60 protein-coding genes and 1 riboswitch (1 of these 61 only partly in view) are annotated in these 57,357 nt (G+C 47.6%); of the genes, 15 read left to right on the top strand and 45 right to left on the bottom strand.

Annotated features, from left to right (window positions below):
• Positions 1-329 carry the 5' portion of a quaternary amine ABC transporter ATP-binding protein gene (locus ACESLK_RS05830; protein WP_372663434.1) on the bottom strand. It extends 880 nt beyond the left edge of the window, so only the first 329 of its 1,209 coding nucleotides appear in the window; its start codon is at positions 327-329; the stop codon falls past the left edge of the window.
• A 266-nt stretch (positions 330-595) separates the two neighbouring features.
• On the opposite strand from ACESLK_RS05830, the gene ACESLK_RS05825 reads away from it, so the two are divergent.
• On the top strand, positions 596-1,156 hold the full coding sequence (locus ACESLK_RS05825) for a GbsR/MarR family transcriptional regulator (RefSeq protein ID WP_372663432.1): 561 nt from the start codon (positions 596-598) through the stop codon (positions 1,154-1,156).
• A 65-nt stretch (positions 1,157-1,221) separates the two neighbouring features.
• Here ACESLK_RS05825 and ACESLK_RS05820 read toward each other — a convergent pair whose 3' ends face one another.
• Complete coding sequence (locus tag ACESLK_RS05820) at positions 1,222-1,998, bottom strand: phytanoyl-CoA dioxygenase family protein (protein WP_372663430.1); 777 nt, start codon at positions 1,996-1,998, stop codon at positions 1,222-1,224.
• A 136-nt stretch (positions 1,999-2,134) separates the two neighbouring features.
• Between ACESLK_RS05820 and ACESLK_RS05815 the strand changes: the two genes are divergently transcribed.
• Positions 2,135-2,998, top strand: a complete 864-nt coding sequence (locus ACESLK_RS05815; RefSeq protein ID WP_372663428.1) for a helix-turn-helix domain-containing protein — start codon at positions 2,135-2,137, stop codon at positions 2,996-2,998.
• A gap of 66 nt (positions 2,999-3,064) precedes the next feature.
• On the opposite strand, the gene ACESLK_RS05810 is transcribed toward ACESLK_RS05815, so the two are convergent.
• On the bottom strand, positions 3,065-4,510 hold the full coding sequence (locus ACESLK_RS05810) for a DEAD/DEAH box helicase (protein ID WP_372663426.1): 1,446 nt from the start codon (positions 4,508-4,510) through the stop codon (positions 3,065-3,067).
• Between the two features lie 107 nt (positions 4,511-4,617).
• Complete coding sequence (locus tag ACESLK_RS05805; RefSeq protein ID WP_372663424.1) at positions 4,618-5,589, bottom strand: alpha/beta fold hydrolase; 972 nt, start codon at positions 5,587-5,589, stop codon at positions 4,618-4,620.
• A gap of 203 nt (positions 5,590-5,792) precedes the next feature.
• On the opposite strand from ACESLK_RS05805, the gene ACESLK_RS05800 reads away from it, so the two are divergent.
• Positions 5,793-6,533, top strand: a complete 741-nt coding sequence (locus tag ACESLK_RS05800; RefSeq protein WP_372663422.1) for an MBL fold metallo-hydrolase — start codon at positions 5,793-5,795, stop codon at positions 6,531-6,533.
• A 46-nt stretch (positions 6,534-6,579) separates the two neighbouring features.
• Positions 6,580-7,161, top strand: coding sequence for a CGNR zinc finger domain-containing protein (locus tag ACESLK_RS05795; protein WP_372663420.1), 582 nt, complete (start codon positions 6,580-6,582; stop codon positions 7,159-7,161).
• 8 nt (positions 7,162-7,169) lie between these two features.
• Here ACESLK_RS05795 and queF read toward each other — a convergent pair whose 3' ends face one another.
• From queF to ACESLK_RS05770, 5 genes are all read right to left on the bottom strand, one after another.
• Entirely contained in the window at positions 7,170-7,667 is a 498-nt protein-coding gene (gene queF, locus ACESLK_RS05790) for a preQ(1) synthase (protein ID WP_372663418.1), read from the bottom strand.
• A gap of 22 nt (positions 7,668-7,689) precedes the next feature.
• Positions 7,690-8,415, bottom strand: a complete 726-nt coding sequence (gene queE / locus ACESLK_RS05785; protein WP_372663416.1) for a 7-carboxy-7-deazaguanine synthase QueE — start codon at positions 8,413-8,415, stop codon at positions 7,690-7,692.
• Positions 8,415-8,855: a 6-carboxytetrahydropterin synthase gene (locus ACESLK_RS05780; RefSeq protein ID WP_372663414.1), complete on the bottom strand. Its 441-nt coding sequence runs from the start codon at positions 8,853-8,855 to the stop codon at positions 8,415-8,417. Before ACESLK_RS05780 ends, queE begins: the two co-directional genes overlap by 1 nt.
• Positions 8,852-9,517, bottom strand: a complete 666-nt coding sequence (gene queC / locus ACESLK_RS05775; RefSeq protein ID WP_372663412.1) for a 7-cyano-7-deazaguanine synthase QueC — start codon at positions 9,515-9,517, stop codon at positions 8,852-8,854. The genes ACESLK_RS05780 and queC overlap by 4 nt, the downstream gene beginning before the upstream one ends.
• A gap of 100 nt (positions 9,518-9,617) precedes the next feature.
• Positions 9,618-9,663, bottom strand: a riboswitch (PreQ1 riboswitch).
• Between the two features lie 88 nt (positions 9,664-9,751).
• The gene (locus ACESLK_RS05770; protein WP_372663410.1) at positions 9,752-10,618 is read right to left on the bottom strand and encodes a LysR family transcriptional regulator; all 867 of its coding nucleotides are present in this window, start codon (positions 10,616-10,618) and stop codon (positions 9,752-9,754) included.
• Positions 10,619-10,777: 159 nt separating this feature from the next.
• Between ACESLK_RS05770 and ACESLK_RS05765 the strand changes: the two genes are divergently transcribed.
• Positions 10,778-11,866, top strand: a complete 1,089-nt coding sequence (locus tag ACESLK_RS05765) for an oxidoreductase (RefSeq protein ID WP_372663408.1) — start codon at positions 10,778-10,780, stop codon at positions 11,864-11,866.
• A 73-nt stretch (positions 11,867-11,939) separates the two neighbouring features.
• Here ACESLK_RS05765 and ACESLK_RS05760 read toward each other — a convergent pair whose 3' ends face one another.
• From ACESLK_RS05760 to ACESLK_RS05725, 8 genes are all read right to left on the bottom strand, one after another.
• A complete protein-coding gene (locus tag ACESLK_RS05760; protein WP_372663406.1) occupies positions 11,940-12,734 on the bottom strand; it encodes an ABC transporter ATP-binding protein in 795 nt (264 codons plus the stop codon).
• Positions 12,734-13,660 carry an ABC transporter permease gene (locus tag ACESLK_RS05755; RefSeq protein WP_372663404.1) on the bottom strand — a complete coding sequence of 309 codons (927 nt, stop codon included), beginning with the start codon at positions 13,658-13,660 and terminating at the stop codon, positions 12,734-12,736. Before ACESLK_RS05755 ends, ACESLK_RS05760 begins: the two co-directional genes overlap by 1 nt.
• 64 nt (positions 13,661-13,724) lie before the next feature.
• Positions 13,725-14,786, bottom strand: a complete 1,062-nt coding sequence (locus ACESLK_RS05750; protein ID WP_372663402.1) for an ABC transporter substrate-binding protein — start codon at positions 14,784-14,786, stop codon at positions 13,725-13,727.
• A gap of 272 nt (positions 14,787-15,058) precedes the next feature.
• A complete protein-coding gene (locus ACESLK_RS05745; RefSeq protein ID WP_372663689.1) occupies positions 15,059-15,403 on the bottom strand; it encodes an ASCH domain-containing protein in 345 nt (114 codons plus the stop codon).
• A 102-nt stretch (positions 15,404-15,505) separates the two neighbouring features.
• Positions 15,506-16,801, bottom strand: a complete 1,296-nt coding sequence (locus tag ACESLK_RS05740) for a dicarboxylate/amino acid:cation symporter (protein WP_372663400.1) — start codon at positions 16,799-16,801, stop codon at positions 15,506-15,508.
• A gap of 22 nt (positions 16,802-16,823) precedes the next feature.
• Positions 16,824-18,248, bottom strand: a complete 1,425-nt coding sequence (locus ACESLK_RS05735) for an NAD-dependent malic enzyme (protein ID WP_372663398.1) — start codon at positions 18,246-18,248, stop codon at positions 16,824-16,826.
• Positions 18,249-18,353: 105 nt separating this feature from the next.
• Positions 18,354-19,061 carry a response regulator gene (locus ACESLK_RS05730; RefSeq protein WP_372663396.1) on the bottom strand — a complete coding sequence of 236 codons (708 nt, stop codon included), beginning with the start codon at positions 19,059-19,061 and terminating at the stop codon, positions 18,354-18,356.
• On the bottom strand, positions 19,058-20,638 hold the full coding sequence (locus ACESLK_RS05725) for an ATP-binding protein (protein WP_372663394.1): 1,581 nt from the start codon (positions 20,636-20,638) through the stop codon (positions 19,058-19,060). The genes ACESLK_RS05730 and ACESLK_RS05725 overlap by 4 nt, the downstream gene beginning before the upstream one ends.
• Positions 20,639-20,764: 126 nt before the next feature.
• Between ACESLK_RS05725 and ACESLK_RS05720 the strand changes: the two genes are divergently transcribed.
• On the top strand, positions 20,765-21,856 hold the full coding sequence (locus tag ACESLK_RS05720; RefSeq protein ID WP_372663392.1) for a DctP family TRAP transporter solute-binding subunit: 1,092 nt from the start codon (positions 20,765-20,767) through the stop codon (positions 21,854-21,856).
• An 18-nt stretch (positions 21,857-21,874) separates the two neighbouring features.
• Positions 21,875-22,951, top strand: coding sequence for a pyruvate kinase (gene pyk, locus ACESLK_RS05715; RefSeq protein ID WP_372663390.1), 1,077 nt, complete (start codon positions 21,875-21,877; stop codon positions 22,949-22,951).
• Here pyk and ACESLK_RS05710 read toward each other — a convergent pair.
• On the bottom strand, positions 22,898-23,536 hold the full coding sequence (locus ACESLK_RS05710; RefSeq protein ID WP_372663389.1) for a TVP38/TMEM64 family protein: 639 nt from the start codon (positions 23,534-23,536) through the stop codon (positions 22,898-22,900). The genes pyk and ACESLK_RS05710 overlap by 54 nt on opposite strands.
• Before the next feature lie 111 nt (positions 23,537-23,647).
• Between ACESLK_RS05710 and ACESLK_RS05705 the strand changes: the two genes are divergently transcribed.
• Positions 23,648-24,421 carry an MBL fold metallo-hydrolase gene (locus ACESLK_RS05705; protein WP_372663387.1) on the top strand — a complete coding sequence of 258 codons (774 nt, stop codon included), beginning with the start codon at positions 23,648-23,650 and terminating at the stop codon, positions 24,419-24,421.
• A 601-nt stretch (positions 24,422-25,022) separates the two neighbouring features.
• Here the strand turns inward: ACESLK_RS05705 and ACESLK_RS05700 are convergent.
• The 6 genes from ACESLK_RS05700 to greA form a co-directional block, all read right to left on the bottom strand.
• Positions 25,023-26,210, bottom strand: coding sequence for a trans-sulfuration enzyme family protein (locus ACESLK_RS05700; protein WP_372663385.1), 1,188 nt, complete (start codon positions 26,208-26,210; stop codon positions 25,023-25,025).
• Positions 26,207-27,034 carry a carbohydrate ABC transporter permease gene (locus ACESLK_RS05695; RefSeq protein ID WP_372663383.1) on the bottom strand — a complete coding sequence of 276 codons (828 nt, stop codon included), beginning with the start codon at positions 27,032-27,034 and terminating at the stop codon, positions 26,207-26,209. Before ACESLK_RS05695 ends, ACESLK_RS05700 begins: the two co-directional genes overlap by 4 nt.
• Positions 27,034-27,915, bottom strand: coding sequence for a carbohydrate ABC transporter permease (locus ACESLK_RS05690; protein WP_372663381.1), 882 nt, complete (start codon positions 27,913-27,915; stop codon positions 27,034-27,036). Before ACESLK_RS05690 ends, ACESLK_RS05695 begins: the two co-directional genes overlap by 1 nt.
• A 67-nt stretch (positions 27,916-27,982) precedes the next feature.
• The gene (locus ACESLK_RS05685) at positions 27,983-29,320 is read right to left on the bottom strand and encodes an ABC transporter substrate-binding protein (protein WP_372663379.1); all 1,338 of its coding nucleotides are present in this window, start codon (positions 29,318-29,320) and stop codon (positions 27,983-27,985) included.
• Between the two features lie 109 nt (positions 29,321-29,429).
• Entirely contained in the window at positions 29,430-30,113 is a 684-nt protein-coding gene (locus ACESLK_RS05680; RefSeq protein WP_372663377.1) for a FadR/GntR family transcriptional regulator, read from the bottom strand.
• 123 nt (positions 30,114-30,236) lie between these two features.
• Positions 30,237-30,716, bottom strand: coding sequence for a transcription elongation factor GreA (gene greA, locus ACESLK_RS05675; RefSeq protein WP_372663375.1), 480 nt, complete (start codon positions 30,714-30,716; stop codon positions 30,237-30,239).
• A 144-nt stretch (positions 30,717-30,860) separates the two neighbouring features.
• On the opposite strand from greA, the gene ACESLK_RS05670 reads away from it, so the two are divergent.
• A complete protein-coding gene (locus tag ACESLK_RS05670; protein ID WP_372663374.1) occupies positions 30,861-31,058 on the top strand; it encodes a DUF2524 domain-containing protein in 198 nt (65 codons plus the stop codon).
• A gap of 64 nt (positions 31,059-31,122) precedes the next feature.
• On the opposite strand, the gene ACESLK_RS05665 is transcribed toward ACESLK_RS05670, so the two are convergent.
• From ACESLK_RS05665 to rlmN, 5 genes are all read right to left on the bottom strand, one after another.
• Positions 31,123-31,680, bottom strand: a complete 558-nt coding sequence (locus ACESLK_RS05665; RefSeq protein ID WP_372663372.1) for a pyridoxamine 5'-phosphate oxidase family protein — start codon at positions 31,678-31,680, stop codon at positions 31,123-31,125.
• A 58-nt stretch (positions 31,681-31,738) separates the two neighbouring features.
• A complete protein-coding gene (locus tag ACESLK_RS05660; protein WP_372663370.1) occupies positions 31,739-32,065 on the bottom strand; it encodes a type II toxin-antitoxin system RelE/ParE family toxin in 327 nt (108 codons plus the stop codon).
• Entirely contained in the window at positions 32,049-32,321 is a 273-nt protein-coding gene (locus tag ACESLK_RS05655; RefSeq protein WP_372663368.1) for a type II toxin-antitoxin system Phd/YefM family antitoxin, read from the bottom strand. Before ACESLK_RS05655 ends, ACESLK_RS05660 begins: the two co-directional genes overlap by 17 nt.
• Before the next feature lie 84 nt (positions 32,322-32,405).
• Positions 32,406-32,936 carry a CBO0543 family protein gene (locus tag ACESLK_RS05650; protein ID WP_372663366.1) on the bottom strand — a complete coding sequence of 177 codons (531 nt, stop codon included), beginning with the start codon at positions 32,934-32,936 and terminating at the stop codon, positions 32,406-32,408.
• A gap of 167 nt (positions 32,937-33,103) precedes the next feature.
• Positions 33,104-34,165 (bottom strand): dual-specificity RNA methyltransferase RlmN, encoded by a 1,062-nt coding sequence (rlmN, locus tag ACESLK_RS05645; RefSeq protein WP_372663364.1) that lies wholly within the window; start codon positions 34,163-34,165, stop codon positions 33,104-33,106.
• A gap of 176 nt (positions 34,166-34,341) precedes the next feature.
• Here rlmN and ACESLK_RS05640 point away from each other — a divergent pair, with 176 nt between their 5' ends.
• Positions 34,342-34,716, top strand: a complete 375-nt coding sequence (locus tag ACESLK_RS05640) for a hypothetical protein (RefSeq protein WP_372663362.1) — start codon at positions 34,342-34,344, stop codon at positions 34,714-34,716.
• Positions 34,717-34,796: 80 nt separating this feature from the next.
• Here ACESLK_RS05640 and ACESLK_RS05635 read toward each other — a convergent pair whose 3' ends face one another.
• From ACESLK_RS05635 to ACESLK_RS05595, 9 genes are all read right to left on the bottom strand, one after another.
• Complete coding sequence (locus ACESLK_RS05635; protein ID WP_372663361.1) at positions 34,797-35,261, bottom strand: RidA family protein; 465 nt, start codon at positions 35,259-35,261, stop codon at positions 34,797-34,799.
• A 16-nt stretch (positions 35,262-35,277) separates the two neighbouring features.
• Positions 35,278-36,891, bottom strand: coding sequence for an N-acyl-D-amino-acid deacylase family protein (locus tag ACESLK_RS05630; protein WP_372663359.1), 1,614 nt, complete (start codon positions 36,889-36,891; stop codon positions 35,278-35,280).
• A 21-nt stretch (positions 36,892-36,912) separates the two neighbouring features.
• Complete coding sequence (locus ACESLK_RS05625) at positions 36,913-38,010, bottom strand: alanine racemase (protein WP_372663357.1); 1,098 nt, start codon at positions 38,008-38,010, stop codon at positions 36,913-36,915.
• Between the two features lie 16 nt (positions 38,011-38,026).
• Positions 38,027-38,896 (bottom strand): carbohydrate ABC transporter permease, encoded by an 870-nt coding sequence (locus tag ACESLK_RS05620; RefSeq protein WP_372663356.1) that lies wholly within the window; start codon positions 38,894-38,896, stop codon positions 38,027-38,029.
• Positions 38,897-38,911: 15 nt separating this feature from the next.
• Positions 38,912-39,787, bottom strand: coding sequence for a carbohydrate ABC transporter permease (locus ACESLK_RS05615; RefSeq protein ID WP_372663354.1), 876 nt, complete (start codon positions 39,785-39,787; stop codon positions 38,912-38,914).
• A gap of 93 nt (positions 39,788-39,880) precedes the next feature.
• Complete coding sequence (locus ACESLK_RS05610; RefSeq protein WP_372663352.1) at positions 39,881-41,197, bottom strand: extracellular solute-binding protein; 1,317 nt, start codon at positions 41,195-41,197, stop codon at positions 39,881-39,883.
• 94 nt (positions 41,198-41,291) lie between these two features.
• Positions 41,292-42,836, bottom strand: coding sequence for a response regulator (locus tag ACESLK_RS05605; RefSeq protein ID WP_372663350.1), 1,545 nt, complete (start codon positions 42,834-42,836; stop codon positions 41,292-41,294).
• Complete coding sequence (locus ACESLK_RS05600; RefSeq protein ID WP_372663348.1) at positions 42,833-44,677, bottom strand: sensor histidine kinase; 1,845 nt, start codon at positions 44,675-44,677, stop codon at positions 42,833-42,835. Before ACESLK_RS05600 ends, ACESLK_RS05605 begins: the two co-directional genes overlap by 4 nt.
• Before the next feature lie 424 nt (positions 44,678-45,101).
• Positions 45,102-46,511, bottom strand: coding sequence for a family 43 glycosylhydrolase (locus ACESLK_RS05595; protein ID WP_372663346.1), 1,410 nt, complete (start codon positions 46,509-46,511; stop codon positions 45,102-45,104).
• 144 nt (positions 46,512-46,655) lie between these two features.
• On the opposite strand from ACESLK_RS05595, the gene ACESLK_RS05590 reads away from it, so the two are divergent.
• On the top strand, positions 46,656-47,750 hold the full coding sequence (locus tag ACESLK_RS05590; protein WP_372663687.1) for a GntR family transcriptional regulator: 1,095 nt from the start codon (positions 46,656-46,658) through the stop codon (positions 47,748-47,750).
• Between the two features lie 88 nt (positions 47,751-47,838).
• On the opposite strand, the gene htpG is transcribed toward ACESLK_RS05590, so the two are convergent.
• Positions 47,839-49,719, bottom strand: coding sequence for a molecular chaperone HtpG (gene htpG / locus ACESLK_RS05585; protein WP_372663345.1), 1,881 nt, complete (start codon positions 49,717-49,719; stop codon positions 47,839-47,841).
• 186 nt (positions 49,720-49,905) lie between these two features.
• Between htpG and ACESLK_RS05580 the strand changes: the two genes are divergently transcribed.
• Positions 49,906-51,678 (top strand): ATP-binding protein, encoded by a 1,773-nt coding sequence (locus ACESLK_RS05580; protein WP_372663343.1) that lies wholly within the window; start codon positions 49,906-49,908, stop codon positions 51,676-51,678.
• On the opposite strand, the gene ACESLK_RS05575 is transcribed toward ACESLK_RS05580, so the two are convergent.
• Positions 51,655-51,891 (bottom strand): NHLP leader peptide family RiPP precursor, encoded by a 237-nt coding sequence (locus ACESLK_RS05575; RefSeq protein WP_372663341.1) that lies wholly within the window; start codon positions 51,889-51,891, stop codon positions 51,655-51,657. The genes ACESLK_RS05580 and ACESLK_RS05575 overlap by 24 nt on opposite strands.
• 78 nt (positions 51,892-51,969) lie before the next feature.
• Positions 51,970-52,524: a hypothetical protein gene (locus tag ACESLK_RS05570; protein WP_372663339.1), complete on the bottom strand. Its 555-nt coding sequence runs from the start codon at positions 52,522-52,524 to the stop codon at positions 51,970-51,972.
• 113 nt (positions 52,525-52,637) lie between these two features.
• Between ACESLK_RS05570 and ACESLK_RS05565 the strand changes: the two genes are divergently transcribed.
• Positions 52,638-53,207, top strand: a complete 570-nt coding sequence (locus ACESLK_RS05565; protein WP_372663338.1) for a DUF421 domain-containing protein — start codon at positions 52,638-52,640, stop codon at positions 53,205-53,207.
• Between the two features lie 45 nt (positions 53,208-53,252).
• Here ACESLK_RS05565 and ACESLK_RS05560 read toward each other — a convergent pair whose 3' ends face one another.
• The 4 genes from ACESLK_RS05560 to ACESLK_RS05545 all read right to left on the bottom strand — a co-directional run bounded on the left by ACESLK_RS05560 (position 53,253) and on the right by ACESLK_RS05545 (position 56,164).
• Positions 53,253-53,768, bottom strand: coding sequence for a DUF2179 domain-containing protein (locus ACESLK_RS05560; RefSeq protein WP_372663336.1), 516 nt, complete (start codon positions 53,766-53,768; stop codon positions 53,253-53,255).
• 159 nt (positions 53,769-53,927) lie between these two features.
• The gene (locus tag ACESLK_RS05555; RefSeq protein WP_372663334.1) at positions 53,928-54,650 is read right to left on the bottom strand and encodes an amino acid ABC transporter ATP-binding protein; all 723 of its coding nucleotides are present in this window, start codon (positions 54,648-54,650) and stop codon (positions 53,928-53,930) included.
• Positions 54,647-55,303, bottom strand: a complete 657-nt coding sequence (locus ACESLK_RS05550) for an amino acid ABC transporter permease (protein ID WP_372663332.1) — start codon at positions 55,301-55,303, stop codon at positions 54,647-54,649. Before ACESLK_RS05550 ends, ACESLK_RS05555 begins: the two co-directional genes overlap by 4 nt.
• An 87-nt stretch (positions 55,304-55,390) precedes the next feature.
• On the bottom strand, positions 55,391-56,164 hold the full coding sequence (locus tag ACESLK_RS05545; protein WP_372663330.1) for a transporter substrate-binding domain-containing protein: 774 nt from the start codon (positions 56,162-56,164) through the stop codon (positions 55,391-55,393).
• Between the two features lie 274 nt (positions 56,165-56,438).
• On the opposite strand from ACESLK_RS05545, the gene ACESLK_RS05540 reads away from it, so the two are divergent.
• Entirely contained in the window at positions 56,439-56,861 is a 423-nt protein-coding gene (locus ACESLK_RS05540) for a VOC family protein (protein WP_372663328.1), read from the top strand.
• Positions 56,862-57,085: 224 nt separating this feature from the next.
• On the top strand, positions 57,086-57,244 hold the full coding sequence (locus tag ACESLK_RS05535; RefSeq protein ID WP_372663326.1) for a hypothetical protein: 159 nt from the start codon (positions 57,086-57,088) through the stop codon (positions 57,242-57,244).
• Positions 57,245-57,357 lie beyond the last annotated feature (113 nt).

Here is a 57,357-nt window from a genome sequence, read left to right as displayed (position 1 = left end):
ATCATGCTGATCTTCTTGCGTCTCACCTGCCGCAGATCCTCAGGACTTAATTGGACAATGTCCTTGCCATTAATCAGCACTTTCCCAGATGTGGGCTCGATTAGCCGATTCAACAATCTGACCAACGTGGATTTCCCACTGCCCGATAATCCCATGATGACGAAGATCTCGCCGGGTTCTATTGAGAAGCTAACCCGATTTACCCCTACCGTTAGCTTGGTTTCCTTAGCGATTCTTTCCTTCGACCAACCCTGGTCTAGCAAGGGAAATGCCCGCCTCGGGTCATTGCCGAACACCTTGCTTAACGATTGGACCTCAATGATTGCCACCCCATTACCCCCTTCCAGATCCTTCTCATCTTTCTCATATTAGCCACCTACACAGTCTAGACGCATTAAAGTCTTGGGTCAAAATGGATATAAGTTCGTATAGTGCGTACAGTTTTAACTTTACAAACTTTTATTACTGTATGCTCGTGTTTCCTTACAAATGCTGTTCAGTATCATTCTTTACTTATTTAGGACTATTTTCTACAATAGGTGGTATAGATATTCGGTCCTTATAGAGACGGGTTTCAGGATAGGGAGTGTTAGGCATGACATCATTCGACGGACTGAATGAAGAGCAAATCAAAGTGATCGAGAAATCTCGTCGGCGCGTCGTGGATTCCATAGGTAATAACATGGATTTATATGGAGTTACCTTGTCTATTGGTCATCTGTACGGGAATATGTACTTTCGCGAGGGCCCGGTAACCTTGGACGACATGGGTGAAGAGATGGGCATGAGCAAGACAAGCATAAGCACAGGCATGCGGACATTAATGGATCTGAAAATGATAGGCAAGACATGGGGAAAAGGTTCGCGGAAGGATCTTTATGAGGTAGAAGCGGATTGGCATCAGAATTTCGTTGATTACTTCTCTATTAAGTGGCGCAAATCTATGGAGATGAACGTAAACTCCTTAAATAAATCCTTAACGGAAATTCGCAAGCTGCGCGTTGAGAACATGGACAATGAGAAGCTTGTGGCCCAAACGGATCTTGATATCACCAAGATGACGCATGCTCTCCATTACTATAGATGGTTAGGGAGGTTTATCGACTCGTTGGAATCGGGGGATATCTTCGAATGGATCCCGAAGGACGAAAAATGAAACAAGGCCGTGATCGTCTACTTGCTAGAAGATATCACGGCCTTTATTAATTCCCATAACCCATATTATTCAATGATCTGGTACTTCGGACTCACCTTCGTGAAGTTCGGATTCTCTCCGCAAACCATAAGCCCCTGACCCCAATTGATATGGACATTCTCCGTTGGATAATCGCTAGCTTCACGATATTGATACAGGACGTTCCTTCTAGTTCTCTCGCTGCGATTACTCTCTGATCCATGTATCGTCATATAGTTAAAGAACAGAACATCCCCAGAATTCGCAATGCATGGTATTCCTTGAGAAATCGGATATTGCTTATGATTCAAGTAATATTGACCCACATGCGGCAGGTCGCCATTCTTATGCGAACCCGGAATGACGCGAAGACACCCGTTCTGTTCATCGGCAAAGTCAAGATGAACGCTTGCAGCAAGCATAGTATCATTGAGATGAGGGAAATAAGGCTTATCTTGATGCATCGGGAATGCCGCTCCAACCTCAGGGGGTTTCACAAGCATCTTAGAGTGATGCAATTGAACGTTTGGCCCAATAATCTGCGAGAGTACTGCTGCCATATTCGGATGAACAGCCGCCTGCAGGAAAGAAGCATCATGATAATGTACGTCGTGAAAGCCTTTCAACACAAGCTTCTTCAGTTCTTCCGGCGGCAGGAAATCACCTTGCCACTGCGCATTGGAATCTGCCTTCGATGCTGCAGCACGTTGTACGATCCTTTCTAATCCTTCACGCATGCGCTCCACTTCGGAAGCATTAAATACGCTTTTAACGAGAAGATACCCATTTTCTTTGTAAAATTCTACATCGCTGTTATCAATCACAAGATAACCTCCCCAACATCCCTATTGGAATTTTCCTTCCCTACGTTATAATTTTATTAATATTTCCTTGATATGTCTTTGATAGTTGAGGCCTTATTTTTGTACAAAGAGGACATCATTGAAAGAAGGGGAAGTCATGTATTTGCTCAAAGAGAGTTTATCCCGATTAAATGAAGAAGCAATTTCCCTAGTAGGTTCAACAGCTAGCTTCAAAGTCCATTATTGGGGCATTTACCCTAAATTAATGGATAATCCACTACACAAGCATTCTTTCTTTGAGGTCTGTTACGTCATGGACGGGATTGGCGAATATACCGATAATGGCGTCTTTTACCCGTTAGCTAAAGGAACTCATTTCTGCTCTAGACCCGGAATTACACACCAAATTCGTACTCAGGAAGGGTTGTTCCTCCTTTATATTGCTTTTGAAATCGATGAATCGAAATCACAACCTTCTATGACGGAGAATTTCCGAGAGCTCGCTCTAAGCCAGGAAATTTGGATTCAAGAAGATGAGGAATGTCCGACCGCGCTTCTATGGAAGTCCTTATTACTGCAGGAGCAAGATATAGGCACACTTCCATCGGCTGCTATACCTGTCGTTGCTTATGCTTTACTGCAATCATTCCTCACTCTGTTCGGAAAAAATGAAAAGAAGCCAGCCGCAACGCGACATGGCCCCAATCTTATTCTTTCACAGGCTAAGCTCTACATTCTCGATAACCTGGCGCAGCCGCTCAGCCTCGGAAGTATCGCTAATTATTTGAACGTCTCTGAGCGTCATCTGTCCCGCTTGTTTGGCGAGGGAATTCATGAAAGCTTCACCACTTTTATCCGCAATGAAAGAATTCGCAAAGCAACCGATCTCTTGGCGCATAGCGAATTAACGATCAAGGAAATCGCAGAAGCTTCCGGATTTGCCTCGGTCCATTATTTCACACGGCTGTTTACAAAAGAAAAGCAGCTGCCGCCGGGCAAATATCGCAAGAATAAACGTTGATTCGCCACTCGTGGAATAGCAAATCAACGTTATATCGGCAGCCGGAATTTGTTCAGCAAGCTTTCACTACTTATTCGCCTCATATACCTTTAGCTGCTTGCCTTTGATCGTTGTCGTCTTCATCGCATTAAGCACGAGATTACCTTTGCCGTTGAGAATATCCACATACGTAACGAGGTCCTGTATCGCAATGATCCCGATGTCATCGGCCGATACCCCCTCAATCCTCGCAATTGTACCCACAAAGTCAACGGCCCGGAGCTTTTTCTTCTTGCCCCCGTTGAAATAGAGCTTCAGAATCTCTTTGTTTAGCTGTTCGTTCTTGTCCTTCTTGATCGTTGGCTGCGCCTGCTTCTTCTCCTCGAAAGCAGCCATTCTAAGAGCTACCTCGTCTGTAGAGGGTGCCTTCCTTCTACGGATCTCGAACCCAATGTAACTTTCAATATCCGCCAGGAACTTGTCCTCATTCGGCGTGGCGAAAGTAATGGCTTTCCCCGTCTTGCCCGCGCGTCCCGTCCTTCCGGTACGATGTACGTAGCTCTCTGATTCCAAGGGCAAATCATAATTGATGACATGCGTGATATTATCAATATCAATCCCTCTCGCAGCCACATCCGTCGCCACCAGATAGCGGAATTCCCCTCTTCTGAACTCGTTCATCACCTTGAAGCGATCCTCTTGCTCCATGCCCCCATGGATTTTGCCGCAGGCATAGTCCAGTTGCTCTAACTGCTTATAGATATTGTCTACAGACTCCTGGGTTCTTCCAAAAATAATGCAGCTATCCGGGTTCTCCACAATGATAACGTCTTTGAGCAGGTTAAACTTGTCGTCATTCCTTACAATGATGAGAGAATGATCAATTTGCGTCGTTGTGACAGCCGTGGACTGAACCTCAATATCAACCGGATTTCGCATATATTTGTGGCAAAGCTTCTCTACATCCTTAGGTAAGGTTGCGGAAAATAGAAGAGTCATCCGATCTTTGGGCAGCTTCTTTATAATTTTCTCGACCTGCTCGATAAAACCCATGTTCAGCATTTCATCGGCTTCGTCGATAACGAGATATTTAATTTCTCCTAGATCCAACGTTCCTCTGTCGATATGATCGTGTACCCTTCCCGGCGTACCCACGACCACGTGAGTTTTCTGCTTTAACTCGGCTGTTTGCTTCGCAAAGGACTCTCTGCCGTACACGGCCGCCACTTTAATCCGCTTGAACCTTCCGATGTTGGTGATGTCCTCTTTCACTTGAGCGGCGAGCTCCCGCGTCGGCGTTAAGATTAACGCCTGCGGCTTGTTCTCCTCCCAGTCAGTCAACTCGCAGATCGGTATGCCGAATGCGGCTGTCTTGCCGCTGCCCGTCCGTGATTTCACCGCAATATCTTTCCTCGTCAGCGCAATAGGTATCACTTTATTCTGAACGTCGGTCGGCTCCTTATATCCCAAGCCAGCCAGCGCCCGAACAATCTCTTCACTCAATTTATAGTCATTAAAGCTTCTTTCACTCATCGATAGGCTCCTTTAGAGGTTTTGCATCTTCTATATATAGCCAACAATAGCCGAGACTACACCCAACTGTCCAGTCGGATCGGGCGAATCGCATACCATCCAAGTAATCAAAACGCGACTTCTAGTATCTCTTTGATCACGATGTCAGGCCTGTAATGGTGCAGATAGTGGGATGTTCCCGGTACAAGGATCTGTTTGCCTGCCGTGGACCAAGACGATAGTGCTGCCTCGTAATCCATCCAAGCCTTATCGTCAGCTAGTTTACCGAAATAGTCAGCAGTTAATACGGTTATTGGAATTGCCAAAGGCTTCGTACCTGCCATTATTGTTCTCCCATTTTCCCGGCTCATTCGAATCTCATCGATCATATTCCGGTTCGCCCCCTTCAGCAGCGTGGACACACGGTCCAAATCCTTCAAGCTGTCGGGCAGCAGCTTTAACCCATTCTTCTGATCGGCCAGGCTCTCGGCAAAGCCGTCAAAATGATACAACACTCTTGCCGCTCCTGACTTGACCAAGAATCGCTGAACAATCGGGATGACAGTGAGCGGCTTACGAGATTCATAATATTCCGGACTCCCGCCTTCCACCATTACGATTCCCTTCATTTCCTCCGGATACTTCTGAGCATATCGGATTGCCTCAAGAGCCCCCAAGGAATGCCCCACGAATACATAGGGCGGCTTCTGCCCGGACACGACTAGAAGCTCGTGAATTTCTTCCACAATCGTATCCACATCCCTGGGCGCGCTCGTTATATCGCTATATCCGTAACCGAATCGATCGTATACGGCGTATTTCACATGAGTTGCAAGCCCCTCCGCAAGCGGATAAAAGTCTACAGTCGGATTAGACGTCCCCCAGCCCGACGTGAATACGACTGTAATATCCCCTTGACCTCCGGTAGACAGATGCATCTTGCCGCCTTGTACTTCGTACAGCTTTCCGAGGGGTTTGTATATTTTAGCATCCTGCCGTTCGCCGTACCATTGATAAATAAAACCCGCGGTCAACATCACAATCAATAAGACAAGCCCACATAATACGGTTCTGACAAAGAGCTTCCGCCACTTCTTCATTCGATATAACCCCCGGGACGAATCGATTGCTAACAAGGTTATGATAGTGGAAAAAAGAGGATGTAAACACCTGCCTGAGGATAGTTAATTCCCCGACTCAAGTCCTATTTACAGGTTATACAAAGATTGATATTATGACGTCATCAAACCGTCAAAAGTTAATTTTACAGGTTATAATAAAGAGGCTGAAAGGATGATTCCGAATGAACATTCAACGTTTGCCTTGGGCAGGTATTCGTATTACAGCAGGAAACACAGCGATTGTTGTTGACCCGATAACGCGAATTCCTGAGAAGTTCGGGGGTTCACGGGAGCCAATGTTCCCGCTGGAGCACTTCGGGAACACCGACGCCGTGCTGGTTACCCATCTGCATGATGATCATTTCGACCCTGCTGCGATTATAGCCGCATATGGCGCTTCGATTCCCGTTTATGTACCAGCAGAAGTTGCTCATACAGCCCGCTCGTCCGGTCTGAAGAGAGTCATAGGCGTAACCGTCGGCTCCTCTTGCGAAATTGCAGCCGACATGACAGCAACCGCCGTGCCCTCCGTTGACGGCATAGGCGATATACAGGTTGCATGGATCATTAAGAGCGACGGACATACGGTTATACATTGCGGAGACACACTGTGGCATGGCTACTGGTGGACTATTGCCCAGACATACGGACCTATCGATGCCGCCTGCCTGCCGGTCAACGGAGCTGTGCTGGAGTTGCCCGGGAAGACTCCGAGCGCACAACCAATCTGCCTTACGCCTGAACAGGCAGTATCGGCTGCTGTAGTCCTTGGAGCCAGAACGCTTGTGCCGATTCACTATGGAGCCATCCATTATCCACCAGTATATAAGGAGACGCCGGATATCGGGAATCGTATAGCAACAGCCTCGAATGGTAAGGTAAAGGTTAGTATGATTCAGGCATTGGAAACGATAACTTTATAGCGCCGTGCGAGCGGCATGACTTCAAAGCATACGAGGAGGATACAGGATGGAACGAGCGATGTTCACGATCGGCGGTTCGGTGTGGATCAATCTAGCCAACACCTTCATCATGCGAAACAAACGAAGGATAGATACGTTAGAGGAGCCCCGTAACGTTCTGCGATGGCTGGTCGATAATGAGCTGCTTACCAGAGAATCCGGTTTAGATCAAATTCCAGATTCCTTCTACCGTGAGCTGGTCTCATTGAGGGAGCTCTGCGCAGATGCACTCGCCGATCTGCTTCGTGAAGGCCGCCTGTCTGAACAAACCTATGCTGTTCTCGCGAATGAAGCATCCATTCTGAATGTTAAAGTTCGCATTGATCGGCATCAGGGCCAACCAGTTCTTATCTATGAAGGACGCAGTCTCGCCGACCGGCTGCGGTATGCGATACTGGACTCCCTCGCTGATCTGCTTAATAAGTATCCTCCGGAACGAATTCGGAAATGCGAGCATGAGGAGTGCATCATTCACTTCGTGGACACATCCAAAAGCGGCCGGCGGCGCTGGTGCAGCATGGACTTATGCGGTAATCGGCAGAAAGCTGCAGAGTTTTACGCGAAGAAAAAAGAACGTACCTTGAAATAATCCTGATCTTACCGATTATCCACTTTCTCCGGATACAGGTCATGGTTCATCATGCGGTATTCCGCCATTTCCTCATATTTGGTTCCTGTGCGTCCATAGTTGCAATAAGGATCGATCGAGATCCCTCCTCGCGGGGTAAATTTGCCCCAGACCTCGATGAAACGCGGCGACATCAGCTCGATAAGATCGTTCATAATAATGTTGATGCAGTCCTCATGAAAGTCTCCATGGTTACGGAAGCTGAACAAGTAAAGCTTGAGCGACTTGCTTTCGACCATTTTCAAATCAGGGATGTAGGCGATGTAAATGGTTGCGAAATCCGGTTGGCCCGTAATCGGGCAAAGGCTCGTGAATTCCGGGCAGTTGAACTTTACTCGGTAGTCCCGGTAAGGATGCTTGTTATCAAAGGTTTCTAAAATAGATGGTGTATAGGTGTGCGCATATTGTGTTCCTTGGTTGCCAAGAAGGGTGATTCCTTCCAAGTCTGCTTCATTTCGTCCTGACATTTGTGTATCTCTCCTTTGGTTGTTATTTTCCACGCTTGTTGCCCCACACCCATGAGTGCAGCTGTGGAAGAACTCTTACGTTCGTTAGCTCGCTCGATACCATAACCTTCTCGACCAGCCACGTATATTGACTTACTAGGCGACTCAATAATACAGCAGTATCCTGCTCCGTAACATCGTCATTCCCTGCCTGTAAGTAGAAGGGGACTCCGCTATATCGTTTATGAACAATAGTCGCATACTGTAAATCCAGTTCATCAAACACAACGACCTTTAGACTGAAATTCCGTCCATGCTCCGCGAGCTTTCCAACGATCATATCAAGCTTATCCCAATCCGTTGTCATTCCAGAGCTTGGCGGCTTAGGCGACAGCGTCAATTCGTCGACCTGCAGGAACCAGTCCTGCCAGATACTGCCCTGTGTCTCTAGAGCAACGGAGATTTCGCTTTGGTGCAGCAGCTCGGTCAGCTCGTTTAAACGGGGAAGCAGCGCTGGATTCCCTCCGGAGATGGTTACGTGAGAGAACGTGTTTCCCCCGATCGCACGCAGCCCCTCTAGAATCTCCTGTGCAGTCAGCATACGTATATCCTCTTTACCCGTACCGTCCCAAGTAAAAGCGGAATCGCACCAGGCACATTGGTAGTCGCAGCCCGCCGTACGGACGAACATCGTCTTCTGGCCGATGACCATTCCTTCTCCTTGAACGGTTGGCCCGAAGATTTCCATTACGGGAAACCGGCTGGACATTAGAGAGCCCTCCCCGCATGAGGACGGAAAACGACATAGCTGGTCGGCGTTTCCCGCAGAAAGATTTGTACGCACTGCGGTTTGTTGGTTGTCCCGTCAAGGAGCTCCTGCGTAATCTCATACAGAATCCTGGCCACATTCTCCGTCGTTGGAAAGAGGCTCGGATCTTCGTCACTGAACAAATCGGTATGCTCATTGAGGCTGGAATGATCGAACCGATTATGAATCAGCTTCTTGATCAGTGCGAAGTTAACGAGAAAGCCGCTCTCATCCAGCTCGTTGCCAGCTATCGTTACATTAGCGAAATAGGTATGTCCGTGCAGCTTGCTGCACTCTCCCGCGCTCTCGCTCGGAATATAATGAGCGGCGGCGAAATGCATATCTTTATTCAACTCATATCGAAAAGGATGCGCGGTTGATGGATAAATTTGTTGAATCATAAACGTCTTCCCTCGATTCTCGCCGCTTCGTACTCGCGCAGCCCGTTTGAGCGCAGCAAGCAGGCCGGACATTCCCCGCAGCCATCGGCAATAATGCCGTTGTAGCAGGTTAATGTGTTTTCCCGTACATAGTCATAAGCGCCCAGATCATCCGCAAGCTGCCACGTCTGCGCTTTGGTCAGCCACATCAGCGGCGTATCGATGACGAACTCGTAATTCATCGCAAGATTTAACGTAACATTAAGCGACTTAATAAACACGTCCCTGCAATCGGGATAGCCGCTGAAGTCGGATTGGCTTACTCCCGTTACGATATGCCGTGCGCCCTGCTGCTTCGCAAGCACAGCCGCAAAGGACAGAAACAGCAGGTTCCGCCCATCCACAAATGTCGAAGGAAGCTCCCCTTCCTTTTGCTCTATGGCTATATCGTCTCTCGTTAACGCATTTGGCGCCAGCTGGTTAATTAAAGACATATCAAGGACATGCTGTTTAATATTTAAATCCGCTGCAATTCGAGCGGCGGACGTAAGCTCAAGTTTATGACGTTGGCCGTAGTCGAACGTGATTACTTCCACCGTTTCAAACTGTCTTATAGCCTGGAATAGACAGGTTGTGCTGTCCTGGCCCCCGCTAAAGACAACTACTGCTTTTTCTGATTTCATGATGTGTTTCCTCCCAGATCTACCCTTAACCGGGCAAAAGTACGAGAGTCTCTAGGACAATTCGTATAAAAAATAAAAAAACGGCACCCAAGGAGGTACCGTTTCCTTAGTTTTTTATAGAGGGTGTTTGCTAGAACCTCTCCCGAAGCGCCGCTGACTGACGGCCGCACTCGGATTTGTATGCTGTTGTTATCATTGTAACATCAATAGCGGTTTTGCGATAGTAAACCGCCGTCAAAAACCCGAAGCCCTTACGCATTCCGAGAATGCGGCGAATGCTTTACTGCAAAATGGTTCATTGCGGCGAACCAGTCGTGTAGTCGTGTATCGATATTGTTCCGGGACAGGGTAAGCCCGCAGCCGTTCATCAGCCAAGGTAATGACCGATTTGGGCAAGAGCGCGAAGCCAAGTCCTGCCCGTACGCAGTTGAGCATCGTTTCCAACGTGCTGATTTCGATCATGTTAGTGATCGGAGTTCCTTCGTTGCGAAGCCACTCTTCGCTTGCAACCCTAAAGGGACAACCCTTTGGGAATACAACCCAAACCGCATTCGCTATATTGGGTGCCTCAGACGATTGATGAACTTCACTTGTTGTCAGTAGGACGACTTCATCCCGAATCTCCGCCTCTACTTCCAATGCGGACATATTGAAGTCACCTGTGAAGAATGCGCCATCCAGCTGACGGTTCAACACTTTCTCGTAATTTTGCGGCGACGTTCCGGTGATCAACGATAACGAGACTTCTGGATAACGACGTTGAAACTCAGACAGCGCCTGGATAAAAGGGCCAGAGGAAGCGATCGTCTCCACGATGCCGATTGTAAGCGGCCCGCAGGGATAGTCCGGTTCCTTCACCGCCATTAAGGCTTCATCAGCCATTCTAAGAATGTCCGACGCATACTTGCAGAGGGCAAGTCCCTTTTCGGTCGGAGTTACGCCCTTCGGATTTCTGTTGAACAATTGAACGCCTAACTCCATTTCCAGCTTGCGGACACGCGCAGTGACGTTCGATTGCACGTAATCCAGCCTCCTCGCAGCGCTCGATACGCTGCCTTCCTCCATGATCGCCAGCACTACTTTAAGATCCATTAATTCCATTAGAACACCTTCACTTTAGGTATCAATATTATTGATACATCTATCAATAACAATCATTTTACAGTATGGATCAGCCGAATTACAATCAATTCAAGCAAACGATATTTATAGGCAGCCAAGTACGATGCTGTCCATCGTTCATTTGAGGAGGATATCGATATGAGTTCTTATTCCAAGCTTATGTCCACATTTCAGTTAGGTTCTCTGCAGTTGCCTAACCGGGCGGCGCTTTCACCGATGACGCGCACAAGCGCAGAACCGAACGGTCTGGCAAACGACCGGATGGCCAGTTATTATACGCGGTTTGCAAAGGGGGGATTCGGTCTTATCATTACGGAAGGTCTTTATTCGGATTCAATAAACAGCCAATCTTATATAAACCAGCCCGGCATTGCCAATGATGATCAGGCCGAGTCTTGGAGACCCGTTGTAAACTCCGTGCATCACGAAGGCGGACGTATAATCGCACAGCTCATGCATGCGGGTGCACTCGTTCAACACGACAGATTTATGCCGATAGCGCCTTCCGCTGTTAAGCCGGTTGGAACAATGTTGGTAGACCATGGAGGCTCCGGGGAATTTGCCGTCCCAAGGTCGATGACGATCTCGGAAATCCGGCAGGTGATCGATAATTATGCCCTTGCCGCCCTTCGCGCCAAGCAGGTCGGATTCGACGGGGTTGAAGTGCACGCCGCCAACGGCTATTTGCTCGATCAATTTATTACCGATTACACGAATCTCAGAACGGATGAATACGGAGGTTCCACAAAGAGACGTATTCGAATCGTCGTGGAGGTGCTAGAAGCGATTAGAGCCGCCGTAGGCCCGGATTTTACGGTAGGCGTTCGTATCTCTCAAGGAAAAGTGAATGATTTCTACCATAAGTGGGCGAACGGAATTGATGATGCCCAAATTATTTTCGAGAAACTTAGTACTGCTTCTCCTACCTATATCCATACAACGGAATACAAGGCGTTTGCGTCTGCTTTCGCGGATGGTGACCTAACGCTGGCCAAGCTCGCAGTAAAATACGGTAGACTGCCCGTCATCGCAAATGGCAAGCTCGGCGAGCCAGAAACGGCGGAGCAGCTGTTGACGGCGGGCGATGCTAACCTGGTCGCGATTGGCACTAGCGCATTGGCAAATCCGGATTGGGTGAATAAAGCGAAAGATGGAATCGCTCTCTATTCGTTCGACCATCAATTCCTGCACCCTATGGCGACGCTGAGGGAAGATGAAGTAATTTAAAAAAGCTATCCCTCCGGTCACAACGGACCTAAGGGACAGCTACCTTCTCCATTCACTTTCTGAAACAACTTTTTTATCCAAGCACGATCCGGTCATCTGACAGTTGATGTCCGCTGATCCTTTCGAATTCGCCAAGGAGCTGCGCGACGGTTAAGCTGCTCTTGCGTTCCTGGGGGATATCTAGAATGATGCGTCCTTTATCCATCATGATGAGCCGATTGCCGAGCCTGATCGCTTGCTCCATGTTATGAGTAACCATAAGAGTTGTCAGCTTCATCTCACGGACAATGCTTTCTGTTAATTGTGTTATGAGCTCAGCACGGGCAGGATCCAAAGCAGCCGTATGCTCATCAAGCAGCAGAATTTGCGGCTTCGTGAAGGTTGCCATCAGCAAGCTGAGAGCTTGTCGCTCTCCACCCGACAATAGCCCGACCTTGGCGCTTAGACGATTCTCCAAGCCGATGCCTAAACGTGACAGCTGTTCACGGAAGATTCCGCGCCTCGCGGAAGTAACACCCCAGCCGAAGCCCCGCTTCTTCCCGCGCATATAGGCCATTGCCAAATTTTCTTCGATGGACATCCGGGGAGCTGTTCCGGCCATCGGATCTTGGAATACTCGCCCGATCCAGCGGCTTCTCTGATGCTCCGGAAGCTGTTGGATCGCATTACCTTCGATTCGCACCTCGCCAATGTCCGGTTTCATCACGCCAGAAATAAGGTTCATCAAGGTCGACTTCCCCGCACCGTTGCTTCCGATGACCGTAACGAAATCTCCAGGCTTAAATTGCAGATTAGCGTTCATTAAAGCTACTTTTTCGTCGGGGGTGCCAGGGTTGAATAATTTAGTTACATTTATGATCTGCAGCATTAGACTCTTCCTCCCTTACCGGATGAAGCTGCCGCCGCCAATTCAGATGAGCGCTTCCGGGCAAGGCCGCGTTGCTTAATCGCCCGCTGCACGGTCGGAAGCACGAGAGCGATAATGACAATAAGGGCTGTAATCAGCTTCATATCCGTTGCCTTCATCCATTCGATACGCAAGGCTAGTGCATATACGATTCGGTAGACAATGGCTCCTAGAACAACCGCTAGAGTTGCCCGGAATACCGTTCTCGCACCGAAGATTGCCTCGCCGATGATTACCGAAGCTAAACCGATAACAATCATACCGACTCCCATATTAATGTCTGCGAAACTCGATTGTTGCGCAATCAATGCTCCCGAGACTGCAACCATCCCGTTCGACAAGCTGACGCCGACGATCGTGGTGTTATCCGTATTCGCGCCGAGGCTGCGTATCATTCTAGAATTGTCTCCGGTCGCCCTCAGCGCAAGGCCCATATCCGTATGAAGAAAAGCATCCAGCGACAATTTAATCACTAAAGCAATTACGATAAGAATGATCATATAGGAAAAAGCATGCTCCGAAATCGTTGTGAACAGGGTGTCGGTTTTAGAAAAACCGATGTTAGGCTTGCCCATAATCCTTAGATTAATGGAGTATAAGGCAATCATCATCAAGATACCGGATAAAAGCCCGTTTATTTTCCCTTTGGTATGCAGAAGTCCGGTGCAAGCTCCGGCGGCGAGTCCGGCGGCGAATGCGGCTAACGTGGCCATCCAAGAATTGTAGCCATAGGTGATCATGATCGCCGCTACCGCTCCACCTGTTGTGAAGCTGCCGTCGACCGTTAAGTCGGGAAAGTCCAAAATGCGGTACGTAATATAAACTCCGAGGGCCATAACCGCATAAAGAAGGCCAAGCTCAGTTGCCCCTTCAATGGCTAGAAGCATTTTATATCCTCCTTAACAATAGAGAAACGGGGTAAACGACAGGAGTCGTCCACCCCGATTGCAATTACTGAATGATATTATTTTCCTTGTCCTTTACTTTATCCTTCATCGCATCCGTTACCGTGATTCCTAGTGCTTCTGCAGCCTTAAGATTAAGAATGAAGTCCAGCTTTTCCGGTACCGTAACTTTCATATCTCCTGGGTTTTGGCCGTTCTTCAGAATTTCGACAGCCATTTGACCGACTTGATATCCGTGATCATAGTATTTGAAACCGACAGTCGCGAATGCTCCGGCCTCTACAGTATCTCTATCGCTGGAGAAGAACGGGAGCTTATTATCAGCAGCAACCTTGAGAATGGCGTCAACTGCGCTTACAACTGTATTATCCAGGGTGATGTAAATCGCGTCAGCACGCCCAACTAGGGACTGCGCGGCTTGCTGCACTTCGGAAGTGTTGGTGACCGCTGCTTTAACCAGCTTGATGTTATGAGCGGCCAAAGCTTCTTCCGCTTGCTTCGTCATGATGACCGCATTCGGTTCGCCCTCGTTGATGACTACGCCGACTGTTTTGACATTGCTAAAGTTCTCCGCTATGAAATCCATCAATTGCGTAATCGCAGCCGGGTTCGTATCGGAAGCACCGGATACATTGCCGCCCGGCTTGTCCATGTTACTTACGATCTGAGCGTCAAGAGGATCAGTTACTGCTGCGAATAATACCGGATAATCTTTAACATTATCCGCGAGAGACAGTGCGGAAGGAGTAGCGATCCCTAGTGCTAGATCATGCTTTCCTGAAGCGATCTTCTGTGCGATCGCCAGGTTGTTGCTTTGCTCGCCCTGAGCGTTGTTATCATCTATCTTCAGGTTCTCGCCTTCAATGATTCCCGCATCCTTAAGCGCTGCCAGGAAGCCTTCTTTAGTCGCATCCAAGGAAGGATGCGGTGCAATCTGAGAGATTGCAATAGAGTAAGTTTTCGCAGCCGGGCTTTCTGATGCCGGAGACTCCGAAGCCGCAGCGCTTGGTGATGCCGAGCCTGCTTTTTCTTCTTTAGCTCCGCAGCCAACTACGGCCAACATCAAAGCTGTAGATAATACGAGTGTTGTTAACATTTTTCTTTTCATTTTATTACCTCTTTTCCTTATATATCATTGACGCTTTTTTAAGGATGGAAATGCTTTGGACCTTAAAAGCTACAAAGAATCATTACTAGTTTAATAGGCTCTCCACTGTTCGTCAATTCAATTTAATCTGCATGTTACAATTAACCCATGTTTTATACATATTTACATTATTTGGGCAAACAAACTATGAACTGAAAAGAAGGATGATGGGGAGTAAATCCCCCCTTCATCCTCCTCCGAAATAACAGCGAGCTCACCAACCTAGATCAACACTACTCCCGGACAGGGCTGAATTCATGTACCCATACCCGCATTTGCGGCAGCCATGGCATGCCGGGGTGAAAGGAGAGGATGGATTGCTTATATTCCTCTACATTGGGGTAGCCCTCTTGTCTGGCATGCTCGTCGGTCAACTCGCCAAGCGACTGTGAATAGACCTTCTCTACCACATACTGATGGTCTTGCAGCGTCATTATTTCACCAACATCGGCGTAGCGCCCATTGCGGCGGGTGGCTGTTTTACTGCCTGTCAGGACTTTATCAATATCTGCTTGCACGGTAATCAGGCGTTCAATCGTACATGTTTTAGGCGGCAACTCATTGCCCTCGGGCTGCATCTGCACTTTTTATTATCCTCCAATGGTTTGATCCACTCACTTTATCACGAATGATGTACCATTGCACCTTTGCCGGGCCGTTTCTATGGCTCATCTGCCTTTTTATGCGGTTTTTCCAGGTATTACGGCAGAGTCAACAATGATATCCGGTGTTTTCGAAGTTTCTTTCTGAGCATCGGGGTTGAACTGGTTTTCGCTTTTCGCGATGACAATGGTTGCCACGCTATTGCCGATGATGTTCGTGATCGCTCTTGCCTCTGACATAAAGCGATCGACCCCTATCAGCAGAGCCATTCCTTCAATAGGTATGACATTGCTCGGTATGGCGGCCAGCGTCGCGGCTAACGTTACGAACCCTGACCCGGTAACGCCTGCCGCCCCCTTCGAGGTTAGCATTAATACGCCAAGCAAGGTCAATACCTGAATCCAATCCAATTGAACGCCATAAGCTTGGGCGATGAATAACGCGGCCATGGATAGATAAATTGATGTTCCGTCCAGATTAAACGAATAGCCTGTCGGCACGACAAGTCCGACAACCGGCTTCGATGCGCCGAATTTCTCCAGCTTGTCCATTACCCGCGGAAGCGCGGATTCGGAGGAGGAAGTTCCCAGCACGAGAAGAAGCTCTTCTTTAATGAAACGAAGCAGCTTTAGAAGACTGAATCCATAGAATTTGCAAATACCGCCCAAAACAACGAAGATGAATAGCGCCATTGTGATGTACACTGAGCCCATCATTTTCCCAAGTGAAAACAAGGAATCTAATCCGAACTTGCCAATCGTATAGGACATGGCGCCAAAGGCGGCAACCGGCGAGAATTTCATAATAATGGCAACCAGGCGGAAGAAGATATCGTTCATTTTTTCGAAAAAGCTCGTTACCGGCTTTGCCTTGTCGCCAAGCCCTGCGATCGAGAGGCCAAACAAGACGGAGAAGAACAATACAGGAAGCATTTCGCCTTTGGCGAACGCACCGATCACACTATCGGGGACAATCCCTACCAGGAAATCCATGAAGCCGTGGCTGGTTTCAGCGGCTTGATCCGTATATTTGGTCACATCACTCGCTTCAGCCCCGCTTGTATTCATGCCTTTACCCGGCTGTACAATGTACATAACGGCGATTCCGATAGCCATTGCAAACGTTGTGATAATTTCAAAGTAAAGCAGCGCTTTCCCGCCGATTCGGCCGATTTTCTTCATATCGCCCATATTGGCAAAGCCGATTACAATCGTAAAGAATACAATTGGAGCAATGACCATCTTTATCATTTTAATAAATACGTCTGAAAGCACCTTTAGGTTTTCTGCAAAGCTTGGAAATACAATCCCCAACAGAATTCCCAATACAATCGCAACAAGCACCTGTACAGTCAAGTTCTTCATAAATTTCATGCGAATCCGCCTCTTTTCTTTATTAGGATTTCACTTTTTCCCGGCGTCTTCTAGCAACGCCGTCTTCGTATGCCGCGCTAATGACGGCCTCTTGAACTCGCTCGGCTACGGATGGGTTAAATACGCTTGGAATAATGTAGAATTCATTCAATTCATCCTCCGGAACTACAGACGCGATCGCCTTGGCAGCTGCCAGCTTCATCCTTTCCGTAACCCGCGATGCCCTGCAATCGAGCAGGCCCCGAAACAGGCCGGGAAAGCAAAGTACGTTGTTGATCTGATTCGGATAATCCGAGCGCCCTGTCGCCATTACTCGTACATAGGGGGCCGCATCCTCAGGAAGAATTTCAGGCACGGGATTGGCCATCGCGAAGACGATTGCGTCCTTAGCCATTTTGGCAACGTCTTCTTTTTTCAAAACACCAGGACCTGATACACCGATAAAGATATCCGCGCCCTCAATCACCTCGGCTAATGAGCCGCTAATCTGCTCCGGATTCGTATGATCCGCATACCATTGCCAGAAAGGGTTATCGTAATGGCCGGCTTTCGTTATCGCTCCTGTCTTGTCAACACCGATGATGTTCGTCACACCTGCTGCCATCAGCATCTTGGTACATGCTGTCCCAGCCGCACCAACGCCGCAAAGCACGACTTTGCAGTCCTCCAGCTTCTTGTTCACGATCTTCACCGCATTGTACAATCCCGCTAACAGCACAACTGCAGTCCCATGTTGATCATCGTGGAACACCGGGATATCCAGCTCCTCAATGAGCCGCTTTTCGATCTCAAAACATCTCGGCGCCGAGATATCCTCCAAGTTAATTCCGCCAAATGTTGGGGAGAGCGCTTTCACAATACTTACAATTTCATCTGTATCCTGTGTCGCCAAACATATGGGGTAAGCATCCACGCCAGCCAGCTGCTTGAACAGCATCGCCTTTCCTTCCATCACGGGCATGGCCGCTTCCGGTCCGATATTGCCGAGACCTAACACAGCGGATCCGTCCGATATGACAGCTACTGTATTACGCTTGATCGTCAGCGTATGAGCTAGGGAAGGTTTATCATGGATGGCCATACATACTCTGGCAACGCCGGGCGTATAGACCCTGGAAAGATCGTCCCGGTTTTTGATCGGATACTTGGGACTCATTTCGATCTTCCCTCCCAAATGAAGGAGAAAAGTTTGATCGGAAACGTGGATAACCGTTACACCGGATAGCTTGCTGATTGTAGTCGAGATGAGCTCGGAGTGATTATGATCACGGACATTAATCGTGATATCCCGAACAGTTGTCGTCTTCTCCGTTCTAACGACGTCAATGGCGATAATATCTCCGCCGGTATCGCTGATCGCAGTTGCGATTCTGCCGAACGAGGCTGTCTCTTTATCTAATTCAAGACGTAAAATAATGCTGGTATTGGCTCCGGAAGGAATGGACATCGGTTCACCTCAAAAGTTGATGTACTAGGTTTGAATTCATGATACCGCTTTCATAAATGGGCGTGAACAATTTGACCATATTGGTACTTATGGTCTTTTTGGTATTCACTTTAAACCTTCCGAAACCCATACGTATCGATTAACCGGACGTCCGACTCCACCGTACTCAATATTTATTCTGACCTGCTTTTTCTTCTCCAAGTGCTCCAAATACCTGCGTGCCGTTACCCTAGCCAATCCAACGCCTTCTGCCACTTCTTCCGCGGATAAGGGCTTCTGTTGATGAACCAGGAACAGCATCACTTGTTTCATCGTGTGCTCCTGCAGCCCTTTGGGCATCTCGTCATTCCATTCCTGCGAAGGTTGCGCCGTTGCCGTTGATTGCTTGTCATGCCACAGATGGTCCAAATCCGCTTGTGACAGAGTTAAGCAATTATTCAGTCTGCTCCTTATCAATTGATAATTTTGCAATGCCTGCCGCACTCGGTCGAATTGAAAAGGCTTCATGATATAGTCGACTGCGCCATGATGAAGCATTCGCTGGATCGTGGGAATATCATTAGCTGCCGTAATAGCAATGGCATCTACCTCGAGGTGCTCATTGCGAATTTGCCGTAAAGTGTCCAATCCGTTTAACCTTGGCATATAGATATCCAAAATGACTAAATCCGGCTTCAGAGCACGAACCTTATCGATTCCCTCCATGCCGTCGGATGCTGTCCCGACAATTTCAAATCCGGGAACCCGCTCCACGAATTGCTTATTAACCTCCAGCACCATCGGATCATCTTCAATGAGTACGACTCTGATCATGATTCTCCATCCCCTTTGTTAATCATCGGAAAGGTAAGCATAAAGCTTGTACCTTGTCCGACCGCCGATTCTACTTCCATGTGGGCTCCGCTTTTGTTTACGATATTCTGGATCAAATATAACCCGATTCCTCTACTTTCGCCGCCTTTTGTCGAGAAGCCCCGTTCAAAAATACGCTGCTTAGTCTCCCTATCCATGCCGTTCCCATTATCCTCAACCAAGATGGAAAGCACCTCGTCATCTTGTTCCATGCTTACAAAAACCTCTTTGCTCCCTGTTTTTTGCTGCAATGCGTCAAATGCGTTTTCGATTAAGTTTCCTAAAATGACAACAATATCGTGTTGATCCAAATACTTCGGAAACTCTTTCAGCCTGCTGTTGCGATCCAATCGAACCTCGATGCCCAGCTCTTTACCGCGGCTGATTTTACCGATGAGAAGTCCTGCCACGTTTTCATTTTCAATCCTGCTGGAAAGAAAGCCGCTTAGCTCCGATTGGGACTCTATCGTCTGAAACAAATAGTCTAACGCCTTTTGCTTATGATCCAGCTGAATAAGACCCCCGATCGTATGGAGCTTATTCATGTATTCATGATTTTGCACGCGCAGCGCATCGACAAAAGCTTTGACCCCGGTCAGCTCTTCCGCGATTTTCGTAACCTCCGTACGATCTTGGAATATAGCGACTGCACCGACCGTCTCATTCCCAACCTTAATGGGCACTCTATTGCTTAGAATAAGAGCAGGGCCTATATGAAGTTCTTGATTATAGATAGCATGATTCTGCTGTAAAATTTCCGGCAATCTCGTATCCGGCAGAACCTCGCGGATCGGTCGTCCCAGAACATTTCCTTCAAGATGCAGCATTTGTTTGGCCTTATCGTTAAATACAGTTATGTTTTCCATGCTGTCGATGGCAATAACCCCTTCATGCATCGCATTAAAGGTTGCCGTTCGCTCCACGAGCAGCTGCGCAATTTCTTGCGGTTCCAATTGAAACATCTGCTCCTTAATATGCCGCGACAGCATCCATGAGCCCCACACGCCAAAAAGCATGGACAGCAGCACCGTTACATAAATCTGCCCGCGCATATCGAGAATAACATCGGCGAGCCCCGGTACCAGCTGTCCGGTGAGCACGATGCCTACCTGTTCATGCTGCTCGTTCATTACAGGCACGAAGGCTCTAAGCGCAACGCCCCGTTCGCCGGTTGCCTTAGAGATATAGGTATTCTCGGCAAATGCGGATCGCTCATCCGTCCCTTGGGACGGATGTCCGATTCGATATTTGGACGGGTGCGACCAACGAATGCCGTCCATATCCATCACTACGATATAATCAACTTCATTGATGATTCGGATGCGATCCGCAATGGGATTGATTTCTTCACGATGGCTTTGTTCAGACAGTCCATTGATAACGGAGGGCAGCTGCGCAACCGTACGCGAGGTCACGAGCAGTCTTTGCCCAAGCTCCTCGTCCTGCAAGTGGATAATTCGCCCGATCAGAATAATACCGCCGATACATATCGCGAAGAGTACGATGCCGAACGACAGGATCGTAATTTTCCAATTCATGCGAAGCCCCTTGATCTTCATACCCGCACCCACGCTTTCTGTTCAACCACAGGTCGTTTTTACTCATCCTCATTTAATCATGATACACTGAAATAAAACAACAGGAGCAACTGAGGGAGGTTAGGCATGAGAACGTTTTGGGGAATCGGAATATTTATCTTGATTGGGCTCATAACGGCAATCGGAATCGGTTTTTTCTCTCAATTCAATAACACTCCAAGCGCGTATGACGATGAACAAATCGGGCTCGGCCAACAGACCATAATCAAATTCAGCTATGTCGTTGCGGAAAACACCCCTAAAGGCTTAGCGGCTCAAGAGTTTGCCAGGTTAGTCAAAGACAAAACGAATGACAGCGTCAGAGTGGAATTATTCCCTAATGCCAGCCTTTATAATGAAACGGATGAAGTCGAGGCTCTGCAGCGCGGCAGGGTACAGATGATTGCTCCGAGCTTCTCTAACATATCGGAAGTGGTTCCCGAATGGATGGTCATGGATCTTCCGTTTGCATTCCAGAATGAAGCCGCAGTAGAGCAAGCGTTTCAAAGTACAATCGGGGACATTTTATTGCGCAAATTGGAGCCGGAAGGAATAATCGGATTAGGCTTCTGGGGAAACGGCTTTCAGCAGATGACCTCGAATCGCGGCTTACTCGTCCATCCGGAAGACTTCCGAGATTTGCGTTTTCGGATTCTTCCCAGCAAAGTCATTGAGGCTCAATTTCATCATTTGAAGGCGACCACGATAAGTATCCCCTTTAATCAAGTCTATCGCAGCATGGAATCAGGTAAGGTGGATGCAGGCGAAAATACGATTTCGAACATATACTCCAAGAAGCTGTATGAGGTTCAAAAGCATCTCACCTTAAGCAACCATGCTTACTTGGGTTATGGCGTGTTGATGAATAAATCATTTTGGGAAAAGCTGCCGCAAAACCAGAGGAAGGCTATTGCCGAGGCCATGCAAGAAACGACGGCCTGGGCGAATCAGAATGCCATCTCCACCAATCGCAAACAATGGGAAGAGTTAATAAAGAAAAACCAGATGGGCATTCATATTCTTTCCCCTGAAGAACGGAGAGAATGGCAGCAAACTCTTGAGCCCGTATACCAAGAGGTTGAACCGTATATAGGCAAAGAGCTGATGGAAGCCGTTTACGAGCTCAGGAATCGGTTCTCCGATCAACCGCCGCCCGCCCTAGATTACAATAACGATTAAATCGGAGGATGATTTCTGATGAGTATCGATTTGGTTTGCACAATAGGGCCATCCAGCTCGTCGACCGCGGTTCTGAAAGAACTGCTGCTGAGCGGAATGAATATCGCCCGGCTGAATATGTCTCACGGGAATCATGACAGTCACAAACAAGCGATTGAAGCCATCAGGGCAGCAAGCAGCGAAACGGGAAAACCCGTGCGGATCATGGGAGACCTTCAAGGACCGAAAATCCGGCTCGGGAAGTTAGCTGGAGATGAAGCTCGGCTGAAAGAAGGGGAAACGTTCATTCTGGATCGGCTTGAAGAGCCGGGAGGACGGGAACGTGCCGCGCTCGACAACCCAAGCGTGCTGGAGGATATCCGCAGCGGCGCCGTCATTCTGATAAATGACGGGGAAGTGAAGCTCCGGGTGACGGAATCGAGCCCGGAACGAATCGTTACGCAGGTGCTCGTCGGAGGGACGATCGGAAGCCGCAAAGGCGTCAATCTTCCGGGGACGAAGCTTCGCCTGACCGCCTTAACTGAGAAAGACAAAAAAGACCTTCAATTCCTGAACGGGCAGGAGATTGACTTCATTGCATGTTCATTTGTCCGCGAGGCGTCGCATCTGGAGGAAATCCGCAGGTTTCTTGACTCCATGATGAACGGGAGAACACCCGGCATCATTTCGAAGATCGAAACGGTTCAGGCCGTTCTCAACTTCAGATCGATAAGGGAGGCTTCGGACGGTATCATGATCGCGAGAGGAGATCTGGGGGTCGAACTGCCTTTCGAGCAAATTCCGTTCATTCAGAAAGCGCTGCTTCGTGAATGCAGCCGATCGGGGACTTATGTAATTACCGCCACACACATGCTGCAGTCCATGATCGAACATCCGGTGCCTACGCGCGCCGAAGTGACGGACGTGTTCCAAGCGGTGCTCGATGGGACTCGCGCGGTGATGCTGTCGGCGGAAAGCTCGGTCGGCAAATATCCGGTTCAAAGCACGAAGGTACTTGGAACGGTCGCCAGTTTCGCGGAAAAAGCAGGCAAAGAGGGAGAGTCAGATTTTACGCTGGAGGCTTTGTACGGCTATCCGCCGTTTGATGCGCTTTAGCGAAACGAGGGTCATCGAAATAAATACAACATATATCCCAATGGTTATCATCATGTTTCGCGGCTCCCTAACCAAGCTGTCCCCCACTAATGCAAACAACAGCATCGCTGGAACCTTGCCTAAGGCGGAGGAAAGTGCATAAGCACCAAAGGAAACACGGCTTAAAGCCGCATAGATGTTGATGATGAATGAGGGTACAAAAGGAATTAACCGAGCAAAAATGATCGTCAAAAACGCATTTCTCTCGAATAACTCGGTGATCTTGCCTAAACTATTGTAACGGTATAAGACCCTTGATCCCCATTCCTGATAACCATAACGGACAAACAAGAACATCAGTATTGAAGCTGCAGTCGAGCCCACCCAGGTTATAACCCCGCCTAGAACGGGTCCAAAAGCCGCACCGAGCACTCCCCCAACAAAGGGATAAGGAATAACCGGGAACAAGGCCATTAACACTGCCATCAGGGCGATTAACGCTATATTGTCGGATTGGTGAAACCAATCCAAGATGTCTTCCCCGTACAGATAAATCAGAGATGCTATCCCCATATACAGAATCGCTAAGCTCAATTTTTTAAGCATTCACATTCTCCCACCCTATTGTTTGTAGACTATACACCACGCCACTGCAAAGGAGTGTATATTTTAAACCCGCAAACACATCCTATAGGAAAAAAGTGGAGGGAAGCAAATATGAGCGTATTGCCCAGCGATCTAACGTATATGAGAACCTTAATGGCCAACGTTGTGCTGATTGGAAGTCCCGGCAGCGAAGAGTGGGTCTTGGTCGATGCAGGTGTCGGAACGTTCTCCGATAATATCGCAGAAGAAGCTAAGGAACGCTTTCGGTCGGAAAAGCCACGGGCTATTGTCCTTACCCATGGTCACTTTGATCATGTGGGCTCCCTTCAGGGCCTGCTCGAGAGATGGAACGTTCCCGTATACGCCCATGAGAAGGAATTGCCCTACCTAACGGGAAAGGCTGATTATCCCGAAGCGGATCCTAGTGTAGGCGGCGGGCTTTTGGCAAGTATATCCCCCCTATACCCGCATAAGGGGATAGACATTAGTCAACGGGTTCAAGCCTTGCCGTCAGATGGAAGTATCCCCGCGTTGCCAGATTGGCGTTGGATTCATACCCCTGGTCATACAGAAGGTCATGTCTCACTCTTCCGAGATGCAGATCGCGTGATTGTTGCAGGGGACGCGTTCATCACAGTTAAGCAAGAATCTGCTTTTGCCGTTCTCATGCAAGAAGAAGAAATTCATGGTCCTCCCGCTTATTTCACGTTCGATTGGCAGGATGCATGGAATTCCGTCAAGAAGCTAGAAGCACTTAAGCCACAAGCTGCCATAACCGGGCACGGTGTACCCATGTTTGGGAATCAGTTGCGGCAAGGACTTGCCAGCTTGGCACAGGATTTCGATCGAATCGCCATACCGAAGAACAACAGTTACGTTACCTAGAGCTCTCTCCTTACTACATTAACGAAACAATGCGTGTGCATTATGTAAGTATATGCGTAACCAAAGGTGTCTTTATGACGATATCCCCTTCGCTCAGTCGAAGAATAAATCGAACAAGTCATCCCCTGAGTCGAAGGGATATCGTCATTAAGGCTCGGATTACGCGTGATCACAGCTCAAAAAAAACGACTTCGCCGTCCTTGGGACGGTTGCAGACGTTTGTATCGTGCTGTCAGATAGAGAATAAGGGCATAGAATCTTATACTCCCTCTGATAGTTACAAATAAACCGATTGTCACGTTCTTAAGCGGAGTTATCAATTACGTTTAGATGTATATCAACCACTAATCTTAATGAATTTTTCTGTATTCTGAGATATAGCAGTAAATCTACTTCTAATTCGATGCCACCAGCCTGTTTCAGGATATATAGATCATATTACAGGTACTTTTCCCACTATTTGCTCTTTCAATCGTTTTTTTGAATCCATTAGCGGTAGAAATAAAACTAATCTCTGATATAGAGTAGCCCTACCCCTCGGAACTATAAACTTTCTTGAATGCCAAAAAAAACACCAATTAGCGCTTTAGTGTTTTTTCCTTTATAAATGACTCCAAGATTGCTCCAAATCCGCGATTAAATCCTTTGGATTCTCCATACCCACATAGAGCCTTATAAGGGATGCCTCTAGTCCGTCGTCGTTTTCCCGCTCGATGCGGTTAACAGTCACCAGACTCTCGAAGCCGCCCCAGCTAACGCCGATTTTGAAATACCGCAGCCTACCTGCCCATTCCTTCCATCTCTCTACAGGCACATCTGATACAAAGGAAAACAGACTGCTTGAGCCCGACATTTGACGCAAACCGAGCTCATACTGGGGATGGGAAGGCAGCCCCGGATGGTTAACCCGACTGACGAAATCTTGCCTGCCGATATACTCCGCCACCTGTAATCCACTATCCTCATGTCTTTGCATGCGCAAGGGGAGCGTGCGAAGCCCCTTGGATACGAGTGCCGCAGTCTGCGGGGTCATGATGCCGCCGAGCAGCATATATTCCGTATAGCCAATTCGTTCTATCAGCGCCTTCGAGCCTAGTACGACACCGCCGACGCAATCACTGTGACCGCCGATATATTTGGTAATGGAATGCACCACCAAGTCAATTCCGAACGTTAACGGATTCTGGAAGCACGGTGTCGCCCAAGAATTATCGACGATGGTTAAAGCCCCGATACTGCGGGCTAACTCTGCGCACATCCGGAGATCCTGCAATCCAAAGAACGAGGTTGTCGGACTCTCCAGATAAAGAAGCTTCGTATTAGGACGCACCGCGCCACTCCACTGCTCGATCGATCTGCCGTCAATGAACGTGGTTTCCACACCGAAACGGCTTAAGTAGGAACCAAGGAATTCTCTCGTCGGACCGTATGCCTGATGGACGCAAATAATATGGTCCCCATGCCCGACAACGGACAGAATTGCCGATGAGATGGCTGCCATCCCGGAAGCAAAGCATTTGGCCGACTCAGCTTCTTCCAGCTCCGCAAGCTTCTGTTCCAGATATTGAACGGTAGGATTGTTTCCCCGTGAATAAACGTGATGATTGAGCAGCTCGCTCATCGCTTGATCGAACTGGTCATAGCTATCGAACGCGAATAAACTGTTCTGATAGATCGGCACTTGGATAGCGCCGTGATGCCTAGTATCAAAAGGATCAAAAGCCGTCTTAGTGAACTGCTTCTCGCGGTTCTCTTTTCTAGTGACTGTATCTTTTTCGATGTTATTCATCCTTTTTCTGCTCCTTGTGTTAGACCTTCTACGATGAACCTCTGGGCAAACGCAAATAAAAGAATAGTCGGTATGATCGATAGGACCGCACCCGCCGACATCGCTCCCCAATCTACATCGAATTTAAGAATGAAAGAGTTCATGGCTACCGGCAGTGTCTTGAGGTAATCGTTGTCGATAAACATAACTGCCAGAAACAGCTCATTCCAGTTCTGCACAAATGCGAAAATAAAGGTGGATGCGATTCCCGGCAGCATAACGGGGATGATAATCCGCACTAACGCAGACCACCTTGAGCATCCGTCGATCATGGCGGCCTCCTCTAGACTCGCAGGAATGCGTTGGAAAAATCCGCGCAGCATAATAGTGGAGAAAGGGATCAGAATGACCGTATACATAAGGACCAGAGACAGACGGTTATTAATCAAATTCATGCTGCTCATCATGAGATATAAGGGTGCAAGCGCAACAAAGCCCGGCAGCATCTGGGTTGCAAAAAAGGCGAGCATAATCTGCTTATGTCCCCGGAAGGTGAATCTCGCCAGTACGTACGCGCTCAATATCGCGATAACGAGCACGATGATGGCAGATGTTATCGCCACTAGCAAGCTATTGCCTATATAAACATGAAATTTGGATATCTTGAAAATATTAACGTAATTATCCAGAGTAAACCGCTCCGGAAAATACTTTAGCGGGAATGAGAAAATATCCTTTTGCGGCTTGAGCGACGTGATTACGATCCAATAAAGGGGGAAAATCATCACTAGCAGATGTAAGGCTAAGTAGATGAATTTAGACAGGCCAAAAGCTCGCGCCTTCATCAGAAATCCCCCGCTTTCTCAGCCTTAGTAACCGATAGAAAGAAAATCGTATACAGCAGCAGAATGATGATCATGATGATTCCGATCGCCGAAGCGGCACCATAATCTCCGGAATAGATGATTTTGTCCAGCATCAATGAGGACAAGATGTGCGTGCTGCCCGCGGGGCCGCCGTTCGTTAAGCCATAGATTATCGTAGGGTCGTTGAATATCCAAATCGCTCTTAACAGCGTTGTGGCGATTATTGTCGGCATGATATAGGGCAATGTCACATTCCATAATTTGCGGATCCCGCTCGCGCCATCCATGTCCGCCGCTTCATAGAGCTCGGAAGGCACAGACTGCAAGGCAGCAAGGAGCATTATCGCGAAGAAAGCAATACCGTACCATACATTTGCGATAATCACAGAAATCATAGCCCATTTGGGATCGGATAGGAATCCAATTCTTTCGTGAATGATTCCCAAACGCAGCAGCAAATCATTAATGACACCAATTTGGGAATTGAACATCCATTTCCAGATCATTCCGATCAGAAAGCCGGACAAGGCCCAAGAGTAGAATACTAAGCCTTGATAGATCCCTCTCCCCTTAAACTGTTTCTTTAACAACAGGGCAAGCGTCAAGCCGAGGAGAAACTGCAGTACGAGCGAGAAGAACACCCAATAGGCGCTATTCTGCAAAGCCATCAGAAATTTGGGATCCTTAAATGCCGCAGTAAAATTGTCGAACCCTACGAAATGGACATTGCGCAAATCAAAAAGCTTATATTCCTGAAAAGCCATCAAGATTCCTCTGAGAAAGGGAAAATAAGTGAACCCAAGCACAAGCAGCAGGGCGGGGATCAGCCCCGATAGAATAAATAGCCGTTGATGCTTCATACCACACCGCCTTGGACAAAAAATGGTGATGGGCAGCGTCCGCCACCCATCACGACTTCTGTGATCTTTACTTTTTCACTTTAGCCTTTTGATCTACCCAGAAGGCGTCCCACTTCTTGAGCGTTTCCTCTAGACTGACCTGGCCTAACAGGAGCGCCTGCCCGGATTCCATGGCTACCTGTCCCCATTGCCCTGTTCCCGGATACTCGAATGGCGGCTTGGCGTTAACGAACATATCCGGCTTGTTGGACATATCGATTAATGTTTTGTAAGGACCTGTTTTGAAGAATTCATCTTCGGTTGCGCTGGTATGAATCGGAATTAGGCCGAAGTCCTTCGAGAATCCCGTATTCACCTCAGGACTTGAGAGGAAAGCGATCAGCTTCCAGGCTTCTTCTTTATGCTTGGATTTGGACGAGATTCCCCAGCCGGCGCCCCCTGCAGAGAATAGAGCCTTTCCGGTCGGACCGGTTTGCAATGGAGCCGTTGCCCATGTCCCTTCTTCCATCTTCTCTTGCAGTGATTGGATAACATCCGGATCCTGCAGAAGAATAGCGGTGACCCCGGAAGTGAATGCCTGTACCTGCTCCTGGAAGCCCCAGTTAATGGAATCCGGGGGAGAGGTTTCTTTGTAGATTTTCAAATATAGCTCCATGGCCGCTTTGGCTTCCGGCGTGGAATAAACCGTTGCGCCGTCTGTTGTGAACATAGAATCCTCTACATTGACATTAGCTCCATTGTAAGCAAGGATCATCGCATCCGTGGTACCGTTGGATCCGCCTGCACCGCGAAAGGAGAAGCCGAAACGGTTTTTCGCCGGGTCCGTTAATTGCTTGCCGGTTTCATATAGCTCCTGCCAGGTTGTCGGTGGCTTCAAGCCCTTCTCTTCGAACCAGTCCGACCGATAAAACATCTGTCTCTGATAAAGGCCGTTCGGTATAAAATATAATTTGTCCGCAACCGTTCCGACTGATTTCGAAACGGAGCTTACAGTAGCAAAATCATCCCATTTCTCGGTATATGAGTTTAGCGGTTCTACATAGCCGTTATTAACGAACTCAGCCACGTTTAAGTCCCGTACCTCCATAATATCGAGCTCCTCGCTCGATCCCAGCATTGTTCTGATCTTGTTGTCTGCTTGATCAAAGGGGGGTGAAATAAAATCCACTTTAATGTTCGGATTCTCGGACTCGAACTTAGTTAGCATAGCTTGGATTAATTCCGTCCTCTTCGGACTGGTCAAGCTTTCAATCATACGAAGTGTAATCTTCTCACCCTTAACATCATTACCGGTTGCTCCACTAGCAGTGCTGTTATTGTCATCGTTGCTGCCGCATCCCGCCAGCAGTCCAATTGCCATCAATACCGTGAGCATTGGAGCCAGCATTTTTCTAGGACCTTTCATGGATTAACGCCCCCTTTAATATGTATCATACAGTCATCCTGTCTGATAGGTTAAATTCTATTTGAAAATGCTGTATTCTGTCAACAAAGAAAATTCATATCGACTACGCTTACAATTGGAAAGTTCTTATTTTACTCTCAATGCAGTTCATCATTTTATTGAATTCTTCTACGGCCCGTTCCGTGTCATGCGAGGCGATCGCATCAAACATCGTAATATGAAAAGGGTACGTCTCATCGAAAAGCTGCTTGTCACCAAGCGGATCGTTGAAAAACTTCTCGTACAAGCCGGAGATGGCATCCATCACGGTTTCGAGCACAGGGTTATCCGCTGCCTTAATAATGTGGCGATGGAATGCCAAATCAACTCGGGACGTATCCTTGTTCTGCTCTTTCAGTATCCGGTACTCCTTCAGACAGCTCTCCACTTCCTTGATCTGCTTCTCCGTGATCCGCTTTGATGCCAGCACCACAGCTTGACCTTCCAACGCCTTGCGGACTTCCAGAGTATTCAACAAGAAATTACGCTCTCTCTCGACCTTCACTTTGCCGGAGAAGCGGAACGTATCGACATCCCGGACGAAGATTCCTTTCCCATTCTCAACACGAACGATGTCAACCGCTTCAAGATACCGCAGTGCCTCCCGCAAGGATGAACGTCCGACTCCAAACATTTGAGTCATCTCCTCAACGGATGGAAGCTTATCGCCTTCCTGTAATTCTTTCTCCTGGATATAATTTTGAATTTCTTGCGACACCAATTCGTGGACCAGTATTTTTTGTATTTTTCTCATCTTTTGCTTGCTCGCCCCTTTACCTTGCCACCTATCTGATAGGCGAATTCTAAACGATCAGCCTTGGGATGTCAAATAAAATCGTTGCAGGAAAATGACTCAGCTTTTTAGTCTAAGATTTAATTATATGGCCCTTACTTCGAGCAGTTCATATTTTACGACGCCCATTGGTGCGACAACACTCACCACACTGCCCACTGTTTTTCCTAAGAGTTCCTTACCCAGAGGACTCTCGTAGGATATTTTATTTTCCAGTACATCTGCTTCTGCAGGACCTACGATTTGGTATTCGATTTTCTCGGAAAATTCGATGTCATTCAGAACGGCAACGGAGCCAATCTGGACCTTTGTAATATCTAAGCTATCCGAGTCTACCACCCGGGCCTTGTTCAGCATCTTCTCCAGTATGATAATGCGAGTCTCCATAAACGACTGGTCATTCTTGGCCGAATGATACTCGCTGTTCTCCTTAAGATCCCCGTAACTAATCGCTAATTTAATCCGGGCGGCTAGCTCCTTGCGTTTAACGTATTTAAGATCATCAAGCTCAGCTTGCAGTTTGGCCAAACCCTCTTTTGTTAAAATCACTTCTTCTTTAGACATATTTACAGCTCCTATTTGCTTTTAATTACTCTATTCTAGCCTATATCCTATGAAAAATGTTAATGGGTAATCCTAACACACTGATTAACCAAAGCGAAATTCTCCATAATAGGGGAGTGCACCCTATTGAATGGAGGATTCGACATGCTGGATAATCTCGAGAGCAATTACAACTGCGCTAATGCGGGGGAAGATCTTCATCAGCTCAAGCAGGAGCTCGCAGCTCTTCAAGGAAAACACCCCGAAAACCCGAAATCGCAGCAAGCCATCAACCGGCTCGAGAATCAAATCTCGTTTATCCTGAACAAATGCGATATTAACCAACTAATCGAATCAGATTAAACGCCAAAGCACCATCCTTACCCTAATTAAGCGGTGACGATGGTGCCTTTTTTATTTTCCGTAATCACCCATTCATCTCTCCGAGCGGAGTTGGCAACCCATCGATACTGGCAGAGTTTTTCTCCTGTCTGTACTGTTTAAGTCCTTCTTCGCCCTTCTGAACCGACCAGCGTTGCAGCGTCTCTCGCTCGTCTTCGTAAGTCATAAAGGGGATCGAATATCCGCAAGAAGTCTGGACTTTATGAACGTCAATGGTAATGATCTGCCTTGCACCCGGAAGCGGTGTAAAGAGAGGATACAACGACTCCCACTCTGATGAACCGGGCAATACGACGGTTCCTGTTCCGTAAAGTCTTAGGATGTTTGGCGGTCCTTCAAAGGCGCAAAACATCACCGTGACTCTCCCGTTCTCGTGAATGTGCGCGCTTGTCTCGTTGCCGCTTCCGGTCATATCCAGGTAGGCCACACGATTCTCGGATAAGATCCGAAAGGAGTCATGTCCCTTGGGTGAAACATTAACATGCCCTTCCTCCGAAAGCGGCGCCGACCCTACGAAAAACAAGTGTTGCCGGCGAATAAACTCCTCGTGTTCAGGCAGCATGGCCGCAAATTGTTTTCCCATTTCGTATGTCCTCCTGAAGAGAGGCCGTCCCGAAAGTCTTCGACTTCTGGGTTAGCCTCTAATTTCTTATTGTAAATAGCTCGCGTAAATAATCTCGTCGTCCATGCAAGATTCTATAGATAATGACAACGTTATCTGTTATTTTATAAAAAACCAAAAAAGGATGAACTACAATAAAGCGGTACCCGCGTTGTACAAGCGTATATTCATCCTCTGACAAAACGGATCCTATATTGGGAAATTCGCCTAGCTTGCCGATTTGATCGTCAAGCTTAACCAATATGACTTCCGCAGCTGAAACATTGTCCTGTGATATGTACGAAAAAATCTCATCCATATCGTCAACTGCCGCAGGAGTATATTTGATTTTAACTCTTGGCGGCATTTATCTTCCTCCGCATGTTAGCAATTACTTCATCGTGATCAATTAATGAAGCACTTTCAGCAACTTGTTTCTCTGCGACCAACAACTTGGATTGCAGTTTAACCCGCGCCTCCATACGCCGAAATGTTTCATGACTCATGACAACAAGGTCAGCTTCCCCGTTACGCGTAATCATTACCGGTTCATCAAGTTCATGGCAGTACTTCGAAAAACCATTATAATCTTGCCGAATCGTCGTTGACGGCTTGATATTCATTAATTAACCCCTCCTGATCTCTACCTTTATTCTAACTTTATATTATCATTTTAATGTCACTCATGTCACTCGATAAGTTGCGATTCACTTACCCTGTTCGGAAAAAAGTTGAACATCGAACCATATGCTGAACATGATGGTGCAAAACAAAAAAACAAATATAGCTGCAACCGGTTTTTTGTAATGAAGCCGAATAAACGGGAAAGCTATACTGTTGAGGAGCAGCGACCACCACAAATTCCAGCCGTAATCATGCCGGAATATTCCTGCCTGGAGCGCGATCCACTCGTGTGATGTATAGATTGCTACCCATAGTGCGATATATAAAACCTGCCGTTTGACCGTCTTTTTTTCCGGGTAGCGTGACAGAAAAAGCATGATGGCAAAGGGGGCCGCTCCAAATGAGATCACAGCAACCAAGATATGGTGAGAAATATGGAAATTCGGTGACACGAACTTCCATAAATGGCGTCCCTCGGTTAATATGTTGTAAAGGAAATCTCCGATGATGTACACATATATGCTCGCCTGAAAATGTCTGAACTTTCCCCAATCTGCCCATTTCCATGCACAGACGATCCACCCGGCGATTCCAGCAAGAAATAGGATTTCCACGAATGATTGCGACCTCCTTAGGAGAGCAGTCAGTTTTGTTCATTAATCTCTCGTGTAATTAATGTTTACAAAAATAGGGAAATAATGTACGAAGATACAACGCAACGAAAACTAAACAAGCTGACACCGGTTTAATACCGATGCCAGCTTGTTGCCTAGGGGTTTCGTCAGGCTTCTTTGATTATTTGTTTGCTTCTTAGCTGGCCGCAAGCGGCATCGATGTCTGTGCCATGTTCAAGACGAACGCTGCAGCTAACGCCCTGCTTCTTCAACGTATCATAGAACGCCCTGACCGTTTCCCGGTCGGTTCTTTGATATTGGCTATGCTCATCCACGGGATTGTAAGGTATTAAATTTACATTAGCGAGCTGACGTCTATCGCCAATCAATTCCGCAAGCTCAAGAGCATGCTCCCTTTGGTCATTTACATCCTTCAGAAGGATGTATTCCAACGTAATTCTTCGATTCGTTTTCTCCAAATAATAATCAATAGCCTTCATTAGCTTTTCTATTGGAATTGCCCGATTGATCTTCATGATTCGCGTACGAAGCTCATTATTTGGAGCGTGTAAGGACACCGCTAAATTTACTCTCAGATCGCTATCCGCGAATTCAACAATTTTATCGGCAAGGCCGCTAGTTGACACGGTAATATGCCTTGCGGCAATTTCTAATCCTTTTTGATCTTTGATGACCAGCAGGAAATCCACCAGGTTTTTATAATTATCGAATGGCTCGCCAATTCCCATGACCACAACGTGACTCACTTTCTCACCAAGTCCCGCTTGATCCAGATGATGTTGAACCTTCATGATCTGCTCCACGATTTCGCCGCTGGATAAGTCCCGACTTTTGGGCAACAATCCGCTCGCGCAGAAGCTGCACCCGATATTACAACCTACTTGCGTTGTAACGCACACCGATAAACCGAACTTATGTCTCATCAATACCGTCTCGATCAGGTTGCCATCCTTCAGCTTGAACAAGAACTTAATCGTTCCATCAGCCGACTCTTGCTTCAAATGCTCATTTAAAGTGTGAATGACAAAATGGTCTGCTATGACTTGAATGCACTCTTTGTTAACATCGCTCATTTCAGAAAAATCCTTTACCCGCTTCCGATATAACCAATCCCAGACCTGCAAAGCTCTGGACTTCTTATGTCCCCGTTCAGTCAGCCACGCGGCCAGTTGTTCAAATGTTAATCCGTATATGGATTCAGTATTCATTCGTAACCCTCTTTTCGAGCTTAACAATCTATATATTATTGTCCCAGAATCTTTTTAGATAAACAAGGAGAAAGATACTACTCTCTTAAAGTTAGGTTTTATGACTTACAACTTGTCCATTTCCTATTAACGTAAGCTCTCATATACTATCGTATCTCTCAATAGGAGGTGATAGTATGGCAAATCGTGATGTTAGACTGTCGTTGTTCTCAAGAATCAACTTCAACGGTCGTCGTATTCGTTTTAGACGCGGTGGAGTGGCGATTAGAGACTTAGGGGCCTTTCGTTTCAACAATGAGCTTTCCAGCTTCCGGCTTAGAAATGTGGTGTCTAGCAACGAAGTGACACTGGTCCTCTTCTCACGAATTAATTTCCAAGGGACTATCCGCGTATTCCGCGGCAGTCAAAATGTATCGAACCTGTCACTGTTTAGCTTCAACAATGTAACATCCTCGCTGATCCTTGTCGGTCGTAGACTGAGTAATTCTGAAATCAACGAAATCCGGCGTACGGGCAGGCCGCCGCGCGACATATTAGTCATTCGGCAGTAACAGGCTATCAAGATAAAGAAAACGATCGCAGGCATACCCCTGGATCGCTTTCTTCTTTTTATTTGAAATTGCAATTAACTCTAGTCACGGATTTCCACAATAAGCTCAATCTCTACCGGCGTATGAAAGGGCAAGTCACTCGTCCCGATTGCCGAGCGCGCATGCTTGCCTTTCTCGCCGAATACCTCGACTAGCAGATTCGATGCGCCGTTCATCACATAAGGCTGGTCGGCAAAGCCGGGCACGCTGTTAACGAACCCTAACATTTTAACGATTTGGACTACACGATCTAAATCCCCCAAATAAGCATGCAATACTCCAAGGCAATTAATGATAACCTGACGCGCAGCCGCTTGTCCCTGCTCAATCGTCAGCTCGCCGCCCAGCTTGCCCTCAAACATCAGAACATCGTTTATGCGGCAGTCCTGGCCGGAGAGGTAGAGCAAATTCCCGGTACGTCTGCAAGGAAGGTATGAAAACTTCGGTTCTCCCGGAACCGGCAACGTCAAGCCCAGATCCTTTAATCTCGCTTCGGTATTCGACATATACAACACTCCCTTATTAATGATGCGATCCATGCCCGCAGCAAGAGGAGGCTGGTAAATAAGCACCTGCTCTTGCCTGCGTATGGACGCCCTTATTCATCGTCGCCACGCCGCCCACTAACACATGACTGACACCTGTCGGCGTAAGCTTAGGCTCTAGATAAGTCGCCCGATCCTGAATATTATCGGGATCAAACACCGTAATATCAGCCGCGTAACCCGGCACCAACAGACCTCGTTTGCCCAGCCTAAACCGTTGCACGGGAAACGAAGTCACCTTGCGTACTGCCTGCTCTAGAGAAAGCAGCTTTCGCTCCCGCACGTAATGGGCGAACAATCGGGGGAACGTCCCATACAATCGGGGATGCGGTTTCCCCGTATCGCAATGGAGGCTGTCCGAGACGACCAGGGAATAATCCCAAGCGACAACCTGGCTGACATCATCATCCGACATGAGAAAATAGACGATAGAGACGTCGCCGCTCTCCTCAGTCAGAAGATCCATGACACAAGCAGCCGGCTCCACTCCTCGTTCCTCGCTGATCGCTGCAATGCTCCGGCCTTCCAGCGTTTTGTTCCCCTTAGTCGCGACCGAGGACAGAACCACGTTGTTCCATCCCGTTGAGCATACGAGGTTATCCCAATCGTCTTGCTCCTGGATTAGCTCTTCCGCGATGCGTTTCCTCAGCAAGGGCTCACGAAAGCGAGCAATCGCAGTATCCATGCCGCCTTCAAGCGTCCACGGCGGCAGAACCGTCGCTAGCATCGTGGAGCTCGCGGCATACGGATAGACATCACAAGTGACGTCCATTCCCTGAGCGCGTGCCTCGGCGATCGTCTCCATCGCTTGGGTTACGAGCCCCCAGTTGCGTTTGCCCGCGGCCTTGAGGTGACTGACATGGAGCGGTACTCCCGCCTCGCGAGCAATCCAGATCACTTCCTTCACAGAAGCGATTAAGCTGCTGCCTTCGCCGCGAATGTGTGTAGAGAGCAGTCCTCCATATCGCGGAAGCACGGTGCACAGCTGGGCAATTTCCTCAGCGGATGAGTAACTGCCCGGAGCATACAGCAGACCGATCGATAAGCCAATTGCCCCGGCACTCATTCCTTCCGCCAGCAGCGCTTTCATTTCCTCGATTTCCTCGTGCGTTGCCGCTCGCCGTTCAAAGCCCATTACCGCGATGCGCAACGCACCATGAGCGACATATGTTGAGAGGTTCTCGGAAGGCCGCGTCTGTTCTAGCCTCCGAATATAACCGGATACGCTATTCCAGCTCCAATCGGGTGTTGTTCCCAGAATAGGCTTAACATACGCCTGTAACGCCGCTTCATGCGGAGAGTGCAGCGGAGCTGGCGCAAGGCCGCAATTGCCGATAACCTCCGTCGTGACACCCTGATTAAGCTTGATTTCGCTCTGCGGATAATTAAGAATCATTAGGTCGGAGTGACAGTGCCCGTCAATAAACCCTGGCGATACGACCTGTCCGGCGGCATCGATGATTTGCCGAGCTTCCTCATTAACCGCCCCCACGCGTACGATTACGCCTGACGCTATGCCGACATCCCCGTAAAACCAAGGATTACCGGACCCATCGACGATCTTGCCATTTTTGATTACGGTATCGAGCATGCAACACGCCTCCTTCCGCTTCTAAGTAACCATACCTCTTCCGGATACGGTGACGGATCTGTATGTTCCCCGCTCCTGAACGTATATCCGGTTATGCAGGTTGATTGTACTGCAAATATGATTGGGAATAACATGTAACGTATCGCCTGCTTCGAATCGGTCAAACGCCGAAATACGTACGATGCCATGCTCCTCAGATAACCGTTCCAGGATGGCATGGGGCGCTTCCCTCAGGTGCCCGAAGCCTTGTAGATTAAGCGGCTGTACGCCGGGCAACACATCGGTTGCAAATGTCTTGCTGCCTCCGTCGATGATCATCCGATCAGGAGCAGGTCTGCTCACGACCGTTACGCGGACAGTCGCTGCGCAGTCCTCCAGTCTGCATACGCCGAGCGCAGCCTGCATCCGGTCTTGGAACACGTAGGTACCCGGACGTATTTCCGTCACGCCCTCTACCGTTGCCGCAGAGGCGGCCGTGGGGGTCGAGCCGACACTAACATCCCGAACAGCTACACCGGCATTTCGGATGCGTTCCGCCAGATCAACCATTAATTCGCCTTCCTCTACCCCCGCCCTCAGGATATCCAGCGTTGGCTTGCCTTGCATAAAATTGCCGCGGAACGTATAAATGCCGCAGAACTTAAAGCCGGGCAGGCTGACTATTCGACAAGCCAGTGCTACAGCCTCATCGTAAAGGACACCCGTACGGCCAAGCCCTGTATCGATCTCAAGTCTCACTTTCACAGTTGTTCCATGGCGAACTGCCGCTGCCGACAAGCCGAGTGCGCCCTGTAGACTATCGACGCCGACCATAAGGTTTACCCGTTGGCCCAGTTTAATAGCCCGCTCAACCTTCGTGTCGGTAACAATGGGATAAGCAATGAACAGATCATCGATTCCATGATCTGCCATTACCTCGGCTTCGGACAGCTTAGCCACCGTTACCCCGACCGCTCCGGTTGCCAATTGAAGCTGGGCGATCTCAGGTATCTTATGGGTTTTGGCATGCGGTCGCAAGGCTACCTTACGCAGCTCCGCAAGCTTCGCGAATGCCGCGATATTTCGTTTCATGACCGCCGTATCGACGATGACGCTAGGTGTGTCCGGATGTATATTCATAGCCATCTCCTCGCTTTTATCCTTTAACGGAGCCTGCAACCATACCCTTCATGACCTGCTCCTGCAATATCAGATAAACGACTAGCGTCGGAAGGACAGCAATGGCCATAGCTCCCATCGTAAGGCCGTAATCGGTACCGAACCCATCGGAAAATAGCGACAGGCTGAGCGGAAGCGTCTTCAGCTCCTGGGAATTAATAAATACCAACGCGAACGAAAAATCATTCCAAAAACGTAAGAAGGCAAGGATGGCTATGGTAGAAATAACGGGAGTAGTTAAAGGCACGATCATCCTTACGAAAATACCCCACCACCCGTTGCCATCGATTAAAGCCGCCTCCTCGATCTCGCGGGGAATCGAGGACATATAGGCGATGCTAAGAAATATGGTGATGGACAGCTCGAACGCCGTGTAGGGCAGAATGAGCGCCCAATACGTATCGAGCATCCCGATTTTCATCATTACTAGAAACAAGGGGACGAGCGTGCTGTGTATCGGAATGAGCATTCCCAGCAGAAAAACGAACATGACCCATTTCTTAAGGCGAAATTGAAACCTGGACAACACGTAACCCGCCAGCACCCCGAGAACAAGGGTAAGAATGACTGCTGTCACCGTGACCAAGGTCGAGTTCAGCATCGCACGGCCCATATTACCCAAATCCCATGCTCGCACGATATTTTCTTTCATCCACTGCGCGGGCAGCCCATACGGCCGGTTGAAAAAATCTTGGTTAGTCTTGAATGCGCTGATGAAGAGCCAATACAGCGGGTATAACGTCAGCAAAGCATATAGGGTGAGCAGCGCCTTAACGACCACAGAGCTGACTCGGAGTGCGAGACGCTTACCGGGATGAGGCAAGTATGCCACAGTCGCTTTATCCATAAGCCCCCTCCTTTTCTATCGTAATCGACGCCGAGTAACAATAGCGTTTATTCCGATCAACAACGCGCTAATGATAATAATCATCGTGGATACCGCCGAGCCATACCCATAGCGGTAAATACTGAATGTGTTGTTGTACATATACGTGGCTAGCAGCTCCGTTGATTGCGCAGGACCGCCTCCTGTCATGACAATGACATGGTCAAATGCCTTGAGACTACCCGATATGCATAAAACAATGCAGACGATTACCGTGTCCCGAACCATAGGGAGCGTAATTCCGAACAGCTTTCTCGCACCGGTCGCGCCGTCGATTTGAGCTGCGTCATCAATCTCCGAAGGTATATTTTGCAGCGCCGCAATAAAAATAATTAAATACGGCCCGATATTGCTCCAGTTAATGGGGATCGAGATGGCTAGCATATTCACCTTGGCGTCGGACAGCCAAGCCCGCGTCCATGATTCCAGCCCGAGCATCTCCAGCACATAATTGGCTAATCCGAACTGAGGGTGATAAATATAGCCCCAGATCAAGCCGATAACCACAGTTGACAGTACCATAGGCATAAATACGGCGGATCTAATGAAACGAGAGAACCTCGTGTTCTTGAGCAGCAGCAGAGCCAGCAGTAACGCAATCGGAACCTGACCAATGATAGCGGATGCCATCAGTAGCAAATTGTTGCGGAGCGCCCTCCAGAAGATATCGTCCCTGAACATCTCGCTGTAATTGTCAAACCCAATAAAATTGGCGGAGCCAAGACCCTTCCATTCATAAAACCCATAATAAACGGACCAGAATATTGGTACAATGACGAACATCATAAACACAAGAAGCGCCGGAAGCAGAGCCAGCGCGATAAAGCTCCTACTGCGCAGTGCCTTGGGCATAACTGCCTCCTCCGTCATTCTTCAGGAACGACGCATTTGTTGGTGCAGAAGAGGGGCACTCCATAAAAGGACCCTCTCCTGCTTCGTTCATTATTACTTAACTGACCTTGCTTGCGCGTCCTGGATTTTCTTGGCTACATCCTCCGGAGTACCACCCATCATAAGCTCCTGCAGACCGTTGTTAACGGCTTCCGCTCCCTCAGCTGACAGATAAGCATCGTATACCGGCGTTACGCCAACCGTCTTGATCAAATTAAAGGCCTTGTAGTAAAGCGAGCTAACCTTGGTTTCATCGAGCTCCATGCTGTACATAACCATAGAATTGCTGCCGGCTATCGCCTTCTGCGCTTCAGGCCCGCTTAATGCATAGATAAGCTTCAACGCCGCGTCCTTAGTCGCACCCGTCGTATTTTTGCTCAGCGCCATACCAGCGCCGGGACCACCTGATATGGTGTTGGATTCACCCTTGCCGCCAGGAATGGACGGCAGCACCGTAACGTCAATCAAATTAATCTGTTCCTCGGTCGCCGATCCAGCTAGATTTGTCAATGTCCATGAACCGCTAACCATCATTGCTGCATTGCCCTGGATGAAATATTGCTCCGCTTGGGTGTTATCAATGCTATTCGCGCCTTCTTGGAACGCTTTTGCGTCAACCAGCTGCTTGAAATAACCTAAAGCGCTGATAAACTCGGGATCGGTAAAGGAGGCTCCGTTCTGCGCCGCGGCTTTTTTGAACCACTCGGTTCCGGTTACGCGGTCAGCGAGCGAACCAATAATGGTGGATTGCGCCACCCATGGCGCTTTGTTGCCTAATGCAATCGGCGTTATGCCTTTGTCGTTAAACACTTGGATAACGCTCATCAATTCGTCCCAAGTCGTTGGGACCTTTACTCCATTTTCTTCGAATAGCTTGGTATTGTAATAGAGGAAGGAAGTTGCCGACATCCCCATCGGCGCGGAGAAAATTTCATTCTCCTCGAATGAGAAGGCACTGAATGCTCCGGGAAGGAAGTTCTCTTTCCATTCAGGATTTTCCTTCGCTAGCTGAGTAATCGGCTGAAGGAGTCCGGCCTTATATAATTCTGAGGATTGACTACCTGAGTAAACAAAGAACACATCCGGCATTTCATTGGCCGCAGCGACGGTACTGAGGCGCTGACGATAGCCGTCGACCGGAATAGCCTGTGCATCCAGCTCGATTTCCGGATGATCCAGCTTGAATTGGTCGATAAGGCCTCTAACCGCCTTGGCGCGAAGATCGTCACCTGCAAAGTTGTGCCACACCGACAGCTTAACCTTCTCCGCGCTTGCCCCGGAGCTTGGAGCAGCGTTGTTCCCGCCACCGCAAGCTGCGAGCAGTAATGCCATAATAACGAACACCAAACTCCATTTCCCTGTTGATTTCATGTAATATCCTCCTTTTGTTTGTGTATCTTCTAATTATAAAAGGGAAGGATCTAACCACGTAGGGTACAGACTTCAGTGCAGAGGGGGACAAACTTCAGGAGTTGTCGCGGTATTGCGAAGGTGTTAGTCCTGTATGCTTCTTAAATAGCTTGTTAAAATATTTGATGTCCTCATAACCGATCCGATTAGCTACCTCGCTGATTTTGGCAGGTGTGTCCCGCAACAGGGACATGGCCCGGCTAAGTCTGGCCTTCGTCACGAATTCGAGGTAGTTCAGCCCCATCTCCCGCTTAAACAATTCACTGAAATAATTAGGATTCATATGCACATGCAAGGCGACCTGTTGGAGTGACAGATTCTGATCGAGATGCTCGTCAATATAGGCAACGGCGCGCTGGACGGCGTTATGCCCGACGATTATCCGGCTATAACGTTCCACTATTAACCCGCAGTGCCGCAGCAGCGAATCGGAGGGATGATAGGCGATTTCCTCCATGTCCAGGCTTGTCCATGAGGGCTGCTGCTCCCTCAGTCCTACGGATGTCGCCGCCCGTTCCAGCCAACGATAGCCCGCAATGAGCAGGGAATGAAGATAGGCCTGCACAGAAGCAGGGGTCGCCATGGCATCCTGCCGGACCCTTGCGAGCGTAGCAGCAATCCATGTCTGAAGCTCGGCTTGGTCTGCCCCTCTGAGAATAGATACGAGCGCTTCCTCTTCGTTTGCGGTACAAACAGAGCGAATGCCTGTCCGATGTTTAATTTCACTATGAAAGACAACCCGCCTTCCGGCGAGCAGCCACCGATAGGCAAATGCCTGTTCAGCGGCATCTGCCGAGGCATGCAGGCTGCCGATATCCTCCACAAGCACTCCTGCCGATGCGTACACGCGGCATCTAAGAGCATATTCCACTTTGCCAAGTGCGGAAGCCATCCGCTCAGACCCCAGGCTGGTCTGCTCGTGGCGAACCACTAACAGCATATAGCCGTCGACCTCCAGCCATTCACAGGCTAAAGCTTCGGCCAGCATGCTCCCTACTGCCGGATACAGCAGCGGATCGGAACGACGATCCTCCTCAAGACTGCTTGCAGAAACCTGCCATACCTGCAGCCGCTGCGCATCCTTCATAGTTTGCAACACCGGGAACCATGTTAAGAGATTAGATAAATCCTCGGCCTCCAGCTGTTGCGGGGAAAGCAACAGCTGCTCAAGCTTGCCTTTCCGGAAAAGCCGCTCTTGCTCCCTTCCCAGCACTTCTAGCTCGCGCTTTCCAGAGAGACGCTCTCGCGCGCGAATTGCCGCTCCTACAATTTCATTAGGCGAGCTAGTCTTGAGAAGATAGTCGCTGACGCCCTCGCGCATCGCCTGCTGCGCGTAAGTAAACTCGTCGTAACCCGAGAGCACTACGATTTCGGTATGCGGATATTTCAATTTAATGGCATGCGCCATCTCCAGCCCGCTTTGGCCGGTCATACGAATATCGGTGAAGATGATATCCGGGCGCTCGTCCGGCACACGCCGCATAGCCTCCTCCGCGGACGCGGCCGGCTCAAGCAAGGAAAATCCTTGCCCTTCCCAGTCAATCACTGTTGACAGCCCATTGCGAATAATAACTTCATCGTCGACAATCATCAGCTTCATCTTGCACCACTCCCCGTATGTTCTATAGATCCTGCGTCGGCCTCAGCATTAAAATAGCCGCCGACTTCCTGCTTACGGTCATCCGGCGAGAGCGACGGTATCGTGAATGTTACGCTTGTCCCTTGACCCACAGTACTTATGATATGAAGCCCTGCGCCTGAACCGTAGTGCAGCAGAAGGCGTTTATGCACGTTGCGCAGGCCATAGCTCTCGGCAGCAGAACTGCTTTCTCGCTGCACAATCTCGCTAACCGCAAGCAGCTCCATCAATTTGGCCAATTGTTCCTTAGCGATGCCGATTCCGTCATCCTCAACCCCGAACTTCATGTTCATTCCTTCTCGCCTTACCCATACAGAAATTCGACCTTTTCCCTCCCGCTTGAGAATCCCATGAATCATTGCGTTCTCAATGAGCGGTTGCAGCACCAGCTTAAGCATGTAGCTCTGTGCGAGCTCAGGATCCGCATCTACGTGAACATCGAACTTATCTGGATAACGAATAGACTGGATATGCGCATAACGATTCGCGTGCGCGAGCTCCTGCTCCACGGCGCAATATTCCTCGCCTTTGTTAAGACTGAACCGAAGAAAATCACTCAATGCTCCGACCATCTCCGCGATTCTTGATTCCTTGCTCATAAGCGCAAGCCAATGCACCGATGAGAGCGTATTATACAGAAAATGAGGATTAATCTGCGCCTGCAGGGCGATCATGTCAGTTTGTTGCTTCATTGCCTCATTACGCTTAACCTCATCCGTCAAGTTCACAATTCGCGAGCTCAACCGATTATAGCTAACAATGAGCTCTCCGACCTCATCGATAGAGGTCACGGGAATGGATGGCAAAGCTTCGGGACTCGCCTTCTTCAGAATCCGGGTCAGGGCGGACAAGGGATTTGTAACCCGCTGTATGAGGAAAACAACGAGCGCGATCACAAGCAGCAGAGCGACCCCGACTGCAGCAGCCGTCAGCATAAGGAAATAGCGGTTTTGCGAGCGGTATTCTTCCGATGGGATGATGCCCACGAGCTTCCACTGCGTGCTGGATATCTCATCGTATAACACCGTCTTCATGTCTGCTCCTTCACCATAGTTCAAATAGCCGTTATTGCCGTTCAAACTCCCCATGCCGGGGTAAGTTTCGGTAATTAGCTGATTCGTCCGAAATTCCTCCGGCCCCGCCATAATCCGGTTATTCTCGTCTAGCAGCAACACAAATCCCGTGCGCTCCAGCGCCGATTGCCGGATGTGCTTGGCGATCATCCCTTGGTTGAGACTAATTCGAAGCTTGCCGATTTCTTTATACTTGTCCGTACTTCGGATCGGCCGCGCCATCGTAATGACCTTCTGAACACCAACGGAGGTCCACTGAGAATACACGCTCGACCACCAATTGGCATGGGTGCTGTAATAGTTGAAATCCGTCTCCGTGATGTCTACGAATCCAGTGCTGTTAATCGATTTGCTAGAAATTGGATCTTTGCCGTTGATCGGCTCAATGACAATATTCGCGATATATGCCTTGGAGAAAGCAAGGTTGGTCAAGAACCCGATAATCGAGGTCTGTTTGAGCAGATCGCTATCAGGCGTTTTCAAATAATTTTGCACTTCACTAGAACCTATTAAGAATAAGGACATGTTCTCCGCATCATTAACCATGTTCTCCATGTACGTTTCTAGCTGTCTGAGCGTGTTCATTCCCGATATTTTAGCTTTCTCCTCGGTTAATCGCTCCGCGATTTTGTAGGAAAACAAGCCTAAAGAGAGCAGCGGCACCATGACCGCAATGATGACGAGTAACGATAGCTTGTGCTTCAGCGATTTACCCAGCCAACCACCCATATAACCCCACCCCAATAGTTGACATATCATATATGTCTCTAATCAAAATTCGCCTGCAAAGTTCTTTCCCTCTCTATTAACGTAACATATTAAGTGAGTAATATTAACATAAAAATCGTGACTCTCACTACTATGAGCCCTGCGAATGGCTCTCGAGTTTACGGAATCCATGATGAAGCTTCAGTCTGCCGATCATGTAAGCGCAACCAAAATTATGCATCATTTATTCTCTGCGCACAAGATTCATTGTCCATATTTCGGCTATTTTCACGCTTAATCGGTTGTTATTTAGGCTTTCGGCTTTCAAAATGCGTACGTTTGCAGCGAGAGAAATCAGATAAGAAACAGAAAATCGGTGAAGGCGGGGCAGCCTTCACCGATTCTCTTCTCTCTTGCCGGTTTGCCGGACTTTCCGACTGATGAATTATTGCTTATTCAGCTTCCACTGAAGGTTGTAGCTTGTGCTGTCACCGTACTGTTTCACGACGGAGCCATTAGCCGACTGGTTGCCGTTGTCCAGGTAAAGGCTAGTCGCACGGTTCTTAAACTTGACGTAGCCGCCGCCGGCGTCGATGATTTCCCACTGCTGATTGTAGCTGGTGCCGTTGCTCCATTGTCCCGCGTTCGAGCCCGCTGTGGTACGTCCCATCCCGTCAATAGCCTTGCCTGTGGCGCGGTTGATCAGCTTGTAGTATTGATTGCTGAGATTGACGATATCGAACTGCTGGTTATAGCTGGTGCTGCTTGCCCATTGGGCTAGGTCGGCGCCATCTGTCGTGGAGCCGAGTCCATCGATATATAGCGACGTGAAACCGCGGTTCTGGATCTTGTAATAGCCGTTGCCGGCATTGTATGACGGCCATTTTTCGGCGTCCCAATACATGTCGCGAATGCGGAGCGTCGGGAAATTGTTGTTGGACGAATCGTAGGCATGTCGGACCATGATCCATTTGCTTCCATCCCAGAAAGGCTCCTGTCCCCCGGGACCTTTCCATCTGGTATCGCTTACCTCCAAGATCGTTCCGCCACCGTTCAACATGCTGGTACCAGCTTTGTCATAGTAAGTGCCCGTAATGCTGGTCGACCGGCCGTATGCGATCTTGTAGGTGCTGTCGGAGCCCCTGCAGCAAAAGTCGAAGGCTACGAACATGTAGTAGTATCCGTTCGCGTATACGATCTTGGCGCCTTCGATCGGATTGCTCGACACATTTGGTCTCGTCGCGATCGTTTGGATCGCTGCGCCTGATTCAGGCTTCATCGTGGCTGGATCAAGTTTTACAAGCTTGATGCCGGAGAAGAAGGAACCGAAGGACATCCACAGGTTGCCGGAAGCATCCTTCGTGATGCCGGGATCGATCGTGTTGTAATTCTTTGTGGAATCGGAGTAGATAACGAGCCCGTCGTCTCTCCAATCACCGGTCGCGATGCTCGAACAAGACATAAGACCGATCAGGGAGTTGTTCGTGCCGAATTCGGAGTAAGAATAATAGAGCCAGTACCGCTCATTATGGTAGAAAATATCGGGAGCCCATACTTCGTTGACGTTTTCGGTTCGATTGACATAATTAGACCACCATGACAAAGTTCCATTAAAAATCGGAGTTCCTTGGTTCCAGTTTTTTCCGTCACTGGAGTATTTGACTTTCAAATAATCTCCCGTATAGAACTGCCACCACGTATTGCCTTCTTTGATGACCGTCGGGTCATGAGACTCGACATTGCCGGACACCGTCCATTCCGCAGCCATGACCGGCAAGATGATGGAAAAAGTCATGATAAGCACAAGCACCATGGTAACAATCTTTTTTGTTTTCCCCAGCATGAATACTTTCATAAAAACCTCCTCCTTTAGTTTACAAGATTCGACAATATTCGATATTGAAAGCCCTTACAAAAAGAATTATATTATATGAATAACATAATTTATAGACTAAATTGGTTATAAAAAATATGGAAATGATAGGAATAGGGTGTAGTGATGATCAAGACGGCTCTCTATAAACAAATTCATCTGGATATCAAAGAAAGAATCATGTCCGAAGACCTCCGTCCAAAAGATCGGGTCCCCTCCGAGCAAGAGATCATGGACGAATATAAGGTCAGCAAAATAACGGTCAAGAACGCACTGTCAGCTCTGGTTGACGAGGGTCTCGTTATCCGGATTCAGGGAAAAGGAACCTTCGTCGCGCCGCAGCTGCCCGACACCGCACGGATCAGGAGCAAATCTGCTCCGGACAAAAATGTGAACAACTTTGTCGGCTTCATCGTTCCAACCATGAAGACCCGGGTGATTCAGCAGATGGTCGAACATCTGGAATACTTCTTTCGCGAGGCGGGGTTTCATATGGTACTCCGGATTACGCGCGAGTCGTCCGCGGAAGAGTCCCGCGCCATCCGCGAGCTGACCGAATCGAAGATTAGAGGGCTCATCGTGTTTCCCACAGAGGACGAAAAATATAACGAATCTCTGCTGAGGCTTTCCTTGGATAAATACCCTTTCGTCTTCATCGACCGGTTTCTCCGGAACATCGAAACGTACAAGGTCACTTCCGACAATATCGGCGGGGCCTACGAGACCGTATCCTACTTGCTTGGGAAGGGACACCGTCAAATCGCGCTGATCTCCTCGGAAAACGCAAATACGGCGATCGAAGACCGAACCGCCGGATTCGAGCGAGCCTATATCGCGCAAGGCATCTCTATCGACAAAAGCCTCTGGTGCCATGTCCCGCTGGACATTTTACGCAGCGAAAAAGTTCTGCCCTACTTAAAGGATTTTATTGCCGCCCATCCGCAAATTACGGCTGTGTTTGCCTTGACTGCGGAGATGACTAATCTGACTTACAATGCAGTTCGAAGCGTCCGGACAAGCTCATCTGCTGCGCCGATCGAGTTATATTCCTTCGACAATCCGGAAATACCGGGGATCCCTTACGTCAAACAAGACGAAAAGAAGCTTGCGCAATCGGCCGCCCAGCTATTGGTTCGGCAGATGGAAGCTGACTATGCACCGACGCAGACGGTGATCCCGGTTAAGCTCGTGTTCTCGACGCAGGATGCGATAACTGAATAAATACTTATTGTGCAGGTATAGCAAACTTATACTTTCTGAATCGTGCAAAAAAGACACCCGTAGCGGGTGTCTATTTCAGATATTTCCATTAAACCATAATCTTGCAAATATCGTTCGTAAATTCTACCGGATCTTGGAGAGGCAAGCCTTCGATCAACAGCGCTTGATTGTATAACAAGGCCGTGTAAAGATCGAGCTTCTCCTTATCCTTCTCGAAGGAATCCTTCAAGGACTGGAACACTGCGTGATTAATATTAATCTCGAGCACCTTGTCCGCTTTTACATCCGGATTGTTTGGCATCGCTTTTAATATTTTCTCCATCTCAATCGTAATCTCGCCATCCGTAGAGAAGCATACCGGGTGGGTTCTTAACCTCTTCGATGCTTTTACCTTCTTCACTTTGCCCGATAGTTTAGTATTCATATAATCGAACAGCTCTTGGTGAGCGTTCTCTTCGGAATCTGCATTGTCCGATTTATCGTCCGCTTCAATGCCTAGGTCGCCGCTCGATACGGATTTGAATTCCTTCTCTTTGTAAGTCATCAGCATCTTAATCGCGAACTCATCGATATCGTCCGTGAAGTAGAGGATTTCGTAGCCTTTATCGGATACCATCTCGGTCTGCGGAAGCTTCTCGATTCTTTCGTTCGTTTCCCCGGAAGCATAGTAGATGTATTTCTGATCCTCTGGCATCCTTGTTACGTATTCATCCAAGGTGACTAGCTGCTTCTGTGTCGAGGAGTAGAACATCAACAGGTCCTGCAATACGTCCTTATGAGTTCCGTAATCGCTGTAAATCCCGTATTTCAATTGTCTGCCAAAGGATTTATAGAATTCGTTGTACTTCTCTCGCTCATCCTTCAGCATGCTTAGCAGTTGGCTCTTGATTTTGCTCTGAATGTTCTTGGCGATTAGCTTCAATTGTCTGTCATGCTGCAGCATCTCTCTGGAGATGTTGAGCGACAAGTCTTCGGAATCGACCATCCCTTTAACAAAGCTGAAGAAATCAGGAAGCAGATCGGCGCACTTATTCATGATCAGTACTCCGCTGGAATAGAGCTCTAACCCTTTCTCATATTCCTTGGAATAAAAGTCATAAGGGGTGCTGCCCGGAATAAACAGAATCGCTTGGTAGACGACGGCGCCATCGGCGCTGATATGGATATGCTTGCTCGGCTTGTCGAAGCCGTAACGCTTCTCCATATAGAATTTCTCGTAATCTTCCGCGGTAAGCTCGTTCTTGTTCTTTCTCCAAATCGGAATCTGGCTGTTCACTGTCTGCTCTTCGCGGTATTCTTCGAATTCGCCTTCTTCGCCTTCTTTGGCTCTCTGGCCAGTAACATCCATTTTAATAGGGTGACGAATGAAATCCGAATACTTCTTGATAATTGCTTTTAACCGATATTCCTCCAGATACTCATCGTAGCTGTCATCCTCGGTATTCTCTTTAATCTTCAGGATAACCTCTGTGCCTACCAAGTCCTTCTCACAGGGCTCAATCGTATAGCCGTCCGCACCGCTGGATTCCCACTTGTGCGCAACCTCGGCTCCTAGAGGTTTACTAATAACCGTCACAACATCTGCAACCATAAAGGCCGAATAGAAGCCAACCCCGAATTGACCGATGATGTCATGACCGTCTTTCGATTCGTTTTCTTTCTTAAATGCCAACGAGCCGCTTTGTGCTATGACGCCAAGGTTACTCTCCAGATCCTCTTGAGACATTCCAATACCCGAATCTGAGATGGTCAACGTTCGATTTGCCTTGTCTGCTGCCACCTTGATAAAGTAACTATCCTTGTCAAATACCAGGCTGTCGTCGGTTAGAGCCTTATAGTACATCTTATCGATTGCGTCACTGGCATTAGAGATCAGCTCCCGCAAGAAAATCTCTCTCTGCGTATAGATGGAGTTGATCATCATTTCCAATAGTCGTTTGGATTCTGCCTTAAACTCTTTCTGTACCAATTGTAATCTCTCCTCTCAATATGTAACGATGAAGATCGCGGTTCATTTGTCTTACCGATTGCAATTAGCACTCTACCGCTCCGAGTGCCAGCTCACCTTTTTATAACATTCTCACTTTTCAATGTCAATATAACAGTGGATCCCTTCATTTACTTCAGAAGGTTAATTGGAAAACCAACAAGACCAATGCCGGACGAGTTACCCTCCACAATCGGGCCTTGGATCGAAGCAAGCGTAGACCATCCACTAAAGGTCATCCCTGATGGCACACGTGGAATGTGGGTTCATTTTACTGTTCCGCCTACTACAGACTGGCAACATCCTGGCATCCTCGTCGAACGATTGTATGGGCTGGAGCTTTCAGTTTATCAAGGAAATCAGCTGCTATTTGAATCCAAACGTGATTTTACATTCGATTTGAATAAGTTGCTGCTGCCTATCGGCCATTACACCAGCCCAACGGATTTCTATATCCGGATCCTCACGACAAACGAACGAGCCGGCTTGATTAGCGGCATTCGAATAGATGATTTCGAAGTTTTATCCAATCAGTTCGTCACCAAGGATTTACCCGATCTTCTGCTTGGAACTTCGATTGCGTTTCTGGCTTTAATTATGCTGCTCTGCTCCCGTTACTTACGTCAGACACAACGAAACACATGGGTTTCTCTCTGCTTAATCGCCCTAACAATGGGCACTTTGATCATCACTTATTCCCCGCTTTCCTATATTTATTTCAAGGAATACGGGGACATATTGCTGCTCCTGTTTGACGTGTCGTTATATGTACTTATTCCTTCATTTAATTATTATATCGACAAGGTTTTCGAAAGCCAGTATGGCTTCTTCACAAAGTTCCGGCTTATACAAGCTGGATACTCCGCGCTCTGCTTAGTCGCTCTTCTTATCTACACAGCCTCGGGCGCGCGGCATTTCGAGGTTTATTATGTACTTTCAGGCATCATCCTAGGCGGTCTTATTCTTCTACAGCTGCTGCTCATTATCGTCCTGTCTGTCCTGAACGCTCTCAAGGGTAACAAGAATGCCGTCATCCTGTCCGTTGGAATCTTCTTATTCGCTTTGTCGGGCACAGTCGATTTAACATTTTATTACTTAAGCGACAAGACCTATGTTTTGTTATTGTGGAAATTCGGTATCGTTTTTATGATTATTACACTTGTCATCATCCTTGCAAGGCGCATATCGGCCGATTATGCCAAGCTCTTTAACTATTCTAAGGAATTGGAGCTTCACAACCATAACCTCCAGCGTACAGAGAAGTTGAAGATCATTAGCGATCTCGCCGCTTCCGTTGCGCACGAAGTCCGTAACCCCTTGCAGGTTACACGCGGCTTCCTGCAATTGCTAGTTAGCAGAACAAATGAGAAGGATAAGCCCTACTTTGAGCTGGCCACTAGTGAATTAGACAGGGCATCCGATATCATTACCAATTTTCTAACCTTTGCCAAGCCCGAGATTGATACCATCAAATTATTGGATCTATCTGTGGAGCTGAGAAAAATAGAAGCGATGATGGCACCGCTGGCAGTCATGCATGGCGTTGAACTTAACGTTAGTACTCAAAAGGAACTCTATTTCTATGGTCATACTTCGAAGTTAAAGCAAGCGTTTATCAATATAATCAAGAATAGTATAGAAGCCATAGAAAAAGATGGATTAATCCAGATTAGGGCTACATCCGAGAAGGGGGAAGTCGTTGCTCTAATTACAGATAATGGCGAAGGGATGGATGAAGAGGAGGTTGCCAAGCTCGGAGTTCCCTTTTTCTCAACGAAATCGAAGGGGACCGGACTAGGTATGATGGTGACTTTTCGAATTATCGAGGTCATGAAGGGAACGATAGAATTCCACAGCGTCAAAGCCAAGGGAACCGAAGTCACTATTCGATTCCCGCTAATTGCTCTGGATACGGTTCTACCAGACGACGTTGGGACTTGATTTCCCATCGGTAATGTCCTCTGGATTTGGGGGTATGGTAAGGTAGTAGAGAGAAGGGCTTTCTGCAACTACTTTCAGTTCGATTTCCGCGGGAATATCAACGTTGAACGCTTCTTTGATCGCTTGCTTAGGCTCGCTTAGGAGACTTTTCTTGAAAGCAGGATCTGCCCAAGCTTTCTTGATAATCTGTACCTTTAGGGAATCCAATGACATGCGGACACGACTCTTCCAATAAGTGGTTGAATAACGCCCTAATCATATCATGCGGTTAAGACAAAATCTCTCCGTTTTTCACTTTTTCCGACAATAAATAGAACAAACCGCCGCGCATAGCTTAACCGGGGCCGCCTTACGGGCAAGCTGCCCGGGATCTAACGGATCCGCCGGTATCTTTCCTTCTTGGGAGACAGCTAACGCCCAGTCCTCCATATAGCTGCGGTATAACTTCCATAGCGGTGAGCCCGCCGTGAAGTGGATACTATAATATTGCTGGAACAAATCATGAAAGAGCTGTCCCAGCACGAGGGAGTCGCGTACTTCTGCCTTGTTCAAACCTGCTCCGACATCTATTACATCATCCAGCAAAAAGTAGTGAATCATTGCAAACACGTTCCCGACCGCCAAATCCCTGCATAGAACGTCGGAGCTCGCTGTCTGTTCCTTTAGCCAGAACGGCAAGAGAAAGCTGATATAACTACTCGTACCTTCGCAGCTTTGCAAGGGGTTGAATCTTGCAAGCAGCACAAGCCCCATCTCCTTAAGAGGAGCAGGAAACAAATCGGTCTCCGCAGCAGCCTTCGAGAATATAAGCTTAATCTCTTTTTCGTAATCTTCGTTCAAGTTCATTTCGTTACCACCCTATTTCGCGGACGCTCTCAATAACCTTGTATAAATGAAGGAGGATTTACCCATTCTAATTCTGAATATTTATTTTTCAAGAGAGGGTGCAACCCATAGATATGGATTGGATTTGGAAGTCTGCTTTATTGGTCGTTGCCGGAATGATACTTCTACGTATTTCAGGCAGAAAGTCCATCTCCCAAATGAGCATAGCCACGACTGTCATTATGATCTCAATCGGTACCACCATTGTGCAGCCGATTGCTAATGATCAACTCCACAAAGCGATTGGTTCGGCTGCCATCTTCATTGTTTCTCTACTAATAATTGAATATGTGCAATTGAAATTTGATTGGTTCGAAAAGGCCATTAACGGAAGGTCCAAGGTCGTTATTGAGAATGGACAAATCATAAGTAAGAATCTGCGCAGCATGCATATGACTGTCGATCAACTGGAGATACAGCTGCGGCAAAAAGGACTTTCCAATATTAGCGATGTCAAAACGGCTACATTGGAGACCAATGGTCAAGTCGGTTACGAATTAATGAGGCATGCCAAACCAGTTACTGTTGGAGAGTTAGAACGCATTCTGGGCTTGAAATCAGGCATAGCAACGGAACAAAGCACTCTATTCCAAGAAGTAAGCATAAATCACCATCCGATCCCAATCGACCCCAACCTGAAGTAAAGCCTATAATAATTCCGATAGATGAGCATTCTGTTCAGATTTTTTTCATCGTTTGATTATCTTCGTCCAGAAGCCTCCGTGAATTTGATTCGGTTCATGGAAGATAATGAATGCTTTGGAATCAAGCTCAAGAATCATATCGTTAAGCTGCTTCTGATTTTTGCGTTTGGCCAGTATTTCCATTATAAGACGGTCACCATCTCGTCCACTACCGATCCATGAGGTTACCCCATAGCCCTTTTGACGTAAAATTTGCGCCATATGCTCATCCGGTTTATTGCTAATTACCTTTAACGTGATGTAACCAAGCGCAAGCTTCTCCTCGATCCAAGTTCCTGCAAGCACACCCAAGGCATAACCAATCGCATACACAGCTAAGCTTGCAAAGTGGTCCAGATAGGACAGAACTAAATTCAAACCCAAAACATAAATCGTCACTTCCAATGTGCTGATTAAAGCAGCAATATACTTCTGGCCTTTCAAGGTTAGAATCATACGTAAGGTAAAGGCTGACACATACACAATCTGAATTGCAAATATTAGAATTAGAATCTTAAGCATCTTTAGACTACACTCCTTTTTTTGGTGTGGGTCTTGAAAAAATATGAAAACCCCGGAAATTTTTAAAATCTCCGAGGTTTAGTTTTAGTTTATGTCTTATTCTAGCATAGTTAGTTCTCAAATACGATTTTGTTTGAGCTCTATTGGCAATGCCCTTAACTACATGATTTTACCAAGAAATGCTTGTGTGCGTTCATGCTTTGGAGAATCAAAAATGGCAGTGGGAGTCCCTTCTTCGACGATATATCCCCCATCCATGAAGATTACACGGTCTGCTACTTCACGAGCGAAGCCCATTTCATGAGTAACGACAATCATCGTGATCCCTTCACGGGCTAACTCCTTTATTACCTGTAAAACCTCGCCCACCATTTCGGGATCTAATGCCGAGGTGGGTTCGTCGAAAAGCATAACGCGAGGATTCATCGCCAACGCGCGGGCAATTGCTACGCGTTGTTTCTGCCCACCCGATAAACGATCGGGAAATTCATCTCTTTTCTCCGCCAAACCCACTTTTCTGAGCAGTTCCATCGCTTTTTGCTCATTAAGCTTCTTGTCTGCCTTCTTAACATATTTGGGAGCAAGCATAATATTATTCAATACGGTTAAATGCGGGAATAAATTAAAGAGCTGGAATACCATCCCTACATTCTCGCGCAGTCTATCAATATTCGTTTTCGGTGAAGTTACTTCCACATCGCCGATCTCTATTTTGCCTGACGTTACATCCTCAAGAAGGTTCAGACATCGAAGAAATGTGCTTTTGCCCGACCCCGATGGCCCGATAACGCAAACCACTTCTTTCTCCTGGATCGTTGTGGAAATATCCTTCAGCACTTCAGTTGAACCATATCTCTTTTTCAGGTTTTGTACGATAATCATTTTATAACAAACCTCCGTTCAAGCAAGCGGAATAAACGGGTTAATATATATATGATTACGAAGTAGAAGACGCCAACGATACCCCATATTTCAAACGAACGGAAGTTTGTAGAAATAATAATTTCTCCGCTCTGGGTTAATTCCCGAATTCCAATAACAGACAGCAGAGAAGTATCTTTAATACTGATAATAAATTGGTTAACAAAAGCGGGTACCATTCGTCGTGTGGCTTGCGGTAAAATGACCAGCCTCATAGTCAGAAATCGGTTCATTCCTAAAGATCGAGAGGCTTCTACCTGACCTTTGTCAATGGAAACAATACCTGCACGGAAAACTTCCGCAATGTATGCCCCTGCATTCAAACTGACTGCCACGATTCCTGCAATCTCTGCCGATATTCTCATATCCAAAAAAACAGGCAAGCCAAAATAAATAAAAAAGATCTGAACCAACAACGGCGTACCCCGAATAATGTCAACATAAAGCGTTGCGAGAGCCCTAAGGAGCTTATTATGGGACGTGTTCATCAATCCCGCAATTAAACCTATCACAAGGGCGATACTTAAAGAAATGACTACAATCTTCAATGTAATCAGAACGCCTTGAAACAACATTGGCAAAGCATCTAATATCACTTCCATAGAGGACGTCAACGGATTCTCAGCCCCTTTTTTGTATATCTTGTATTCAGCCGATAGTTATACAATAGGCAGCGGAGCAGCACAGCCGCTCCGCCTCCATTATTTTGCAGCTGTTCCAATGTAGGTATTAACGATTTCATCGTACTTTCCATTTTCTTTCAGCTTCTTAAGTCCATCGTTTATCTTTTTCAGCAACTCTTCGTTCTCTTTACTGACTGCTATACCATAGAAGTCGCCGTTTAATCGATCACCCACGATTTTAAGATTAGAATTGGGATCCACTGCAATTTTATAAGAAATGACAGGGAAGTCTTCCAACGTTACATCAGCATTTTTATTGACGACTTCTTGAAACATCGCCGGGCTGTCGTCGAAATATTTGATTTCCGCCCCATATTGCTTCGCCAATTCCTCAGCCTTCTTAGCGCCTGACGTTCCTTTCTTAATCGCAATGACCTTCCCAGCCAAGTCTTCCGGTCCTTTGATCGTCGTATTGTCCTCCCGAACAATAAGCGAGAGACCTGCTTCGTAATAAGGGTCGGAAAGACTAATAACCTTCTTTCGCTCGTCCGTAATACTGATGCCCGCTATCGCGCCATCCAATTGCTTGGCCGTAATCGCCGGGATAATGGCTTTAAAGTCCATCGGCTTCAGTTCAACCTCGAAGCCCTCTACTTCACCAATTGCGTTGATCAAATCGATATCAATACCGACATACTTGCCGTCCTTCTCAAATTCGAAAGGAGGGTACGTGGCATCGGTGCCAAACGTGTACTTCTTAACCCCGTCTTTAGCAGCTGACCCTTCATTGCCGCAAGCACTAAGCGTTAAAGCGATAACTGCCGTAATCATCAATAAACCTATTTTCTTCATCCCATAACCCCTTTTCCTATAATTGTAAGAATGGCTCATTTCTATGTTTTTATATTATCCCCTCCACTACAGCAACCTACAGTATCCTACAAAAATAACTACATGGAATGAAAAGAAAATTAACATGAGATATCTAATAGAGAATGTAATCGGTTCCATACTTATATGTATCCGTATTCATTTTGTTTGTTCGATTTTTTATGTAAGGATATGTAACGCGAACATAAAAAGAATTGGATTTTTATTGATCGTTGTTATACTATGAAGTTAAATTATGAAACATGGTTTCACTCTGCGAAACCTAATTGGAGGAGGAATATCTATCTCTTACCATTTTAATGGCCTTGACCATGTTCAACTGGCAGCCCCAGAAGGTTGCGAAACAAAGGCTCGAATTTTTTTCAATAAGTTATTAGGCTGGAAGGAGATACCAAAGCCTGAAATTCTTAAAAAACGTGGCGGCGTCTGGTTCCAATGCGGCACTCACCAGGTACATATCGGCGTACAACAAGACTTTGTCCCTGCCACAAAAGCCCATCCAGCATTTCACGTGAACAACTTAGATGAATTGCGCAAATATTTGGTTCAAAATAATATTCACGTAATTGATGATGAAGCACGGGCAGAAGAAGGTATAAAACGTTTCTATATAAATGACCCTTTTGGAAATCGTCTTGAGTTTTTAGAATGGCTTTAATGATGAGCAACTTATCGCAATACCCTGGGCAACTAATGCGCTCAAATGACGCACCTGGACACCTATTGCTGTAGAAATAGATGTCTGTCAAGAAAATTCACAGCCGTTAAGAGATTTCAGCAGATGGATTTGTAGCAATACTTTCTACGTATATTGGTATCCCAGGTGCGCCGCTGGGTGCTGAAGCTGTAGTTTTTACAGCTTCAGCTGTCCGGGGTGCACCGTTGAGTGCTGTAGCTGTAGTTTTTACAGCTACAGCTGTCCGGGGTGCGCCGTTTGGTGCTGTAGCTGTAGTTTTTACAGCTACAAGTGTCCGGGGTGCGCCGTTTGGTGCTGTAGCCGTAGTTTTTACAGCTACAGGTGCCCTTGTGGAGTTAATCTAAAAAGTAGACACGTTGTAACAGCGACCTGATACAATAAAATAACTAAAAAGGTCGAGGTGTGTCATGGGAGATCATCGTCAGCATTTTGATGAAGAATTTAAGCGCCAAACTGT

It is taken from the genome of Cohnella sp. (genome assembly GCF_041640265.1).
GTDB lineage: Bacteria > Bacillota > Bacilli > Paenibacillales > Paenibacillaceae > Cohnella.
This window is presented reverse-complemented; position numbering and strand designations above follow the sequence as displayed.

Coding starts and splice junctions, on each gene's coding strand:
- ACESLK_RS05825 (WP_372663432.1), top strand. CDS start 596: ATGACATCATTCGACGGACTGAATGAAGAGCAAATCAAAGTGATCGAG.
- ACESLK_RS05815 (WP_372663428.1), top strand. CDS start 2,135: ATGTATTTGCTCAAAGAGAGTTTATCCCGATTAAATGAAGAAGCAATT.
- ACESLK_RS05810 (WP_372663426.1), bottom strand. CDS start 4,510: ATGAGTGAAAGAAGCTTTAATGACTATAAATTGAGTGAAGAGATTGTT.
- ACESLK_RS05805 (WP_372663424.1), bottom strand. CDS start 5,589: ATGAAGAAGTGGCGGAAGCTCTTTGTCAGAACCGTATTATGTGGGCTT.
- ACESLK_RS05800 (WP_372663422.1), top strand. CDS start 5,793: ATGAACATTCAACGTTTGCCTTGGGCAGGTATTCGTATTACAGCAGGA.
- ACESLK_RS05795 (WP_372663420.1), top strand. CDS start 6,580: ATGGAACGAGCGATGTTCACGATCGGCGGTTCGGTGTGGATCAATCTA.
- queF (WP_372663418.1), bottom strand. CDS start 7,667: ATGTCAGGACGAAATGAAGCAGACTTGGAAGGAATCACCCTTCTTGGC.
- queE (WP_372663416.1), bottom strand. CDS start 8,415: ATGTCCAGCCGGTTTCCCGTAATGGAAATCTTCGGGCCAACCGTTCAA.
- ACESLK_RS05780 (WP_372663414.1), bottom strand. CDS start 8,855: ATGATTCAACAAATTTATCCATCAACCGCGCATCCTTTTCGATATGAG.
- queC (WP_372663412.1), bottom strand. CDS start 9,517: ATGAAATCAGAAAAAGCAGTAGTTGTCTTTAGCGGGGGCCAGGACAGC.
- ACESLK_RS05770 (WP_372663410.1), bottom strand. CDS start 10,618: ATGGAATTAATGGATCTTAAAGTAGTGCTGGCGATCATGGAGGAAGGC.
- ACESLK_RS05765 (WP_372663408.1), top strand. CDS start 10,778: ATGAGTTCTTATTCCAAGCTTATGTCCACATTTCAGTTAGGTTCTCTG.
- ACESLK_RS05760 (WP_372663406.1), bottom strand. CDS start 12,734: ATGCTGCAGATCATAAATGTAACTAAATTATTCAACCCTGGCACCCCC.
- ACESLK_RS05755 (WP_372663404.1), bottom strand. CDS start 13,660: ATGCTTCTAGCCATTGAAGGGGCAACTGAGCTTGGCCTTCTTTATGCG.
- ACESLK_RS05750 (WP_372663402.1), bottom strand. CDS start 14,786: ATGAAAAGAAAAATGTTAACAACACTCGTATTATCTACAGCTTTGATG.
- ACESLK_RS05745 (WP_372663689.1), bottom strand. CDS start 15,403: ATGCAGCCCGAGGGCAATGAGTTGCCGCCTAAAACATGTACGATTGAA.
- ACESLK_RS05740 (WP_372663400.1), bottom strand. CDS start 16,801: ATGAAATTTATGAAGAACTTGACTGTACAGGTGCTTGTTGCGATTGTA.
- ACESLK_RS05735 (WP_372663398.1), bottom strand. CDS start 18,248: ATGTCCATTCCTTCCGGAGCCAATACCAGCATTATTTTACGTCTTGAA.
- ACESLK_RS05730 (WP_372663396.1), bottom strand. CDS start 19,061: ATGATCAGAGTCGTACTCATTGAAGATGATCCGATGGTGCTGGAGGTT.
- ACESLK_RS05725 (WP_372663394.1), bottom strand. CDS start 20,638: ATGAATTGGAAAATTACGATCCTGTCGTTCGGCATCGTACTCTTCGCG.
- ACESLK_RS05720 (WP_372663392.1), top strand. CDS start 20,765: ATGAGAACGTTTTGGGGAATCGGAATATTTATCTTGATTGGGCTCATA.
- pyk (WP_372663390.1), top strand. CDS start 21,875: ATGAGTATCGATTTGGTTTGCACAATAGGGCCATCCAGCTCGTCGACC.
- ACESLK_RS05710 (WP_372663389.1), bottom strand. CDS start 23,536: ATGCTTAAAAAATTGAGCTTAGCGATTCTGTATATGGGGATAGCATCT.
- ACESLK_RS05705 (WP_372663387.1), top strand. CDS start 23,648: ATGAGCGTATTGCCCAGCGATCTAACGTATATGAGAACCTTAATGGCC.
- ACESLK_RS05700 (WP_372663385.1), bottom strand. CDS start 26,210: ATGAATAACATCGAAAAAGATACAGTCACTAGAAAAGAGAACCGCGAG.
- ACESLK_RS05695 (WP_372663383.1), bottom strand. CDS start 27,034: ATGAAGGCGCGAGCTTTTGGCCTGTCTAAATTCATCTACTTAGCCTTA.
- ACESLK_RS05690 (WP_372663381.1), bottom strand. CDS start 27,915: ATGAAGCATCAACGGCTATTTATTCTATCGGGGCTGATCCCCGCCCTG.
- ACESLK_RS05685 (WP_372663379.1), bottom strand. CDS start 29,320: ATGAAAGGTCCTAGAAAAATGCTGGCTCCAATGCTCACGGTATTGATG.
- ACESLK_RS05680 (WP_372663377.1), bottom strand. CDS start 30,113: ATGAGAAAAATACAAAAAATACTGGTCCACGAATTGGTGTCGCAAGAA.
- greA (WP_372663375.1), bottom strand. CDS start 30,716: ATGTCTAAAGAAGAAGTGATTTTAACAAAAGAGGGTTTGGCCAAACTG.
- ACESLK_RS05670 (WP_372663374.1), top strand. CDS start 30,861: ATGCTGGATAATCTCGAGAGCAATTACAACTGCGCTAATGCGGGGGAA.
- ACESLK_RS05665 (WP_372663372.1), bottom strand. CDS start 31,680: ATGGGAAAACAATTTGCGGCCATGCTGCCTGAACACGAGGAGTTTATT.
- ACESLK_RS05660 (WP_372663370.1), bottom strand. CDS start 32,065: ATGCCGCCAAGAGTTAAAATCAAATATACTCCTGCGGCAGTTGACGAT.
- ACESLK_RS05655 (WP_372663368.1), bottom strand. CDS start 32,321: ATGAATATCAAGCCGTCAACGACGATTCGGCAAGATTATAATGGTTTT.
- rlmN (WP_372663364.1), bottom strand. CDS start 34,165: ATGAATACTGAATCCATATACGGATTAACATTTGAACAACTGGCCGCG.
- ACESLK_RS05640 (WP_372663362.1), top strand. CDS start 34,342: ATGGCAAATCGTGATGTTAGACTGTCGTTGTTCTCAAGAATCAACTTC.
- ACESLK_RS05635 (WP_372663361.1), bottom strand. CDS start 35,261: ATGTCGAATACCGAAGCGAGATTAAAGGATCTGGGCTTGACGTTGCCG.
- ACESLK_RS05630 (WP_372663359.1), bottom strand. CDS start 36,891: ATGCTCGATACCGTAATCAAAAATGGCAAGATCGTCGATGGGTCCGGT.
- ACESLK_RS05625 (WP_372663357.1), bottom strand. CDS start 38,010: ATGAATATACATCCGGACACACCTAGCGTCATCGTCGATACGGCGGTC.
- ACESLK_RS05620 (WP_372663356.1), bottom strand. CDS start 38,896: ATGGATAAAGCGACTGTGGCATACTTGCCTCATCCCGGTAAGCGTCTC.
- ACESLK_RS05615 (WP_372663354.1), bottom strand. CDS start 39,787: ATGCCCAAGGCACTGCGCAGTAGGAGCTTTATCGCGCTGGCTCTGCTT.
- ACESLK_RS05610 (WP_372663352.1), bottom strand. CDS start 41,197: ATGAAATCAACAGGGAAATGGAGTTTGGTGTTCGTTATTATGGCATTA.
- ACESLK_RS05605 (WP_372663350.1), bottom strand. CDS start 42,836: ATGAAGCTGATGATTGTCGACGATGAAGTTATTATTCGCAATGGGCTG.
- ACESLK_RS05600 (WP_372663348.1), bottom strand. CDS start 44,677: ATGGGTGGTTGGCTGGGTAAATCGCTGAAGCACAAGCTATCGTTACTC.
- ACESLK_RS05595 (WP_372663346.1), bottom strand. CDS start 46,511: ATGAAAGTATTCATGCTGGGGAAAACAAAAAAGATTGTTACCATGGTG.
- ACESLK_RS05590 (WP_372663687.1), top strand. CDS start 46,656: ATGATCAAGACGGCTCTCTATAAACAAATTCATCTGGATATCAAAGAA.
- ACESLK_RS05580 (WP_372663343.1), top strand. CDS start 49,906: ATGCCGGACGAGTTACCCTCCACAATCGGGCCTTGGATCGAAGCAAGC.
- ACESLK_RS05575 (WP_372663341.1), bottom strand. CDS start 51,891: ATGTCATTGGATTCCCTAAAGGTACAGATTATCAAGAAAGCTTGGGCA.
- ACESLK_RS05570 (WP_372663339.1), bottom strand. CDS start 52,524: ATGAACTTGAACGAAGATTACGAAAAAGAGATTAAGCTTATATTCTCG.
- ACESLK_RS05565 (WP_372663338.1), top strand. CDS start 52,638: ATGGATTGGATTTGGAAGTCTGCTTTATTGGTCGTTGCCGGAATGATA.
- ACESLK_RS05560 (WP_372663336.1), bottom strand. CDS start 53,768: ATGCTTAAGATTCTAATTCTAATATTTGCAATTCAGATTGTGTATGTG.
- ACESLK_RS05555 (WP_372663334.1), bottom strand. CDS start 54,650: ATGATTATCGTACAAAACCTGAAAAAGAGATATGGTTCAACTGAAGTG.
- ACESLK_RS05545 (WP_372663330.1), bottom strand. CDS start 56,164: ATGAAGAAAATAGGTTTATTGATGATTACGGCAGTTATCGCTTTAACG.
- ACESLK_RS05540 (WP_372663328.1), top strand. CDS start 56,439: ATGAAACATGGTTTCACTCTGCGAAACCTAATTGGAGGAGGAATATCT.